At 70.1% G+C, this 53,692-nt stretch carries 58 protein-coding genes (2 of these 58 only partly in view); 22 read left to right on the forward strand and 36 right to left on the reverse strand.

Annotated elements, in window-relative coordinates; genetic code table 11:
- From QC818_RS14395 to QC818_RS14425, 7 genes are all read left to right on the forward strand, one after another.
- Positions 1-173: the 3' end of a DNA cytosine methyltransferase gene (locus tag QC818_RS14395; protein ID WP_309653557.1), read on the forward strand. The gene continues 997 nt to the left of window position 1, outside the view; the window shows 173 of its 1,170 coding nt (coding positions 998-1,170); its start codon lies beyond the left edge, outside the window; it ends in the stop codon at positions 171-173.
- Positions 174-225: 52 nt separating this feature from the next.
- Positions 226-1,080: a DNA adenine methylase gene (locus tag QC818_RS14400; RefSeq protein ID WP_309653558.1), complete on the forward strand. Its 855-nt coding sequence runs from the start codon at positions 226-228 to the stop codon at positions 1,078-1,080.
- 10 nt (positions 1,081-1,090) lie between these two features.
- Positions 1,091-1,438 (forward strand): hypothetical protein, encoded by a 348-nt coding sequence (locus QC818_RS14405; protein WP_309653559.1) that lies wholly within the window; start codon positions 1,091-1,093, stop codon positions 1,436-1,438.
- Positions 1,435-2,136 carry a hypothetical protein gene (locus QC818_RS14410; protein ID WP_309653560.1) on the forward strand — a complete coding sequence of 234 codons (702 nt, stop codon included), beginning with the start codon at positions 1,435-1,437 and terminating at the stop codon, positions 2,134-2,136. The genes QC818_RS14405 and QC818_RS14410 overlap by 4 nt, the downstream gene beginning before the upstream one ends.
- Positions 2,133-2,573, forward strand: coding sequence for a hypothetical protein (locus QC818_RS14415; protein WP_309653561.1), 441 nt, complete (start codon positions 2,133-2,135; stop codon positions 2,571-2,573). The genes QC818_RS14410 and QC818_RS14415 overlap by 4 nt, the downstream gene beginning before the upstream one ends.
- On the forward strand, positions 2,573-2,929 hold the full coding sequence (locus QC818_RS14420) for a DUF883 domain-containing protein (protein ID WP_309653562.1): 357 nt from the start codon (positions 2,573-2,575) through the stop codon (positions 2,927-2,929). Before QC818_RS14415 ends, QC818_RS14420 begins: the two co-directional genes overlap by 1 nt.
- A 96-nt stretch (positions 2,930-3,025) precedes the next feature.
- The gene (locus tag QC818_RS14425) at positions 3,026-3,211 is read left to right on the forward strand and encodes a helix-turn-helix transcriptional regulator (RefSeq protein WP_309653563.1); all 186 of its coding nucleotides are present in this window, start codon (positions 3,026-3,028) and stop codon (positions 3,209-3,211) included.
- On the opposite strand, the gene QC818_RS14430 is transcribed toward QC818_RS14425, so the two are convergent.
- From QC818_RS14430 to QC818_RS14440, 3 genes are all read right to left on the reverse strand, one after another.
- Positions 3,208-4,410, reverse strand: a complete 1,203-nt coding sequence (locus QC818_RS14430; protein ID WP_309653564.1) for a tyrosine-type recombinase/integrase — start codon at positions 4,408-4,410, stop codon at positions 3,208-3,210. The two genes, QC818_RS14425 and QC818_RS14430, sit on opposite strands and share 4 nt — an antisense overlap.
- Positions 4,411-4,886: 476 nt before the next feature.
- Positions 4,887-6,374: an anthranilate synthase component I gene (gene trpE / locus QC818_RS14435; protein ID WP_309653621.1), complete on the reverse strand. Its 1,488-nt coding sequence runs from the start codon at positions 6,372-6,374 to the stop codon at positions 4,887-4,889.
- A 245-nt stretch (positions 6,375-6,619) separates the two neighbouring features.
- Complete coding sequence (locus QC818_RS14440; RefSeq protein ID WP_309653565.1) at positions 6,620-7,285, reverse strand: phosphoglycolate phosphatase; 666 nt, start codon at positions 7,283-7,285, stop codon at positions 6,620-6,622.
- A 99-nt stretch (positions 7,286-7,384) separates the two neighbouring features.
- Here QC818_RS14440 and QC818_RS14445 point away from each other — a divergent pair, with 99 nt between their 5' ends.
- A complete protein-coding gene (locus QC818_RS14445; RefSeq protein ID WP_309653566.1) occupies positions 7,385-8,680 on the forward strand; it encodes an NAD(P)/FAD-dependent oxidoreductase in 1,296 nt (431 codons plus the stop codon).
- A gap of 27 nt (positions 8,681-8,707) precedes the next feature.
- Here QC818_RS14445 and QC818_RS14450 read toward each other — a convergent pair whose 3' ends face one another.
- From QC818_RS14450 to rpe, 3 genes are read right to left on the reverse strand one after another with little or no spacing between them, the layout of a single operon-like run.
- Complete coding sequence (locus QC818_RS14450) at positions 8,708-9,562, reverse strand: mechanosensitive ion channel family protein (protein ID WP_309653567.1); 855 nt, start codon at positions 9,560-9,562, stop codon at positions 8,708-8,710.
- 17 nt (positions 9,563-9,579) lie between these two features.
- Positions 9,580-9,873: a GIY-YIG nuclease family protein gene (locus QC818_RS14455; RefSeq protein WP_309653568.1), complete on the reverse strand. Its 294-nt coding sequence runs from the start codon at positions 9,871-9,873 to the stop codon at positions 9,580-9,582.
- A 1-nt stretch (position 9,874) separates the two neighbouring features.
- Positions 9,875-10,573, reverse strand: coding sequence for a ribulose-phosphate 3-epimerase (rpe, locus tag QC818_RS14460; RefSeq protein ID WP_309653569.1), 699 nt, complete (start codon positions 10,571-10,573; stop codon positions 9,875-9,877).
- 130 nt (positions 10,574-10,703) lie between these two features.
- On the opposite strand from rpe, the gene ggt reads away from it, so the two are divergent.
- A complete protein-coding gene (gene ggt / locus QC818_RS14465) occupies positions 10,704-12,443 on the forward strand; it encodes a gamma-glutamyltransferase (RefSeq protein WP_309653570.1) in 1,740 nt (579 codons plus the stop codon).
- Between the two features lie 53 nt (positions 12,444-12,496).
- Positions 12,497-13,084, forward strand: a complete 588-nt coding sequence (locus QC818_RS14470; protein ID WP_309653571.1) for a YajG family lipoprotein — start codon at positions 12,497-12,499, stop codon at positions 13,082-13,084.
- 30 nt (positions 13,085-13,114) lie between these two features.
- On the opposite strand, the gene QC818_RS14475 is transcribed toward QC818_RS14470, so the two are convergent.
- Positions 13,115-13,756: a class I SAM-dependent methyltransferase gene (locus tag QC818_RS14475; protein ID WP_309653572.1), complete on the reverse strand. Its 642-nt coding sequence runs from the start codon at positions 13,754-13,756 to the stop codon at positions 13,115-13,117.
- A gap of 11 nt (positions 13,757-13,767) precedes the next feature.
- The gene (locus QC818_RS14480; protein WP_309653573.1) at positions 13,768-14,406 is read right to left on the reverse strand and encodes a TIGR04211 family SH3 domain-containing protein; all 639 of its coding nucleotides are present in this window, start codon (positions 14,404-14,406) and stop codon (positions 13,768-13,770) included.
- A gap of 398 nt (positions 14,407-14,804) precedes the next feature.
- Between QC818_RS14480 and miaB the strand changes: the two genes are divergently transcribed.
- The 5 genes from miaB (at position 14,805) to lnt (ending at position 20,317) form a co-directional block, all read left to right on the forward strand.
- Positions 14,805-16,148, forward strand: coding sequence for a tRNA (N6-isopentenyl adenosine(37)-C2)-methylthiotransferase MiaB (gene miaB / locus QC818_RS14485; RefSeq protein ID WP_309653574.1), 1,344 nt, complete (start codon positions 14,805-14,807; stop codon positions 16,146-16,148).
- A 229-nt stretch (positions 16,149-16,377) separates the two neighbouring features.
- On the forward strand, positions 16,378-17,451 hold the full coding sequence (locus QC818_RS14490) for a PhoH family protein (protein WP_309653575.1): 1,074 nt from the start codon (positions 16,378-16,380) through the stop codon (positions 17,449-17,451).
- Entirely contained in the window at positions 17,448-17,960 is a 513-nt protein-coding gene (ybeY, locus tag QC818_RS14495; protein WP_309653576.1) for an rRNA maturation RNase YbeY, read from the forward strand. Before QC818_RS14490 ends, ybeY begins: the two co-directional genes overlap by 4 nt.
- Positions 17,957-18,826: an HlyC/CorC family transporter gene (locus tag QC818_RS14500; RefSeq protein ID WP_309653577.1), complete on the forward strand. Its 870-nt coding sequence runs from the start codon at positions 17,957-17,959 to the stop codon at positions 18,824-18,826. The genes ybeY and QC818_RS14500 overlap by 4 nt, the downstream gene beginning before the upstream one ends.
- 24 nt (positions 18,827-18,850) lie before the next feature.
- A complete protein-coding gene (gene lnt, locus QC818_RS14505) occupies positions 18,851-20,317 on the forward strand; it encodes an apolipoprotein N-acyltransferase (RefSeq protein WP_309653578.1) in 1,467 nt (488 codons plus the stop codon).
- Positions 20,318-20,453: 136 nt separating this feature from the next.
- Here the strand turns inward: lnt and phaC are convergent, their stop codons facing one another.
- The 5 genes from phaC to prmB all read right to left on the reverse strand — a co-directional run bounded on the left by phaC (position 20,454) and on the right by prmB (position 25,417).
- Positions 20,454-22,283: a class I poly(R)-hydroxyalkanoic acid synthase gene (gene phaC, locus QC818_RS14510; protein ID WP_309653579.1), complete on the reverse strand. Its 1,830-nt coding sequence runs from the start codon at positions 22,281-22,283 to the stop codon at positions 20,454-20,456.
- Positions 22,284-22,368: 85 nt separating this feature from the next.
- On the reverse strand, positions 22,369-22,821 hold the full coding sequence (locus tag QC818_RS14515; protein ID WP_309653580.1) for a phasin family protein: 453 nt from the start codon (positions 22,819-22,821) through the stop codon (positions 22,369-22,371).
- 114 nt (positions 22,822-22,935) lie between these two features.
- Positions 22,936-23,298 (reverse strand): DUF6489 family protein, encoded by a 363-nt coding sequence (locus tag QC818_RS14520; protein WP_309653581.1) that lies wholly within the window; start codon positions 23,296-23,298, stop codon positions 22,936-22,938.
- A gap of 57 nt (positions 23,299-23,355) precedes the next feature.
- Entirely contained in the window at positions 23,356-24,441 is a 1,086-nt protein-coding gene (gene aroC / locus QC818_RS14525; protein ID WP_309653582.1) for a chorismate synthase, read from the reverse strand.
- Between the two features lie 19 nt (positions 24,442-24,460).
- The gene (gene prmB / locus QC818_RS14530; RefSeq protein ID WP_309653583.1) at positions 24,461-25,417 is read right to left on the reverse strand and encodes a 50S ribosomal protein L3 N(5)-glutamine methyltransferase; all 957 of its coding nucleotides are present in this window, start codon (positions 25,415-25,417) and stop codon (positions 24,461-24,463) included.
- A 191-nt stretch (positions 25,418-25,608) separates the two neighbouring features.
- Here prmB and QC818_RS14535 point away from each other — a divergent pair, with 191 nt between their 5' ends.
- Positions 25,609-26,184, forward strand: coding sequence for a Smr/MutS family protein (locus QC818_RS14535; RefSeq protein ID WP_309653584.1), 576 nt, complete (start codon positions 25,609-25,611; stop codon positions 26,182-26,184).
- Between the two features lie 6 nt (positions 26,185-26,190).
- On the opposite strand, the gene QC818_RS14540 is transcribed toward QC818_RS14535, so the two are convergent.
- The 3 genes from QC818_RS14540 to QC818_RS14550 are packed head-to-tail and all read right to left on the reverse strand — an operon-like array spanning position 26,191 to position 28,950.
- Entirely contained in the window at positions 26,191-27,264 is a 1,074-nt protein-coding gene (locus QC818_RS14540; RefSeq protein WP_309653585.1) for a patatin-like phospholipase family protein, read from the reverse strand.
- Between the two features lie 13 nt (positions 27,265-27,277).
- The gene (locus tag QC818_RS14545) at positions 27,278-28,138 is read right to left on the reverse strand and encodes an alpha/beta fold hydrolase (RefSeq protein ID WP_309653586.1); all 861 of its coding nucleotides are present in this window, start codon (positions 28,136-28,138) and stop codon (positions 27,278-27,280) included.
- Positions 28,135-28,950 carry an alpha/beta fold hydrolase gene (locus QC818_RS14550; RefSeq protein WP_309653587.1) on the reverse strand — a complete coding sequence of 272 codons (816 nt, stop codon included), beginning with the start codon at positions 28,948-28,950 and terminating at the stop codon, positions 28,135-28,137. Before QC818_RS14550 ends, QC818_RS14545 begins: the two co-directional genes overlap by 4 nt.
- A 202-nt stretch (positions 28,951-29,152) precedes the next feature.
- Here QC818_RS14550 and QC818_RS14555 point away from each other — a divergent pair, with 202 nt between their 5' ends.
- Positions 29,153-30,103: an AEC family transporter gene (locus tag QC818_RS14555; protein WP_309653588.1), complete on the forward strand. Its 951-nt coding sequence runs from the start codon at positions 29,153-29,155 to the stop codon at positions 30,101-30,103.
- Between the two features lie 172 nt (positions 30,104-30,275).
- Here the strand turns inward: QC818_RS14555 and QC818_RS14560 are convergent, their stop codons facing one another.
- From QC818_RS14560 to QC818_RS14600, 9 genes are all read right to left on the reverse strand, one after another.
- Positions 30,276-30,599: an antibiotic biosynthesis monooxygenase family protein gene (locus tag QC818_RS14560; protein ID WP_309653589.1), complete on the reverse strand. Its 324-nt coding sequence runs from the start codon at positions 30,597-30,599 to the stop codon at positions 30,276-30,278.
- A 13-nt stretch (positions 30,600-30,612) separates the two neighbouring features.
- A complete protein-coding gene (gene sixA / locus QC818_RS14565; protein ID WP_309653590.1) occupies positions 30,613-31,095 on the reverse strand; it encodes a phosphohistidine phosphatase SixA in 483 nt (160 codons plus the stop codon).
- Positions 31,088-32,158, reverse strand: coding sequence for an NAD(P)H-dependent glycerol-3-phosphate dehydrogenase (locus QC818_RS14570; protein ID WP_309653591.1), 1,071 nt, complete (start codon positions 32,156-32,158; stop codon positions 31,088-31,090). The genes sixA and QC818_RS14570 overlap by 8 nt, the downstream gene beginning before the upstream one ends.
- Before the next feature lie 100 nt (positions 32,159-32,258).
- On the reverse strand, positions 32,259-33,701 hold the full coding sequence (locus QC818_RS14575) for an NAD(P)(+) transhydrogenase (Re/Si-specific) subunit beta (RefSeq protein WP_309653592.1): 1,443 nt from the start codon (positions 33,699-33,701) through the stop codon (positions 32,259-32,261).
- A 17-nt stretch (positions 33,702-33,718) separates the two neighbouring features.
- Positions 33,719-35,290: a Re/Si-specific NAD(P)(+) transhydrogenase subunit alpha gene (locus tag QC818_RS14580; RefSeq protein WP_309653593.1), complete on the reverse strand. Its 1,572-nt coding sequence runs from the start codon at positions 35,288-35,290 to the stop codon at positions 33,719-33,721.
- Positions 35,291-35,668: 378 nt separating this feature from the next.
- Complete coding sequence (gene htpG / locus QC818_RS14585; protein WP_309653594.1) at positions 35,669-37,573, reverse strand: molecular chaperone HtpG; 1,905 nt, start codon at positions 37,571-37,573, stop codon at positions 35,669-35,671.
- Between the two features lie 89 nt (positions 37,574-37,662).
- A complete protein-coding gene (locus QC818_RS14590; protein ID WP_309653595.1) occupies positions 37,663-38,127 on the reverse strand; it encodes a PaaI family thioesterase in 465 nt (154 codons plus the stop codon).
- The gene (locus tag QC818_RS14595; RefSeq protein WP_309653596.1) at positions 38,120-38,617 is read right to left on the reverse strand and encodes a PaaI family thioesterase; all 498 of its coding nucleotides are present in this window, start codon (positions 38,615-38,617) and stop codon (positions 38,120-38,122) included. Before QC818_RS14595 ends, QC818_RS14590 begins: the two co-directional genes overlap by 8 nt.
- Positions 38,618-38,699: 82 nt before the next feature.
- Positions 38,700-39,005, reverse strand: a complete 306-nt coding sequence (locus QC818_RS14600; RefSeq protein WP_309653597.1) for a YkvA family protein — start codon at positions 39,003-39,005, stop codon at positions 38,700-38,702.
- A 178-nt stretch (positions 39,006-39,183) separates the two neighbouring features.
- Here QC818_RS14600 and QC818_RS14605 point away from each other — a divergent pair, with 178 nt between their 5' ends.
- Positions 39,184-41,136, forward strand: a complete 1,953-nt coding sequence (locus tag QC818_RS14605; RefSeq protein ID WP_309653598.1) for a transglycosylase SLT domain-containing protein — start codon at positions 39,184-39,186, stop codon at positions 41,134-41,136.
- 90 nt (positions 41,137-41,226) lie between these two features.
- Here QC818_RS14605 and QC818_RS14610 read toward each other — a convergent pair whose 3' ends face one another.
- Both QC818_RS14610 and QC818_RS14615 read right to left on the reverse strand, forming a co-directional pair.
- A complete protein-coding gene (locus QC818_RS14610) occupies positions 41,227-41,871 on the reverse strand; it encodes a LysE family translocator (RefSeq protein ID WP_309653599.1) in 645 nt (214 codons plus the stop codon).
- A 9-nt stretch (positions 41,872-41,880) separates the two neighbouring features.
- Complete coding sequence (locus QC818_RS14615; RefSeq protein WP_309653600.1) at positions 41,881-42,306, reverse strand: TM2 domain-containing protein; 426 nt, start codon at positions 42,304-42,306, stop codon at positions 41,881-41,883.
- 308 nt (positions 42,307-42,614) lie between these two features.
- Between QC818_RS14615 and QC818_RS14620 the strand changes: the two genes are divergently transcribed.
- Entirely contained in the window at positions 42,615-42,821 is a 207-nt protein-coding gene (locus tag QC818_RS14620; RefSeq protein ID WP_013333187.1) for a cold-shock protein, read from the forward strand.
- A 94-nt stretch (positions 42,822-42,915) separates the two neighbouring features.
- Here the strand turns inward: QC818_RS14620 and QC818_RS14625 are convergent, their stop codons facing one another.
- Both QC818_RS14625 and yegS read right to left on the reverse strand, forming a co-directional pair.
- Positions 42,916-43,614, reverse strand: a complete 699-nt coding sequence (locus QC818_RS14625) for a hypothetical protein (RefSeq protein ID WP_309653601.1) — start codon at positions 43,612-43,614, stop codon at positions 42,916-42,918.
- Between the two features lie 103 nt (positions 43,615-43,717).
- On the reverse strand, positions 43,718-44,623 hold the full coding sequence (gene yegS, locus QC818_RS14630; RefSeq protein WP_309653602.1) for a lipid kinase YegS: 906 nt from the start codon (positions 44,621-44,623) through the stop codon (positions 43,718-43,720).
- A gap of 143 nt (positions 44,624-44,766) precedes the next feature.
- On the opposite strand from yegS, the gene QC818_RS14635 reads away from it, so the two are divergent.
- Both QC818_RS14635 and QC818_RS14640 read left to right on the forward strand, forming a co-directional pair.
- Complete coding sequence (locus QC818_RS14635) at positions 44,767-46,365, forward strand: cation:proton antiporter domain-containing protein (protein ID WP_309653603.1); 1,599 nt, start codon at positions 44,767-44,769, stop codon at positions 46,363-46,365.
- A 72-nt stretch (positions 46,366-46,437) separates the two neighbouring features.
- Entirely contained in the window at positions 46,438-46,725 is a 288-nt protein-coding gene (locus QC818_RS14640) for a hypothetical protein (RefSeq protein ID WP_309653604.1), read from the forward strand.
- Between the two features lie 75 nt (positions 46,726-46,800).
- On the opposite strand, the gene pepN is transcribed toward QC818_RS14640, so the two are convergent.
- From pepN to QC818_RS14665, 5 genes are all read right to left on the reverse strand, one after another.
- Complete coding sequence (pepN, locus tag QC818_RS14645) at positions 46,801-49,431, reverse strand: aminopeptidase N (protein ID WP_309653605.1); 2,631 nt, start codon at positions 49,429-49,431, stop codon at positions 46,801-46,803.
- 76 nt (positions 49,432-49,507) lie between these two features.
- Entirely contained in the window at positions 49,508-49,885 is a 378-nt protein-coding gene (locus QC818_RS14650; RefSeq protein ID WP_309653606.1) for a YbaN family protein, read from the reverse strand.
- Positions 49,886-50,035: 150 nt separating this feature from the next.
- Entirely contained in the window at positions 50,036-50,548 is a 513-nt protein-coding gene (locus QC818_RS14655; RefSeq protein WP_309653607.1) for an Hsp20/alpha crystallin family protein, read from the reverse strand.
- Between the two features lie 144 nt (positions 50,549-50,692).
- Positions 50,693-51,178, reverse strand: coding sequence for a YajQ family cyclic di-GMP-binding protein (locus QC818_RS14660; RefSeq protein WP_309653608.1), 486 nt, complete (start codon positions 51,176-51,178; stop codon positions 50,693-50,695).
- 80 nt (positions 51,179-51,258) lie between these two features.
- A complete protein-coding gene (locus tag QC818_RS14665) occupies positions 51,259-51,762 on the reverse strand; it encodes a GNAT family N-acetyltransferase (protein ID WP_309653609.1) in 504 nt (167 codons plus the stop codon).
- A gap of 197 nt (positions 51,763-51,959) precedes the next feature.
- On the opposite strand from QC818_RS14665, the gene cobO reads away from it, so the two are divergent.
- Positions 51,960-52,559, forward strand: a complete 600-nt coding sequence (cobO, locus tag QC818_RS14670) for a cob(I)yrinic acid a,c-diamide adenosyltransferase (protein ID WP_309653610.1) — start codon at positions 51,960-51,962, stop codon at positions 52,557-52,559.
- A gap of 34 nt (positions 52,560-52,593) precedes the next feature.
- Here the strand turns inward: cobO and QC818_RS14675 are convergent, their stop codons facing one another.
- Both QC818_RS14675 and QC818_RS14680 read right to left on the reverse strand, forming a co-directional pair.
- Entirely contained in the window at positions 52,594-53,316 is a 723-nt protein-coding gene (locus tag QC818_RS14675; protein ID WP_309653611.1) for a 3'-5' exonuclease, read from the reverse strand.
- 16 nt (positions 53,317-53,332) lie between these two features.
- Positions 53,333-53,692: the 3' portion of a DUF294 nucleotidyltransferase-like domain-containing protein gene (locus tag QC818_RS14680; protein WP_309653612.1), read on the reverse strand. Its footprint extends 1,545 nt past the window's final position; the window shows 360 of its 1,905 coding nt (coding positions 1,546-1,905); its start codon lies beyond the right edge, outside the window; it ends in the stop codon at positions 53,333-53,335.

The raw sequence follows: 53,692 nt of genomic DNA on the forward strand, positions 1-53,692 counted from the left end.
CCGTCGAGTGCGAGCGCCTGCAGGGATTCCCCGACGGCCACACCGCCATCCCGTATCGCAACAAGGCCATCGCCGCCGACGGCCCGCGCTACAAGGCCATCGGCAACAGCATGGCGGTGGTGGTCATGGAGTGGATCGGGCGGCGCATCGAACAAGTGGAAGCCATCACCTGACCCCACACCCGGGCCGCCCACTGAGGCGGCCCCTTCGTTCTGGAGATCGCGAATGCTACCTCCCGTCCTTCGATACCACGGCGGCAAGTGGCGCATGGCCGACTGGCTGCTCTCCTACTTCCCGCCGGCGAGCGAATACGACACCTACGTGGAGCCTTTCGGTGGCAGCGCCAGTGTGCTGATGCGCCTGCACCGCAGCGCGTTCGAGGTCTACAACGACCTGGATGGCGAGATCGTGAACGTGTTCAGGGTGCTTCGAGATCCGGCCAGCCGCGCGCGCCTCGAGGAGCTTCTGTACCTGACGCCTTATGGCCGGGAGGAGTTCGAGCTCTCCTACGAGGAGCATGACGACCCTGTTGAGCAGGCACGCCGGACCATCTTTAGAGCCTTCTCCGGCTTCGGCTCTGCCGCGGCGACCAAGGGCCGCACAGGGTTCCGGGCGTTCTCAGGCTCATCAGGCCGCGGCGTGAACCCCGCGGGCTACTGGAGTCGCTATCCGGCCAACCTGGCGGCATTCGGCGAGCGCCTATCTGGCGTGGTGCTCGAGAGCCGTCCCGCCCTGGACGTCATCCTCGAGCGCGATGCGCGCCGCACCCTCCACTACTTGGACCCGCCCTACCTCCATGGCACCCGCGCCATGGGTCAAGACAAGTCCACCTACCGGCACGAGATGAACGACAGCGAGCACGAGGCGATGCTCGATGCCTGCAGGAAGCTCGAGGGCTTCGTCGTGATCTCAGGCTATCCGTCCGAGCTCTACCGGGACCTGCTGACCGACTGGCAGATGGTGCGACGCGAGTTCGCCGCCAGCGGCCGCCAGGGAACCGTGATCAGAACCGAGTGCCTGTGGCTGTCGCCGCGGGTCGTCGAACAACAACGCCAGCGCGACATGTTCGCCACTGGGTAAGGAGAGACCTATGACCGCAACCGCCGAGACACAGGCACCCGATGCCGCATACGAGCAGCTGGCCGAGCGCCTCGAGGAGCAGCTGGCGGCGAATGAGCGACTCGCCGCGGAGAATGCCGACCTCCGCGCGAATGTCGCCGCAAAGCAGGCCGAAGCCTTTCGTCAGGTCGCGGCCTGGCTGAACCCGAACAGCGAGCACTTCCCCGGGCCGGCGTACCACGAGGCCGAGATGATCGGCATGGAGATCTCCGGGCCCACCTACTGCAGCGACCTCCATCGCTGCGCGAGAGCCGGCAGCCGCGCCTTCCTCGAGGCGGCACGCATCTGGGAGCACATGGCCAAGGAGAGCGCAGCATGACCTTTCCCCGCAATGACTTCGAGGCCTGGGCCCTGCCGCACTTCTCCGGCGGCGATGCCGAAGCCGTGGTCGCCCTGGCCGAACTCGACTCCAAAGGCGAGTACCGCTCGACCGAGATGCGTGCCGCCCGCGATGCCTGGCGACAGATGGCAAATCAGCTGGAGGCCGCCCGCCAGGAGGCGAGGACGCACGCTCAAGAGGCCCGCACACAGCGCGCCACCGTCCATGAGATCTACCAGGTAGCATCCGGATCCACTGGCGAGCCTGGCGACTGGCACGGCGCTGAGCCTGTCAGAGAGCTGGTTGCCGAGCGTGATTCACTGCAGCGCCTGGCTGACGGCCGGGCCGAGCAGCGCGATGCCCTGGCGGCGCATGTGGAGCGGCTGCACGACGACTTCAACGCGCTCGTCTCGGAGAGCTACGGGGTGGCGGAATTGCACGCGAATGGCGACGTAGCGCCATGGGATGAGCTGGCCAGAGGCGGCCGCTTCGAGCAGTGGCTGCTGTCGTTCAGCGATAAGCCCGCCATCTCCCTCACCCGCCGGGATGCCGAACAGTTCCGCCAGGGCTTTTGGTGGGGCTTCGAGAGAGCGCGCTGCACCCCGGACCAGACGAACATTCGGGCCGAGTTCGAGGGTGTGCAGGAGCTGCGTCGCCGCAACGCAGAGCAAGCCGACAAGGCCGAGGAGGCTCCGTGAACCGAACCCAGCGCCGCGCCCAGGCCAAGGCTGGGCGCATGAACCGAGCTGCCCGCATGGGCCGGGCCGGCATCGACCGCTACATCGACCGCGCCCGGCGCAAGATGCACGGCATGGTGTTCCGGGCGATCCCGGTCGGCGACGAGCTGCACGGCCAGTGGTCGTTCCCCGCGATGACGCCGGCCGGTGACCGTAAGCAGCTGGCCGAGTACGCCGAGGCGGCGCCACACCGCTGGCATCTGCGGGTCACGGTGCGCTTCGTCACCGACGACGGCGCCTACCTCGAAGAAGTGGATGGCGACATCGGCCAGGCGGTGATGCTGGGCGAGCTCGTCGATGAATGGCAGCGGATGCTCCGCGAGGCGCGCGCCCGGGGCAACCCACGGCACCTCGACAGCGAGGTGGTGGAGATCAGACCAGCGATGGGAGGTGAGTGATGGAAGAATTCGACGAATGCGACCACGGCCAGCCCGAGGGCGAATGCGTAATCTGCAACCTGGAGGCCGAGAATGCCCGCCTGCGCGAGACCGCTCGCCTGGCTGAACACTTCGCCCGCGCCAAAGGCCGGCACCACAGCCAGCACGCGGCGTGCGATCTGATGGAGCACCTCGGGCTGCCGTGCGTGCGGCCTGGGGAGGAAGCGCCCCAGCCGACACCAGAGGCCTGGATGTACCAGCACGACGAGACGGGGCAGATCGGCTTCGTGGACCAGTGGCAGATCGACAACGGCTTCGAGAAGAACAACCCGAGGCTGCACATCATCTGCCCGCTGTATCGGCACCCGCCATCTTGAGCACCATACCGCTCAGAAAACGCCGTCCCGCCCATTCCTGAGCAATATCCCGCACATCGCCGCCCCTGGGCGGCTTTCCTGTTTCTGGAGGACGATATGCCCCATGACCGCCTGCTCCCCCTGCACGAGCTCGAGCGCAAGGTGGGATTCAAGAAGAGCAAGATCTACGACTGGATCGCCAACGGCGCCTTCCCGCCCGGGAAGCTGATGCACGGCAAGCGCCTGTGGCTCGAATCCGAGATCGACGACTGGATCGCCGCCGAATGGAAGAAGGCGTCCTAGCCTTCCTCGCCGCCCTCCTTGGGCCGCTTCAGCCGGTCCAGATGATCCGCCCACCACTGCATCATCTCCTTTCTCTCGTCCATGTGCTGAGCGTGGTTGTAGCTCGCACGCACCTTGTTCGATGGTGCGTGAGCCAACTGTCGCTCGATCGCGTCCGGGTTCCAGCCTTGCTCGTTGAGAACGGTCGAGGCTGTCGCCCGGAAGCCATGGGCCGCGAACTTCCCCTTCCCGAAGCCCATTCGGACCAGCGCCTGGTTGATCGTCGTGTGATGTATCGGCTGGCGAGGGTTCTTCATGCCGGGCAGCAGCAACTCTCCTCCCCCTGTGTACTCTTTCAGCTCCTTGAGCTTTTCCACCACCTGCGTCGAGAGCGGCACCAGGTGTGGCCGGCGCATCTTCATGTCGGCTTCAGGGATGCGCCAGATGGCGTTCTCCAGGTCCACGTCGGCCCAGCGCCCGCGGCGTAGCTCGACCGTGCGCACCATGGTCAGCAGCAATAGCTCGATGGCGAGCCGCGTCGTGCGGTAGCCGCCGAACACCTCGAGCTGGCCCAGCAGCACGCGCAGATCCTTCTCGGGCAGCGCCGTGGCGTGCTTCACCTTCGGTCGTGACACCGCGCCCTTGATGAACGACGCCGGGTCGGTGTCGGCTTGCAGGTTGATGATCCCGTAGCGGAAGATCGCGCTTACCCACTGGCGCAGCAGCAGCGCGACTGACGGCGCGCCCCGCTTCTCGACGCCGCGGATCAGCTCGAGCACATCGGCTGCCTCCACCTCGCGGATCGGCTTATCGCCGAAGGCGGGATAGATGTCGTTGTCGAGCCCCTTCCGCACCTGACCCTTGTAGTAGGCCGTCCATTCACCGGCGCGGTTCTCGAGCCACTCCTCCGCGACGCTGCGGAAAGTCTGCGCCTGTTCGGCCTGGCGGGCCTGCTTGTCGCGCTCGGCCTGGTCGCGGGGATGGATGCCGCGAGCGATCAGCTCCCGGCCCCACTCCCGATGCTCACGGGCCGGGCCGAGCTTCACCTGTGGATAGTCTCCGATGGTCCACATGTTGGCCTTGCCATCCAGGCGGTATCGGAGGCGCCAGACCTTGCGGCCGGACGGGCGCACCTCGAGGCACAGGCCGTGCCCGTCAGCGATGCGGTAGAGCTTCTCGCGCGGCTTGGCGTTCCGCGCCTTGGTATCGGAGATCGGCATGGCATTGTGAGTAAGGGATGGTTGTACTCACGATCTTACTCACACATGAGCCGGATGCATATGAATGGAATATGGATGGTTATGGAGGGCGCCTGCGGGCGTAAAGGCGGGGATTGCTGAATCTGCCCGGAAGGGTGCGGAAGAATGGCGGATGGCGATGGAATCTGGCTATCAGTTATCGATCATCAAGATCATGTCGGGCATACACTCCTGATCATGTTGCGTCCAGCGCGGCCGTTGCGCGCATCGCGCGCGGCGTCCCGCTCACCATGCCCGAATCCATCCCTCGCGAGCCGGCAGATACAAAAATGCCGCCTCGGCGGGCGGCACAGTTGTTCAGACACGCGAAAGCCGCCCCGTCAGATGTCGAGGCGCCACTGCTTCGCGATGGTCATGGGGAAAGCATTCATGGCCGCTATAGTGTGGTGGTGCCGCGGGTGTGTCAAGGCGCCCCGCCCGGGGGCGGGGCGCGTCCTTCATTCGAGGTTGTCCAGGCCGCGCTCGGCCATGGCCACGGCGCGGAACAGGGCACGGCCCTTGTTGAGGGTCTCCTGCCACTCCAGCTCCGGGACCGAGTCGGCCACCACCCCGGCGCCGGCCTGGACGTGCAGCTCGCCGTCCTTGATCACCGCGGTGCGGATGGCGATGGCGGTGTCCATGTTGCCGTGCCAGGACAGATAGCCCACGGCCCCGGAGTAGACGCCGCGCTTGACCGGCTCCAGCTCGTCGATGATCTCCATGGCGCGGATCTTGGGCGCCCCGGACAGGGTGCCGGCCGGGAAGGTGGCGCGCAGCGCGTCCATGGCGGTCAGCCCGGGCTTCAGCCGGCCGGTGACGTTGGAGACGATGTGCATGACGTGGGAGTAGCGCTCCACCGCCATGCGATCGGTGACGGTCACCGAGCCGGTCTCGCTGATGCGGCCCACGTCGTTGCGTCCCAGGTCGATCAGCATCAGGTGCTCGGCGACCTCCTTGGGATCGTTCAGCAGGTCCGCCTCCAGCGCGCGGTCCTCGGCCTCGGTGCGCCCCCGCACCCGGGTGCCGGCGATGGGCCGCACCGTCACCTCGCCGTCCTCCAGCCGGGTGAGGATCTCCGGCGAGGAGCCCACCACCTGGTGATCGCCCAGGTCGAAGTAGAACATGTAGGGCGAGGGGTTGAGGCTGCGCAGCGCCCGGTAGAGGTCGAGGGGCGGCGCCTGGTAGGGGATCGACATGCGCTGGGAAGGCACGCACTGCATGATGTCGCCGGCCAGCACGTACTCCTTGATGGTCTCCACCGCGGCCTTGAAGCCGCCCTCGGTGAAGCCCGAGGTGAAGTGGCCCTCCTCCACCGCCCGGCCGCCGGTGCCGGGGCTGGCGGCGTCCAGGGCGGCGTCGCGCAGGCGCGCCTCGAGGCCGGCCAGGTGGGCCGTGGCCCGCGCATGGGCCTCGGGCTCGGCCGGGTCGGCATGGGTCCACAGGGTCAGGCGGCCCGAGAGGTTGTCGAAGACCACCAGGTCGTTGCACACCAGCAGCAGGATGTCCGGCACGCCCAGGGGGTCGGGCTTGTCCACGCCGGCCAGGCGCGGCTCGATGTAGCGGATGGTGTCGTAGCCGAAGTAGCCCACCAGGCCGCCGTCGAAGCGGGGCTGGTCGTCGAGGCGCGGCACCTTGAAGCGCGCCTGGAAGTCCTCGATCCAGGCCAGCGGGTCCTCGACCTCGGCCACGCCCAGCTCGCGGTCGTCGACGATATGGCGCACCGTCAGGCCGCGCACCTCGATGCGCTCGCGGCAGGGCAGGCCGATGATCGAGTAGCGGCCCCACTTCTCGCCGCCCTGGACGGACTCCAGCAGGAAGGTCCAGGGGGCGTCGGCCAGCTTGAGGTAGGTGGACAGCGGGGTGTCGAGATCGGCCAGCACCTCGCGGGTCACGGGAATGCGGTTGTAGCCGGCCTCGGCGAGCTGCTGAAAGCGGTCGGGGGTCATCATGGGCCCGGTTCCTCGGCTGATGGAGTCACGATGGCGAGTCGGAGAGAGACGACGCCGGGTCGTCTCGGCGGACGAGCATCACCATCGCCAGCCGTCGTGACTCCCGGTGGCGGGGACGAGGCGGACGGCGGTCGGGGAAGCGGGAAGAGCCAGCATGATGCGGAGTTCCAAGGGGTGATCGGGGATCACATATAACAAAGGGTTATCAAAAGCTGCTGATTTATAGCGTAACCCGATTCACCCTAAACGAGTTCCGCCAGCGATTCAACTATCGCGTCCGGCCGGCTCGCGGCCACCGGCTCGCCGTGATTGTAGCCGTAGGGCACGGCCAGGGTGCGGAAGCCCGCCGCCTTGCCGGCGGCGATGTCATGGCGGGAATCGCCGACCATCAGGCAGCGGCTCGGGGCGACGTCGAAGCGATCCGCCGCATGCGTCAGCGGCAGCGGATCCGGCTTGCGCCGAGGCAGGCTATCGCCGCCCAGGCAGAGGGCGAAACACTGCTCGATGCCCACCGCCCGGAGGATGGGCAGGATGAAGGCCTCGGGCTTGTTGGTCACCAGCACCAGGCGGCGCCCGCTCGACGCCAGGCCGTCCAGCGCCTCGCGCGCCCCGGGGTAGAGTCGGGTCCGGACGCAGGGCGCCTGACCGTAGCGGGCCAGGAAACGCTCGTGGGCGGCCTCCAGTCGCGACGCCGAGGGCGGCTCGCCCAGGGCCTCCGCCAGCGCCCGCTCCATCAGCACCCGGGAGCCGTTGCCGACCCAGTCGCGCACCTTCGCCTCGCCGGGCGGGGGCAGGTCCAGGTCGACCAGGGCGGCGTCCACCGCCGCCGCCAGGTCGGGGACCGAGTCCACCAGGGTGCCGTCGAGATCGAAGGCCACCAGGCGGATGTCGTCGAGCAGCGGATGCATACGGATTCTCCATGTGTTGCGCCATATTCCCGTCGGGGCATGGGCAGGGGCGGCCCCGGCGCTTATGCTGGTACTCCCATTTTCTCAGGAGCTTACTCGATGAGCGTACCAAGAATCGTGGTCGTCGGCGGCGGCGCCGGGGGCCTGGAGCTGGTGACCCGACTCGGCCGACGACTGGGCCGGCGCGGCCGGGCCGAGATCACCCTGGTGGATCGCAACCCCACCCATATCTGGAAGCCGCTGCTCCACGAGGTGGCCACCGGCGCCCTGGACTCGGGCCTGGACGAGATCGCCTACCAGGGACACGCCCGGACCCACGGCTACCGCTTCCAGCTGGGCACCCTCAGCGCCCTGGACCGGGAGGCGCGCACCCTGACCCTGGCGCCGGTGCTCGACGAGGACGGCCAGGAGGTCCTGCCGGCCCGGACCCTGCCCTACGACGAGCTGGTGCTCTCGCTGGGCAGCGTCAGCAACGACTTCGGCACCCCCGGCGTGGCCGAACACTGTCATTTCCTCGACAGCCCCCACCAGGCCGAGGCCTTCCGCAAGGCGATGCTCAACGCCTTCCTGCGCTACAACGCGCCCCGGGAGCGACCCATGAAGATGGTGGTCGGCATCATCGGCGCCGGCGCCACCGGCGTCGAGCTGGCCGCCGAGCTGTACGGCGCCTCCGAGATGCTCAACAGCTACGGTTTCACCACCCTGGACCGCGAGCAGCTCGAGGTGCACCTGATCGAGGCCGCCCCCAAGGTGCTGCCCGCCCTCCCCGAGCGCATCAGCGACGCGGTCCACGCCGAGCTCGAGCGTCTCGGCGTCCGGGTCCACACGGGCACCCGGGTCACCGAGGTGACCGACGCGGCCATCGTCACCGCCGACGAGCAACGCATCGAGATCGACCTCGGCGTCTGGGCGGCCGGCATCAAGGCGCCGGCCCTGCTCTCGGAGCTGGGCCTTTCCACCGAGCGCAACCATCGTCTGCGGGTCCACGAGACCCTGCAGAGCGTCGACGACGAGCGGATCTTCGCCTTCGGCGACTGCGCCAGCTGCCCGCAGCCGGACGGCTCCAGCGTCCCGCCCCGGGCCCAGGCCGCCCACCAGCAGGCGCAACGGCTCTACCGCAACCTGCTGGCCCGCCTCGAGGGCAAGCCGCTCAAGCCCTTCGTGTTCCGCGACCGCGGCTCGCTGATCTCGCTGGCCCACTTCGACGCCATCGGCAGCCTGATGCGCGGCGCCTCGGCGCGCAGCCTGTTCATCGAGGGCCACCTGGCCAAGTTCTTCTACGCCTCGCTGTACCGCATGCACCAGCGGGCCATCCACGGCATGCTGAAGACCGGGCTGATGGTGGTGGTCGACGGGCTCAACCGCTTCCTCAAGCCGCGTCTCAAGCTGCACTGAGCGCCCCGGGCGCCCGGCGGCGAGGCCTCAGCGCTCGAGGGCCGCCGCCGGGCGCTCCGCCGTCCGTTCGCCGTGGTGGTAGACGTGCACGTCGCGCTGCGGGAAGGGAATGCGGATGCCCTCGGCGTCGAAGCGCCGCTTGATCGCCTCGGTCATCTCCCAGTGGACGTCCCAGTAGTCCGCCGCCTTGACCCAGGGGCGCACGATCCAGCTGACGCTGGAGTCGCCCATGGCGCTCATGCGGATGTTCGGCGCCGGATCGGCCAGCACCCGGGGATCGTCGGCCACCACCGCCTCCAGGACCCGACGCACGGTATCGATGTCGTCGTCATAGCCCACGCCGACCACCAGGTCCACCCGGCGGATGTCGTGGCTCGAGTAGTTGGTGATGGCGCCGTTCATCATCTGGCCGTTGGGCACGATGATCCGGCGGTTGTCCGGCGTGCAAAGCTCGGTGGTGAAGATCTGGACGTCGTCGATGGTCCCGGCCACCCCGCCGGCCTCGACATAGTCGCCGATCTTGTAGGGCCGGAAGATGATCACCAGCACCCCGGCGGCGAAGTTGGCCAGCGACCCCTGCAAGGCCAGGCCCACGGCCAGGCCGGCCGCGCCGATCACCGCGATCAGCGAGGTGGTCTGGATGCCCACCTGGCTGATCGCCGCCAGCACCACGAAGATCAGCATCAGGGCGTGCAGGATATTGCCCAGGAACTTCACCAGCAGGGGATCGAGCCGCCCCCGCTGCATGGCCTTGATGGCCAGCCGATTCAGCAGTTTCGCCGCCCAGCGGCCGACCACGAAGATGGCGATCGCCGCCACCAGGTTGATGACGAAGCTCGTGCCCTGCATCTGCACGAAGTCGGTGAGCCATTGCGTGTCCATTCGATCTCCCTGTCACGTTAGGGGACGGGTGTCCCGGTGTCCTCGGCGGCCGGCCGCTCCGCCAGCCAGCGCCGCTTGGCCGCGGCGTCGAGGCGCTTGAGGGCGGCCTCGCGCCGCAGCGCCTCGCCATGATCCCCCACCGCCTCCCGATAGACCAGGCGCAGGGGCCCCTTGCCGCGCAGCGCCTTGGCGCCGCGACCACCGCGATGCTCGGCCAGGCGCCGCGCGACGTCGGTGGTGATGCCGGTATACAGGGCGCCCGCCGCGGTCTCGATCACGTAGAGGTGCCAGCGACGACCCGCCTCGGCCATCTCAGGCCTCGGCCAGGGCGCGGCGGAACTCGCGGATCACCCCGTCGTAGCGGTGCGGATCGGCCTCGTTGCGAGCCTTGAACACCGCCGAGCCGGCGACGAAGGTGTCGGCGCCGGCGCGGGCAATCTCGGCGACGTTGTCGACCTTGACCCCGCCGTCGATCTCCAGGCGGATCGCTCGCCCCGAGGCATCGATGCGGGCGCGCGCCTCGCGCAGCTTGTCGAGGGTCGCCGGGATGAAGGACTGCCCGCCGAAGCCGGGGTTCACGCTCATCAGCAACACCATGTCGACCTTGTCCATGACGTGGTCGAGGAACGACAGGGGCGTGGCCGGGTTGAACACCAGGCCGGGCTTGCAGCCGCCGTCGCGGATCAGCTGCAGCGAGCGGTCGATGTGGTCGGAGGCCTCGGGGTGGAAGGTGATGTAGGTGGCGCCGGCATCGATGAAGTCGCCGATCAACCGGTCCACCGGCTTGACCATCAGGTGGGCATCGATGGGCGCGGTCACGCCATGCTTGCGCAATGCCTCGCAGACCATCGGGCCGATGGTCAGGTTGGGCACGTAATGGTTGTCCATGACGTCGAAGTGGACGATATCCGCCCCGGAGGCGAGGACATCGTCGACCTCCTCGCCGAGCCGGGCGAAGTCGGCGGAGAGGATCGAGGGGGCGATCTGGAAGTCGGGTGAGGCGTCGCTCATCGAAGGCCATCCTGTTGGGTCGCGTTCACGATGCCGGGCATTCTAACAGCATCGGGCGCCCTCGCCTTGCACCATCGCCTCCGGACGACAATAGTGAAGGATCCCGCCGTCAGAGACTAAGGAGAGGTCCATGCGCTTCCCCACGCCCGGCCGCCTGCACCGTGCCCTCGCCCCCCGCCTGCTGGTCGGGGCCCTGCTCGCGCCCTCGCTCGCCCTGGGCCAGTCGGCGATTCTCGAGGGCGAACGCTTCCATCCCGAGGTCGGCACCCATGGCATGGTGGCGACCAGCCACTTCCTGGCCTCCGAGGTGGCCCACGAGGTGCTCGCCGAGGGCGGCAACGCCGTGGACGCCGCGGTCACCGCCGGCTTCGCCCTGGCGGTGACCCAGCCGCGCTCGGGCAACATCGGCGGCGGCGGCTTCATGCTGATCTCCGACGAGGCCAGCGGCGAGGTGATCGCCATCGACTACCGCGAGACCGCCCCGGCCGGGGCCACCGAGACCATGTTCCAGGACGAGGACGGCAACGCCGTCGCCGAGTGGTCGCGCTTCACCCACCGCGCCGCCGGGGTGCCCGGCACGGTGGCCGGCCTGGCGCTGGCCCTCGAGGAGTACGGCACCCTGAGCCTGGCCGAGGCGCTGGCGCCGGCGATCCGCCTGGCCGAGGAAGGCTTCACGGTGCCCCAGCGCTTCGTCGACGGCGTGGCCGAGGCCGGCGAGCGCCTGACGAGGTGGGACGCCACCCGGGCGATGTTCTACAAGGAAGACGGCAGCCCCTACGCGGTGGGCGAGACCTTCCGCCAGCCGGACCTGGCGGCGACGCTGCAACGCATCGCCGAGCAGGGCGCGCGGGAGTTCTACGAGGGCGAGACCGCCGAGCTGATCGTCGCCGAGATGCAGCGCCACGACGGCCTGATCACCCGCGAGGACCTGGCCGGCTACCGGCCGGTGATCCGCGAGCCGAGCCACGGCACCTATCGCGGCCATGACATCTACGCCATGAGCCCGCCCTCCTCCGGCGGCGCCCACATCGTACAGATGCTCAATATCCTCGAGGCCTACGACATCGGCGCCATGGGCTTCGGCGCCGCCGACACCATGCACCTGATGGCGGAGGCCATGAAGCGCGCCTACGCCGACCGGGCCGAGTACCTGGGCGATACCGACTTCGTCGAGGTGCCGCTCGACGGCATCACCTCCGAGGGCTATGCCGATGCGCTGCGCGCCGGCATCGCCATCGATCGGGCCACGCCCAGCGACGAGATCGCCGCCGGCGACCCGGCGCCCTTCGAGTCCAACGAGACCACCCACTTCTCGATCGCCGACGACGATGGCCTGGCGGTCTCCAACACCTACACCATCAACTTCAGCTACGGCTCGGGCATCGCCGTGGAGGGCGCCGGCTTCCTGCTCAACAACGAGATGGACGACTTCTCCGCCAAGCCCGGCGTGCCCAACGCCTACGGCCTGATCGGCGGCGAGGCCAACAGGATCGAGCCCGGCAAGCGCATGCTATCGTCGATGACCCCCACCATCGTCAAGCGCGACGGCGAGAACTACCTGATCACCGGCAGCCCCGGCGGCTCGCGGATCATCACCACCACCCTGCAGGTGGTGATGAACGTCATCGACCACGGCATGAACATCCAGTCGGCGGTCAGCGCGCCGCGCCTGCACCACCAGTGGCTGCCCGACGAGCTGCGCATCGAGGCCGGCTTCAGTCCCGACACCCTGTCGCTGCTCGAGGCCCGCGGCCACACCCTCCGCCAGCAATCGGCCATGGGTGCGGCCCAGTCGATCGTGATCGACGACGGCCGCTTCTACGGGGGCGCCGACCCGCGGCGGGCCACCTCCTCGGCCATGGGGCTGTGAGGGTGCGCGCGACGAGACCACGGGCGCGCCCCCTGAACCGGCGGCGGGCCGCGATGACACGCTACCGCCCGGGGCTCGCCCTGGTGCTGCTGGCCGCGGGCTGGCTGGCCGGCTGCGCCGGCCCCCACTATCTGCAGCCGGCGCCCGAACGCAGCGTCCAGGTGCCGGCCGTGGGCCGGGGCCAGGCGGTTCGGGTGATCGCCCGCGACGCCCGCGAGGAGGCGGTGATCGGTTCCCGCTCCGGTAGTGCCGGCACCACGGCGGTGATCATCGTCGACCCCGGCGCGCTGACGGCCCGGCTGCAGGCCGAGGCCGAGCGGGCCGTGCGCGACATGGGCTTTCGCCCCACCCGCGACGCCGCGCCCGGCCGCCCCCGCCTGACGCTGACCCTCGAGCGGCTCGCCTACGATCGCGGCGAGGCGCCGCCGCTGGTCGGCAGCGTGCGCCTGACGGCCGTGCTGGTGGCCGAGGCCCGTCACGACGGCACCACCCACACCGGCACCTACACCGCGCGGCGCAGCCGGCAGTACGCGGTGAAGCCGGACCGCGAGGCCAACCAGGCGATGGTCGAGGCGCTGCTCGCCGACGCCCTGGATCGCGCCTTCGGCGACCCGGCGCTGGCCGGCCTGCTGTCGCGCTGAGCGCCGCGTCCCCGGGGAGGCTCGCGGCGCTCAGTCGCCCCGCGGGCCGCGCCGGGTCAGCGCCCAGACGCTCTCGCGAAAGCCGCTGCCCGGCTCGGGGGCACCGTCTTCCAGGTGGACGAGCTCGAAGTTGGGCTCGAACAGCGCGCGGATCTCCTCGGCGCCGACGCTGTAGGGCGGGCCGCCCTCGTCGCCGGGGGCCCGGGTCAGGCCGATCAGCAGGCCGCGGCTGCCGGGGGGGATCAGCTGGGCCAGGTGGAAGGCGTAGCGCTGGCGAGTCGCCTCCGGAAGGGCGATCAGTGCCGCACGATCGTAGAAGGCCCCGATCTCGGCGGCCTCCTCGATGTGGAAATGGAAGAAGTCGCCGCACCACAGCTCGATGCTGCCCTGGCGGCTGACCGCGAAGCTGTCGTGGTGGTAGCGCGAGACCTCGCCCACGCCCTCGGCCAGGAACTGCTCGATGGCCTCCTCGGCCAGCTCGATGCCCAGCACCGGGTGGTCGTGGCGGGCCAGCCAGCGCATGTCCAGGCTCTTGCCGCACAGCGGCACCAGCACCTTGGTGCCGGGGGTGACGCCGAGCGCCGGCCAGTGGCGCACCAGGGCCGGATGCTCCGCGTCGCGGTGGAAGCCGATGCGTCCCTCGCGCCAGCGCCGCTGCCATTCGTCGTTCATGGGGCCTCCGCTCAGAACCAGCGGTCGCGCTTGCGACGGCGACGCGGCAGGTGCGGGACGATCAGGCCGACCAGCAGCCCGGCCCCGGCCACCCCGCCGCCGTACATGAAGTAGCGCATCAGCAGGTCTTCCTCCTGGGTGTCCAGGCGCGCCCGCAGCTCGCGAATGGTGCTGCGTGAGGCCTCGCTCTCCGATTCCAGCGCATGGTTGCGCTGCTCGAGCTCGGCGATGCGCCGTTCGCGCACCTCCAGGGTCTCGGTCAGCGAGGCCATGCGGCTCTCCCAGGTCTCGTTGATGCCCGACAGCTCCTCGGAGAGCGTCTGGACCCGCGCCTCCAGCTCGGGCAGGCGTACCCGCGCGCTGGGCGAGTCCTGGAGATCGCCCGCGGGCACCCACACCACGTCGCCGCTCCGGCTGCGCACCCGGGCATAGTCGCCCTGGGTCTCGAGCACCTCCACCGGCTCGCCGGCGGTCAGGGTGCCGACGATGCGGTAACCGTCGGTGGGTCCGCTGCGCACGAAGGTGGTCAGGTCGTCGGCCACCCAGTGGGAGGCCGAGCGGGCGTCGTCCTGCTGGGCCTGCACCGGCAGGGCCAGGACCCCGAGCACCGCGCCCAGGGTCATCAGTGTCTTGCATCGTTGCATGGTCATGCCGTCATCCTGGCTATCCAAGGCTCTGTTTGCGCTGCTCCGCGGCGATGGTGGCCGGCACGGCCCTTCCCTGACCCGCCGGCGGCGATGATTGCGAGGCGCGGCGCCCGGTCATCCACAGCTTCTGTGGACAACTGCCGGGACAACCGCTGGAAACCCTCGGCCAGGCGGCATGGCTGTCGACAAGACGACGCATCGGTCATTTCGTGACCGCCCACCCACCCGACGGAGGCGGCTCAGGATACCACAGCCCCCGGGGCACCCTGGCCCCTGCCCGCGGCGACGCGTATAATACAGGCCCTCGTCGGACGGCCCCCGCGGCCGCCTCGTGTTCCTGCGAATCCGAATCCCTATCCACCGGTGAAACCCGTCGGGCCCAGGCGCCACGACCTATTCTTATGGCGAAGAAACTCTTCATCAAGACGCATGGCTGCCAGATGAACGAGTACGATTCCGCGCGCATGGCGGATCTGCTCGGCGAATCCCACCAGCTGGAGCTCACCGACGACGAGCGCGACGCCGACGTCATCCTGCTCAACACCTGCTCGATCCGCGAGAAGGCCCAGGAGAAGGTCTTCCACCAGCTGGGTCGCTGGAAGAAGCTCAAGGAGGCCAATCCGGACCTGGTGATCGGCGTGGGCGGCTGCGTGGCGAGCCAGGAGGGCGAGGCCATTCGCAAGCGCGCCCCCCAGGTGGACATGGTGTTCGGGCCCCAGACCCTGCACCGGGTGCCGTCGATGCTCGACGCCCGCGCCGACGACCAGATCTCGGTGGTCGACGTCACCTTCCCCGAGGTGGAGAAGTTCGATCACCTGCCCCAGCCGAGCAGCGACGGCGCCACCGCCTTCGTCTCGGTGATGGAGGGCTGCTCCAAGTACTGCACCTTCTGCGTGGTGCCCTACACCCGCGGCGAGGAGATCTCGCGGCCCTTCGAGGCGGTGATGGACGAGGTCATCCACCTGGCCGATCAGGGCGTTCGCGAGATCAACCTGCTGGGCCAGAACGTCAACGCCTATCGCGGCGAGAACCGGCTCGGCGAGGAGATCGACCTGGCGGAGCTGATCGCCTGCGTGGCGGCGGTGGAAGGCATCGACCGCATCCGCTTCACCACCTCCCACCCGGTGGAGTTCTCCGACAGCCTGATCGAGGCCTACGACGAGATCCCCGAGCTGGTCAGCCACCTGCACCTGCCGGTGCAGGCCGGGTCCGACCGCATCCTGGCCGCCATGAAACGCGGCCACACCGTCGAGGAGTACGTGGAGAAGATGGAGCGCATCCGCGCGCTGCGCCCCGACATCAGCTTTTCCTCGGACTTCATCGTCGGCTTCCCCGGCGAGACCGAGGAGGACTTCGCCGCCACCATGGACCTGATCGGCCGCATCGGCTTCGACGTCTCCTTCAGCTTCGTCTACTCGGCCCGCCCGGGCACCCCCGCGGCGGGCCTCGAGGACGACACCCCCGAGGCCGTCAAGAAGCAGCGCCTGGCGATCCTGCAGGAGCGCATCAACCAGCAGGCCATGCAGATCAGCCGGCGCATGGTGGGCACCACCCAGCGCATCCTGGTCACCGGCTTCTCGCCCAAGGACCCGGGCCAGCTGTCCGGGCGCACCGAGAACAACCGGGTGGTCAACTTCCGCGCCCCCAACCCCACCGAACTGATCGGCTACTTCGTCGACGTGGAGATCACCGAGGCACTGCCCAACTCGCTGCGCGGCGACCTGGCCTCCCCGGAGCGCTTCTAGACGCCGGCACGACACGATGGGCCGATGCAGGGGTGCAAGGCGCCGGGGCAGGCCGAAGCGGAGGGCCTGCGGCGCCCGGGGATGGGGGCCGGCAACTCCTCGATGGTCCGGCACTCCGGGACCGTCGCCGGATCGGCCCCGCCCTGTTTCCGAGCCCCCTTCATTGCCCTTCTAGCTACCGGGGCAGTAAGCTGACCCCGACATCCATCAACCCACGGACCCGCCCGTCTTGAGCCAGCCATCCACAGCGGCGAACCGCGTCATCACCCTGAACCTCGAGCCCAACGATCCCCAGCGCCTGGCCAACCTGTGCGGCCAGCACGACGAGCATCTCAAGCTCATCGAGTCGCGTCTCGGCGTGACGCTGCGCAACCGGGGCAACGTCTTCCAGCTGGCCGGCCCCGGTCCCCGGGTCAAGGCCGCGGCCAACGTGGTCGAGCACCTCTATCGCGAGGCCGAGGCCAGCGAGCTGACCCCGGACACCGTGCACCTCTTCCTCCAGGAGTCCGGCCTTCAGGCCCTCGAGGAGGAGGAAGGCCCCGGCGGCGACGACGAGGTGCTGCTGCGCACCCCCAAGGCGCTGATCAAGCCTCGGGGGCTCAACCAGCAGAACTACGTCTCGAGCATCCGCGCCCACGACATCAACTTCGGCATCGGCCCGGCCGGCACCGGCAAGACCTACCTAGCCGTGGCCGCCGCGGTGGAGGCCCTCAACCAGCAGGAGGTGCGCCGCATCCTGCTGGTGCGCCCGGCGGTGGAGGCCGGCGAGAAGCTCGGTTTCCTGCCCGGCGACCTGGCCCAGAAGATCGATCCCTACCTGCGCCCGCTCTACGACGCCCTCTACGAGATGATCGGCTTCGAGCAGGTGGCCAAGCTGATCGAGCGCCAGATCATCGAGATCGCGCCGCTGGCCTACATGCGCGGCCGCACGCTCAACAACGCCTTCATCATCCTCGACGAGAGCCAGAACACCACCCGCGAGCAGATGAAGATGTTCCTGACCCGCATCGGCTTCGGCTCCACGGCGGTGATCACCGGCGACATCACCCAGGTGGACCTGCCCCGCGGCCAGACCTCGGGACTGATCCAGGTGCTCGAGGTGCTCAAGGGCACGCCGGGCATCGGCGTCACCCACTTCGCCGCCAAGGACGTGGTGCGCCACCCCCTGGTGCAGCGCATCATCGAGGCCTACGACGCCTTCGAGGCCGAGGAGGAGGCCCAGGCCCGCGCCAGGCGCGAGGAGCGCGAGGCGCTGCGTCAGGAGCGCCGGGAGCGCCAGGACGGCGGCGAGGGTCGCTCATGACCCGCGCCGTCGTCGACCGCCAGGTGGCGCTCGAGGCCGATGGCCTGCCCGACCAGGCCGCGCTGGAGGCCTGGGCCGAGGCCGTGCTGGCCCGCCATCCCGACGAGGCCCGCACGGAGGTGACGGTGCGCTTCGTCGACGCCGCCGAGAGCCGGGCGCTCAACCGCGACTACCGCGACCGGGACAAGCCCACCAATGTGCTGTCCTTCCCCTTCGAGACGCCGCCCGGCATCGAGCTGCCGCTGCTCGGCGACCTGGCGATCTGCCACCCGGTGGTGCTCGCCGAGGCCCGGGATCAGGACAAGGCGGTGCACGATCACTACGCTCATATGGTGATCCACGGCCTGCTGCACCTGCTGGGCCATGACCATATCGAGGACGACGAGGCCGAGGCCATGGAGGCCCTGGAGCGGGAGATCCTTGCCGGCCTGGGCATCGCCGACCCCTACCTGACGCCCAGCCCGCCTGATCGCGATTCCGATACCGAGGACGAGAGACCCGACGCATGAGCGAAGACCGATCGAGTAGCCAGGGCAACCGATCCTGGCTCGACAAGCTGTTCAGCGCCCTGACCAGCGACAGCGACGAGCCGAGCTCACGGGACGAGCTGCTGGAGTTCCTGCGCCAGGCGGCCACCCGGCTGAAGCTCGAGCAGGATGCCATGATGATCATCGAGGGCGCGCTGAACATCAGCGACCAGCAGGTCCGCGAGGTGCTGATCCCGCGCTCCCAGGTCACCGCCATCGCGCTCGACCAGCCGCTGGAGGAATACCTGCCAGTGATCCTCGAGACCGGCCACTCCCGCTACCCGGTGGTCGGCGAGAACCTCGACGAGGTCAAGGGCATCCTGCTGGTCAAGGACCTGCTGCCCCTGCTGCGCGGCGGCCAGGACAACGGGCATCCCTTCCGCCTCGAGGAGGTCCTGCGCCCGGCGATGTTCGTGCCGGAATCCAAGCGCCTCAACAGCCTGCTCAAGGAGTTCCGCGACACCCACAACCACATGGCCGTGGTGGTGGACGAGTACGGCGGCACCGCGGGCATCGTCACCATCGAGGACATCCTCGAGGAGATCGTCGGCGACATCGAGGACGAGCACGACACCGACGAGGAAGAGGACATCCGCGCGCTGGGCGACGAGCGCTATGCCATCCGCGCCCTGACGCCGATCGATGACTTCAACGAGCGCTTCGGCACGCACTTCTCGGACGAGGAGTTCGACACCCTGGGCGGCCTGGTGATGCAGCGCTTCGGCCACCTGCCGGGGCGCGGCGAACATACCGAGATCGGCGGCTGGCGCTTCACCGTGCTCAACGCCGACAACCGCCGCATCCGCCTGCTGGAGGCCGAGCCGGCCCGGGATGCGACCACGGACTGATCCCCCTCGCCAAGGACGGTTGCCATGCTGCCACCCCGCATCCGCCGGCTGCTCGGCCCCCTGGCGGCCATCGCCGCCGGCGGGCTGACCACCCTGTCCGCGGCCCCCTTCCACCTCTGGTGGCTGGCGCCGCTGGCCGCCGGGCTGCTGTACGCCGGCCTGCCCACGCTGTCGCCGGGCCGCGCCGCCCTGCGCGGCTGGTGCTACGGGCTCGGCCTGTTCGGCACCGGGGCCTCCTGGGTCTACGTCTCGATCCACGACTACGGCTATACCGGTGTGCCCCTGGCGCTGGCCCTGACGGCGCTGTTCGTCGCCGCCCTGGCGCTGTTCTTCGCCGTCACTCTGGGGCTCTACCGGCGCCTGTGCGGCCCGCGCCTGGCTCCGCTGAGCTTCGCCGGGGCCTGGGTGCTCGGCGAGGCCCTGCGCACCTGGCTGTTCACCGGCTTCCCCTGGCTGCTGCTGGGCAGCGGCCAGGTGGATGCGCCCCTGGCCCCCTGGGCGCCGATCGGCGGCGTCCACCTGCTGTCGCTGGCCGTGGCGCTGACCGGGGCGCTGGGCGTGGAGGCGCTGCGCCGTCGCGCCTGGGCCGTGCTGCCGCTGGCCGGGCTCTGGCTGGCGCCCCTGGCGTTGCCCGCCCAGTGGACCTCGCCCGCCGCCGAGCCGCTGCGGGTCGCCCTGCTGCAGGGCAACCTGCCCCAGCGGATCAAGTGGACCCCGGAGGGCCAGCGGGTCGCCGTCGAGACCTACCTGTCGCTCACCGCCGCGGTGGGCGACGACCGGGACCTGGTGATCTGGCCCGAGGCCGCGCTGCCGATGTTCGCCGACCAGGCGCGCCCGATCCTGGCCCGCGCCCGGGCGCTGCTGCCGCCCGACACCCGACTGGTGACCGGCATCCTGCAGCGCGACGGCGAGGGCCTCTACTACAACAGCGTGCTCGAGGCGGGCGGCGACGGACAGGCCTACCGCAAGCGCCACCTGGTGCCCTTCGGCGAATACCTGCCCCTGGAGCGCCTGCTGCGCGGGGCCATCGCCTTCTTCGACCTGCCGATGCCCACCATGACGCCGGGCCCGGCCGCCCAGGCCCCGCTGCGCGTGGCCGGCACCCGGCTGGGCAACGCCATCTGCTACGAGATCATCTATGCCGACCTGGTGGCCGAGCAGGCGCGGCGTTCCGGGGTGATCCTGACGGTCTCCAACGATACCTGGTTCGGCGCCTCCATCGGCCCGCTGCAGCACCTGCAGATGGCCAGGCTGCGCGCCCTGGAGAACGGCCGCCCGGTGATCCGCGCCACCAGCAACGGCGTCACCGCCCTGATCGACGCCCACGGGCGCATCACCGAACGGGTGCCGCAGTTCCAGCAGGCGATCCTCGTCGGCGAGGTCGTGCCCCGCCAGGGCCTGACGCCCTTCTCCCGCACCGGCAGCTGGCCGGTCTGGGCGCTGGCCGCGCTGCTGGTATTGCCGGGCCTGCGGCTGCGCCGGGAGGTGTGAGGTGCGAGGTGCGAGGTGCGAGGTGCGAGGTGCGAGGTGCGAGGTGCGAGGTGCGAGGTGCGAGGCAGCGAAGCCTGATTGCTCCAGATAGCACAAGGGGCGGCCAGGCCGCCCCTTACGCCTTACCCCTGACGCCTCACTCCTTCGGCTCGCCGAGCACTTCCGGGATGGTCGTCTTGACGTAGCGGCCGGGCGCCGGCTCCAGGATGTCCAGCTCGCCGTCGCCGGGCTGGCGGGCCGGCACCATCCTCTCGGCGTCGGCATAGCCGTTGTCGGTCATCCAGGCCTGCCAGTGGGGCCACCAGGACCCTTCGTGGGCCTCGGCGCCCTCCAGCCATTCCTCCGGCGTGGGCGGCAGTTCGTCGTTGGTCCAGAAGCCGTACTTGTTCTTGTGGGGCGGGTTGACGATGCCGGCGATATGGCCGGAGCCGCCCAGCACGAAGGTCACCGGCCCCTTGGGCAGCAGCGCGCCGTAGTAGGTGCTGTTCCACTTGGCGATATGGTCGTCCCGGGTGGAGACGAAATAGCTCGGCACCGAGATCTTGCGCAGGTCGATCTTCACGCCGTCCAGCTCGATGCCGCCGGGCTCGACCAGGCGGTTCTCGGCATAGAGGTGGCGCAGGTACCAGCCGTGGGTGGCCGCCGGCAGGTTGGTGCCGTCGGTGTTCCAGTACAGCAGGTCGAAGGGCGCGGGCACCTCGCCCTTGAGGTAGTTGTTGATGTAGAAGGACCAGAAGAGGTCGTTCTCGCGCAGCAGGTTGAAGGAGTAGGCCATGACCCGGCCATCCAGGTAGCCATCCCGTTCGAGCTTGGCCTCGATGCCCTGGAGCACCGGCTCGGCGAGGAAGACGCCGATCTCGCCGGGATCCCGGAAGTCCCACAGGCTGGTCATGTAGGTGGCCGACTTGACCTTGCGGCCGCGCCGGGTGCTGGTCAGGTAGGCCACGGTGGAGCCCGCCAGGGTGCCGCCGACGCAGTAGCTCAGCAGGTTGACCGACTTCTCGCCGGTGGCCTGCTCGATGGCCTCCATGGCACTGATCGGCCCCAGCTGCATGTAGTCCGCCCAGGTCAGGTCGCGCTGCGCGGGGCCGGGATTGCGCCAGGAGATCAGGAAGACGGTGTGACCCTGGTCCACCAGCCACTTCACCAGGGAGTTGTCCTGGCGCAGGTCGAGGATGTAGTACTTGTTGATCCAGGGCGGCACGATCAGCAGCGGCGTCTTGTAGACCCGCTCGGTGCTCGGAGTGTACTGGATCAGCTGGATCAGCTCGTTCTCGTAGACCACCGCCCCCGGGGTGACGGCGATGTTCTCGCCGACCGCGAAGGCGCTGCGATCGGTCATGGTGACATTGAGTCCCTCGGCGGAATGGGCCAGGTCCCGGCGCAGTCGCGCCAGGCCATCGACCAGGTTCTCGCCGCGGGTCTCCAGGGTGCGGCGCATCACCTCGGGGTTGGTGGTGATGAAGTTGGTCGGCGCCATGGCGTTGACCAGCTGGCGGGCGTAGAAGGCCAGGCTGCGCTTGTGGTCCGGCGACAGCCCCTGCAGGCGCTCGATCAGCTCCTCGACCAGGCGCGAGAACAGCAGGTACTGCTGCATGATCGCCCGATAGAAGGGATCCCGGTGCCAGGCCTCGTCCTGGAAGCGGCGATCGCCCCGGGCCGGCGTCACCAGGGGGGCCTCCTCCTGGCCGGCCATGGCCTTGAGGCCGCTCTGCCACAGCCGAAGCTGGTCCTGCATCAGCCGCGCCTGGGTCTCCCACAGCAGGGACGGATCCTGCATCAGCGATTCGGCACCGGCCTGGAAGGCCTCGCGCATGTGGCCCTGAACGGACGCCGCGGCGTCATCCGGCACCATGCGCGGCAGCAGGTCCTCCAGCAGGGCCCGGTATTCCTCGCCGATCGCCCTCAAGTGCGCGTTCCAGGCCTCGAGTTCGGCCTGCGATGGTGCTTGTACCCCTGGCTGCATGGACCCCTCCTGTCGTTGCCACGCCTGAACGGCCCCCGCCGCCTCGTCGAACGAAGCGGCGGGGGCCGCCGATTCCCCGCGATGCTCAGCTGCGCTTGCGCGCGGCCTGACTGGTCGCCTTGGCCGGCGTCTCCGCCTTGGCCTCGGCCTTGCCGGCGGAGGCCTCGGACGGCGCCGCCCCGGCCTGGGAGGCCTGCTCGGCGAGCGCCTGGCCGGACTCGGCGTAGAGCTTCTCGAGCTCGGCCTTGAACTCCAGGCTCATCTCGCCCAGGGCCCGCGCATCCTCCAGCATCTGCTTGGAGAGGGCGTTCATCATCTCGGCCTGGCGGGTGCCGAAGTCGCGGAGGCTCTCGGCGTCGGTGATCTCGGTGGCGTCACGCAGCCGCTCGGTGCCCATCTGGCTGTAGCGCTTGAGCGACTCCATCTGGTACTCGGACATCCGCTCCATGTTGTGGAGCATCAGCGCATTGAGCTTGCGCATGGGCTCGAAGAACTGGCGGGTCTGGTCGTTGAAGGCGTCGAACGTCTTGTCCTGCATGGTCACTCCTCCCGGTGGGAAAGCGGACGAAAGCCGTGCTGCACTGCACAAAGCGTAGTCTGGCATGGCTGACGTTGCAATACGGTGACGGGAGGACCAAGGTCGTAGGCGGGATCACTCCTCGCGGCGGCGGCGGGAGCGGGCGCTGGCCGGGGCCGCGCCCTCGTCCCGCCCGCGCGGGGCCTCCTCGCCACCGGACGAGGCGGTGCCCGAGCCGGCGGCGGCCTTGCTGAGCATGTCGAGCATCATCTGCTGGTAGTTGCCGAAGCTGGCCAGCCCCTGGGACAGCCCCTGCTGGAGCATCGGCTGTTGCAGGAAGGGCTGCATCAGGCTCATGGGGTCGTAGCCCTCGACCCCGGATTCCATCTGCTCCTGGATGCGCTCCAGCAGCTGCTGCTGGAAGGCCTCCACATCGGGCAGGCCCAGGGCACGGCGGAATTCCTCGGGGGTCAGGTCGAACTCGACGTTGATCTTCATGATGACCGCCTTGTCGGAGAGGTGTGCGCGAGTGACGCTCCCAGTGTAGCAGCCCGCTCAGGGCAGCCGCGGGGTGGTCACGGTGACGTCCTGGTTCTGGCCGCGATGGCGCAGCAGGTGGTCCATCAGCGTCAGCGCCATCATCGCCTCGGCGATGGGCGTGGCGCGAATGCCCACGCAGGGATCGTGGCGGCCCTTGGTGACCACCTCCACCGGATTGCCATCCCGATCGATGGAGCGTCCCGGGGTGGTGATGCTCGAGGTCGGCTTGAGGGCCAGGTGGGCAACGAGCGTCTGACCGCTGGAGATGCCGCCCAACACGCCGCCGGCATGGTTGGAGAGGAAGCCGTCCGGGGTCATCTCGTCGCGGTGCTCGCTGCCACGCTGGGCCACCGAAGCGAAGCCGTCGCCGATCTCCACGCCCTTGACCGCGTTGATGCTCATCAGGCCGTGGGCCAGCTCGGCATCGAGGCGATCGAAGACCGGCTCGCCCAGCCCCGGCGGCACCCCCTCGGCGACCACCGACACCTTGGCCCCCACCGAATCCTGGTCGCGGCGCAGCTGGTCCATGTAGGCCTCCAGCTCGGGCACCCGCTCCGGGTCGGGGCAGAAGAAAGGATTGTCGTCCACCGACGCCCACTGCTTGAAGTCGATGGCGATGGGGCCGAGCTGGCTCATGTAGCCGCGCACGGTGATGCCCTGGGCCGCCAGGTACTTCTTGGCGATGGCGCCGGCCGCCACTCGCATGGCGGTCTCCCGGGCGCTGGAACGCCCGCCGCCGCGGTAGTCGCGGATGCCGTACTTGTGCTGGTAGGTGTAGTCGGCATGGGCCGGGCGGAACTGATCCTTGATCTTCGAGTAGTCCTTGGAGCGCTGGTCGGTGTTCTCGATCAGCAGCCCGATGGCGGTGCCGGTGGTCACCCCCTCGAAGACCCCGGACAGGATGCGCACCCGGTCCGGCTCCTGGCGCTGGGTGGTGTGGCGCGACGAGCCGGGGCGGCGCCGATCCAGGTCGCGCTGCAGGTCCGCCTCGGAGAGCGGCAGCCCCGGAGGGCAGCCGTCGACGATGGCGCCCAGCGCCGGGCCGTGGCTCTCGCCGAAGGTGGTGACGGTGAAAGACTTGCCGAAGGTGTTGCCGGACATGGGCGTTCCTCTTGACGACTCAGCTGAAGGACGCCGCATGGGCGTCGAGTTCCGCGGCGGTCAGGACGAACACCCCCTGGCCGCCGCGCTCGAATTCCAGCCACAGGAAGGGCACCTCGGGGAAGGCGGCCTCCAGGTGGTGGTCGGAGTTGCCCACCTCGACGATCAGCACGCCGGCGTCGGTCAGGTGGTCGCGGGCCTCGCGCAGGATGCGCCGCACGATGTCCAGGCCGTCCGCCCCGGCGCCCAGCGCCAGCCCCGGCTCGTGGCGGTACTCGGCGGGCATGGTGGCCAGGTCCCGGGCATCCACGTAGGGGGGGTTGGCGACGATCAGGTCGTAGCGCCGGCCCGCCAGGCCGTCGAAGACGTCGGACGCCACGGCCCGCACCCGGTCGCCGACGTCGTGCCGGGTGATGTTGCGACGCGCCACCGCCAGGGCCTCGGGGCTGACGTCCGCCAGGTCGACCTCGCAGGTGGGCAGGTGCAGGGCCGTGGCGATGCCGATGCACCCGGAGCCGGTGCACAGGTCGAGGACCCGGGCCGGCGGCTCCACCGGGAACCAGGCGCCGAAGCCGTGCTCGATCAGCTCGGCGATGGGCGAGCGCGGGATCAGCACCCGCTCGTCGACGCTGAAGGGCACGCCGGCGAAGAAGGCCTCGCCCAGCAGGTAGGGCAGCGGCCGGCGGGTGGCGATCCGCTCGCGGACCAGGGCGACGATCCGCGCCCGCTCCATGGGCAGCAGGCGCGCGTCCTGCACGCCCGGATCCACGTCCCAGGGCAGGTGCAGGGCGCCCAGCGTCAGCGCCACCGCCTCGTCCCAGGCGGAATCGGTGCCGTGCCCGAAGTGCAGGCCGGCCAGGTGGAACTCGCTGGCGGTCCAGCGCAGGCAGTCCCGGAGGGTGATCAGCCCCTCGACGAGGGCCTCGTCGTCCAGGGCCAGGGTGGAAGCGGGCGAGGGAGCGGAAGGTTCGGCCACGAGACATCCTGTGGTTGTCGATGGGAAGGGCGTCGGAAGCCGATTGTAACCTCGCCGGCGGTTCACAGCCACGCCAGGGCCGGTATACTCGGACTCTCGCGGCCCGCCCCGCGGCGCCCGCCGCTCGCCACGGCGATGGCCCTGCCGGCACTCGCCATCGCCCCGTCGCCAACGCCAGGTCAGAGAGTCTCATGAGCCGACGCCGCCACGCCCCCGACCACGACGAGATCAGCGCCTTCCGCCAGGCCCTGAGCGAGGCCGGCGTGCGTCCACTGCGCAGCGACCGGGCCGACCCCGGGCGCCCGCGCCGCGCCGAGGAGGCGGCCCGCGCCCGCCGCGCGGCGGCCACGGCGGCCGGCGAGGACGCCGCCTCCGGCCGGACCTCCGACGGCCGCGTGGAGGCGGTGCGGCCCTCGGAATACCTGGACTTCGCCCTGCCCGACCTGCCCTACCGCGAGCGCCAGCAGCTCAAGCGCGGCCGGATCGCCTGGGAGGCCGGCCTCGACCTGCACGGCTACACCCTGGAGGAGGCCCGGGCCCAGCTGGAGGGCTTTCTGGGCGACGCCGCGGCCGACCGGGCGCGCTGCGTGCTGGTCGTGCACGGCAAGGCCTGGGGCGCCCAGGCGGACTACCCGGTGATCAAGAGCCACGTCAACGCCTGGCTGCGCGAGTGGCCCAGCGTGCTGGCCTTCTGTTCGGCCACCGAGGCCGACGGCGGCACCGGTGCCGTCTACGTGCTGCTGCGTCGCCGCCGCGACGGCCTCTGATCCCGGCTACGCCTGCTCGCCGTCGCGGGGCGGGGCCGCCGCTTCCGGCCCGCCGTCGGGGTCGGCGGGCGGCAACGGCTCGACGGCCACACTGGACGCCGCCTCCCGCTCGAGGCGCTCCAGCGCCTGCCGGGCCAGGTGGCGTCCCAGCGCGATCAGCGCCTCGGCGCGGTGGAACTCGTAGGCGCCGCACACCGTCTTGGGCACCTCGATCAGCACGTCGGGGGGGTAGCCGGCCACCTTGTACTTGGCCAGCGCCGCCTGGGTGACGTCGAAGGAGGCCAGGATCATGTCCAGCCGTCCCCAGGCGCGCCGCCCGCGGGCGATGCCGTCGTCCTCCTCGCTCTCGCCGCCGCTCGACAGGCCGTCGAGCAGCCGCCGGGTAGCCCCTCGCACGCCCTCCATCCAGCCGCCGAAGTCCACGCCTCCACCCGAGTCCCGGGCCGCCTCCCGGGCCTGCTCCTCGGCCGCCTCCTCGGGCGGCAGCAGGGCCTCCAGGCTCACCGGCCGGGCGCTCTGGGCGGTGACGTTGACCGCCATGACGACGTCGGCGTGGGTCGAGACCGTCGGCATGATCGGCAGGGGGTTGAGCAGGCCGCCGTCCACCAGCACCTGGTCGCCGCGATGCAGCGGGGTGATCACCCCGGGCACGGCGATGGAGGCGCGGATGGCGTCGAGCAGCGAGCCCTGCTGGAACCACACCTCGCGCTGCCGGGTCATGTCGGTGGCCACGGTGGTCACCGGGATCGACAGGTCCTCCAGGCGGATGTCGCCGACCAGCTCGTCGAGCTTGTTCATCACCTTGTTGGCGCGCATCGCACCCATGGGGCTCCAGGTGACATCCACCAGGCGCAGCACATCGAAGTAGTCGAGGCGACACACCCAGTCCTTGTAGCGGTCCAGCTGGCCCGCGGCGTAGACGCCGGCCACCAGGGCGCCCATCGAGCAGCCGGAGAGCGCCACGACCTCATAGCCCCGCGCCTCGAGCTCCTCGATCACGCCGATATGGGCATAGCCCCGGGCGCCACCGCTGCCCAGGGTCAGCGACACCCGCCGGCCCTTGTCATGACGCCTGCTCATCGCGCTCCTCCGTTCACGGCTGTGCCTCCTCGATCGCGTGCGCCACCGCCGCCACCCGGGACGCCTCGAGATGCAGGTGATGGCCGCCGGGCAGCACCCGGCGGCGCAGGCCCTTCAGCGCCGCCCGGGCCGCCGCGGCGCTCGCCCGGCCGGCGAGGATGCCGTCCTCGGCCTCGATGCACAGCGCCGGGCAACGGATCGCCTCCAGCAGGGCCAGCGCCTGCTCCGGCGTGAAGCGCACCGGCGAGGGCCGCAGCAGGCGCGGATCGGTGCGCAGCCGGAGGTGGCCGTCGTCCGTCTCGATCAGGTTGCGCGCCACCATCGGCCTTGCCGTCTCGGCCTCCAGGGGCGTGACGCCCCCGGCGACCCGGGCGGCCACGGCGCTCTCGCCATCAGGATAGCGTGGCGCGCGCGAGACCGGCCGGCGATGGGCGCGCAGCCCCTTGCGCAGCTGGTCGGGCGTGCGGGCCGCCTCGGTGGTCAGCACCCCCAGGCCATCGATCAGCGCCAGCCGCGTCACCCGTTCCGGAGCGGCGGCGGCCACCAGGCAGGCCACCCCGGCCCCCATGGAGTGTCCCAGCAGGGGCGCGTGGGTCAGCGACAGGTCGTCCAGGGCATCGAGCACGTCGTGGGCGTAGTCCCAGATCGCGTAGTCGCCGCCGCCGGGCAGGTGGCGGGAGTGGCCATGGCCGGCGAAATCCAGCGCCACCACCCGGATGTCGAGCGCCTCGACCAGCCGCGGCGCCAGCCGTGCGAAGCTGGCGGCGTTGTCCAGCCAGCCGTGCAGGGCCAGCCAGGTGGGCGCCTGGGCCTCGCCCCAGGCAAGTGCCGCCAGCCGTCCCCCGGCCAGGCTCAGGGCCGTGGGCATCGTCATGGGCCTGCCGCCTCCAGCGCCACGATCATGCCCTGCAGCGCCTCGCGGGTCGCCTCGGGGTGCTCCATGGGGAACATGTGACTGCCCGGCACCTCCGCGACGCGCACGCCGCGTCGCCGCAGGCGCCGCCGGCGCCGCGGAGTGAGCAGGTCGGAGTCGCGACCGGCCAGCACCCCCACCGGCACCCGCAGCCGTTCGGGCAAGGCGTCCAGGTGGTCGGGCAGGTGGCGGAACACCGCCACCTCGATGTCGGGATCGAACAGCAGCACCACCCGGCCGTCGTCGAGCTTGCGGGTACCGCCCTCCACGTAGTCGGCCAACGCCTGGTCGGTGAAGCGGCGGAACAGCCCCCGCCGACGCAGGTAGTCGCGCATGGCCCGGGCGTTCGACCAGGTGGTCCGCCGGCCCAGGGTCTTGCCCGCCGGGGTGAAGCGGTCGACCAGCCCCAGGCGCTTGATCGCCTTCATGGCCAGCGCATCCAGCCCCAGCATCAGCGGCGGGTCGAGCATCACCACGCAGCGGAAGCGCTCGGGGGCCTGCTCGGCGGCCATGGCCATCAGCACACCGCCCATGGAGTGGCCGACCCCGACCACCGGGGCCTCGAAGGTCGCCAGGTGCGCGAGCAGCTCGTCGCGCAGGGCCAGCCAGTTGTGCCCCACCGGGAAGTCGGGGTGGTGGCCCAGGCGGTCCAGGGGATGGACGTCGAAGCGCCCGGCCAGGGGCGTCAGCAGGCTGCGGTAGCTCAGGCCCGGGAAACCGTTGGCATGGGCGAAGACTAGCGGGTCGCGAGCGGCGGTGTCATTGGCGGGCATGGCGTGATCCGGTCGGAGGCGTCGAGTGGCGATAGCAGGCTAACGGGAATACCATGGGGCGCCAAGTCGCCTTTCGGCCACCTCGATCAACGGAGCCCCGCGTGAAGCCCGACAAGCCGCCCCGCGATACTCGCACCCGCAACCGTGTCTTCTTCCTGACGGTCATCGTCGCCGTCGTGGTCGGCCTGTGGCTGGCCCGGGGATGAGCCTCGCCGCCGTCTTCCAGGAGACCCTGAACGTCACCCTGCCGATCTTCGCCATGGTCTTCCTGGGCCTGGTGCTCAAGCGGCTGCGCTGGCTCGATCAGGGCTTCGTCACCACCGCCTCGATGCTGGTGTTCCGGGCCACCCTGCCGGCGCTGATCTTCCTCAGCATCGTCGAGGCCGACCTGGCCGCCACCCTGGATCCCCGGTGGCTGGGCTTCTTCGCCCTGGCCACCCTGGGCAGCTTCCTGCTGGCCTGGGGCTGGGCGAGGCTGCGCGTGCCCCGGGCCGAGCGCGGCGTCTACGTGCAGGGCGCCTTCCGCGGCAACTGCGGCATCGTCGGCCTGGCCCTGGCCGCGGGGCTCTACGGGGACTATGGCCTCTCGGCGGGCGGGCTGCTGCTGGGGGTGGTGATCCTGACCTACAACGCGCTCTCGGTGCTCGCCCTGGCGCGCTACCAGCCGCAGGCGGCCACCGACTGGCGCAGCCTGGCCGGACAGATCCTGCGCAACCCGCTGATCCTGGCGGTGGCGGCCGCGGTGCCGGTGGCCGCCCTGGACCTGACGCTGCCCACCTGGCTGGCCACCTCGGGTCACTACTTCGCCTCCCTGACGCTGCCGCTGGCGCTGCTGTGCATCGGCGCCACCCTGTCGCTGTCCGCCGCTCGCGGCCCCGAGGGGCGCCTGGCGCTCGGCGCCAGCCTGATGAAGATGGTCACCCTGCCGGCGCTGGCCACCGCCGCGGCCTGGCTGGTCGGCTTCCGGGGCCGCGAGCTGGGGGTGCTGTTCGCCTTCTTCGCCAGCCCCACCGCGGCAGCCAGCTTCGTGATGGTCAAGGCCATGGGCGGCAACGCCACGCTGGCCGCCAACATCGTGGCGCTGAGCACCCTGCTGGCCAGCCTGACCGTCACCCTGGGCGTGTTCGGGCTGCGCGCCGCCGGGCTGATCTAGGAGCCTGTCGGACTTAACGCTGATCTACTGCGAATCCCGGGCTTTCGGCCAACTTTATTCGATCCATTTGGTTAAATAGCGCGCTATTCGCCTCAATCGATCGAACAATTTGACTCGAAATCCGTGACTCTCGTGACGATCGGTCAAACCCGACAGGTTCCTAGGCGCCAGCTCAGCCGCCCGGCCCCCGGGCCTCGGTGCCCTCGACCACCTCGAACTGCTCGAGGCCGCCGCCCTCGGCGGTGGCCTCCGCCGGCAAGGGGTTGGCATGGGCCCGCTTGAAGTCGTCGCTGCCCACCCAGGCGCGGAAGGCCTCCTGGCTCTCCCATTCGGTCTCGACCACATAGGGCGCCTGGTTGCCCTGGGGCCTGAGCACCCGCATGGCGATAAAGCCCGGCTGCTTGTCGATCTGCCCGGCCCGGGCCCGGAAGCGGGCCTCGAAGTCGTCCTCGTAGCCGGGGTTCACGTGGACGCGGTTATTGACGATATAGCTCATCTGCATGCCTCGCTCAGGTGATATCGGCGGGGGCGGTGAAGCGGGTCAGCCGCGCGCAGCCGGCGGCGTGCACCTCGGCATCGAGCTCGGCGACGGCGGCGGTGGGGAAGCCCAGGCCGCGATCGGCCCGGCCCTCCACCAGCAGGCCGGTGAGCGCGCCGACCAGCGGCATATGGCTGACCAGCAGCAGCGGACGGTCGTCGTCCTGGGCCAGCAGCCAGTCCACCACCGCCCCGGGCGGGTCGTCCGGGGTGATCCGCTCCAGGGTCTCCACCGCGAGGCCCAGCGCCTCGCCCAGCGCCGCGGCGGTCTGCTGCGCCCTCCGGTAGGGGCTCGCCACCACCCTCAGCCGATAGGTCGCCAGGTCGTCGCGCCCGGCCAGCCAGGCGCCCATCCGGGCGGCCTCTTCCCGGCCCCGGCCGGTCAGCTCGCGGGCCGGATCGGGACGGCCCTGTCCGGCCTCGCCGTGGCGCATGATCAGCAGCGGCTCAGCCATCGGTGCCTCCCCGCTCGCGGCGATCCTGCTGGACGTCCTCCCGGGGCAGCACGAACTCCACGTCGCTGCTCTGCTCGCCCTGCATCAGCATCCGGGCCATCTCGCGGGCCGGCACGCCCTCGAACAGCACCTGGTAGAGGCCCTCGGCGATGGGCATGTAGACGCCCTCCAGGCGGGCCTTGTCGCGCACCAGCCGCACGCTGTTGACGCCCTCGGCCACCTGGCCCAGGGCCTCGACGGCCTCGTCCAGGGAGCGGCCCTCGCCCAGGGCGAAGCCGACCCGGTAGTTGCGCGAGCGGCTCGACGAGCAGGTGACGATCAGGTCCCCGACCCCGGCCAGGCCGAGGAAGGTCATGGGGTTGGCTCCCTGGGAGACGGCGAAGCGGCTCATCTCGGCCAGTGCCCGGGTCATCAGCATGCTGCGGGTGTTCTCGCCCATGCCCAGCGCGGCGGCCATGCCGGCGGCGATGGCGTAGAGGTTCTTCAGCGCCCCGCCCAGCTCGACCCCGTAGCGGTCGTTGCTGGCGTAGACCCGGAAGTAGTCGCAGCCCAGGGCGGTCTGCACCCGGGTGCGGGTCAGCGGATCCCGGCTGGCGACCACCGTGGCGGTGAGCTGGCGCTCGGCCACCTCGGCGGCCAGGTTGGGCCCGGACAGCACCCCGATATGGGGGAAGCCGGTCTCCTCCTCGAGGAGCTGGCTCATCAGCTTGAAGCCCTCCTCCTGGATGCCCTTGGTGGTGCTGACCAGGATCTGCGAGGCATCGAGCCAGGGCCGGGCTCGGCGCACCACCTCGCGGAAGGCCTTGGAGGGAATGGCCACCAGCACCAGGCCGGCGCCGGGCAGCACCTCCTCGAGGGCATCCGAGGCGCGCACGGCGGGGTTGATGGCATAGTCGGGCAGGTAGCGGCCGTTGCGATGCTCGCGGTTGATCTGCGCCACCAGCTCGGGGTCGCGCAGCCACTGGCGCACCTCGAAGCCGTTGTCGGCGGCGATGCTGGCCAGGGCGGTGCCGAAGCTGCCGCCGCCGAGCACCGCCACCCTGTTGTTGCGATCGTCGGACATGGTCGCCCCGGAAGGTGGAATGGTTCGGCGATTGTAACGAAAAACGCCCCCGTCAGGGGGCGTCGCGAGGCGAATCCGGGCCGCTCGGCCCGGATGGCGCTCAGTCGACCATCGGCACCAGGGCATCGATGCTCGAACGGGCGTCGCCGTAGAGCATCCGCGTGTTCTCCTTGAAGAACAGCGGGTTCTCGATGCCCGAGTAGCCGGTCCCCTGGCCGCGCTTGCAGACGAAGACCTGCTTGGCCTCCCAGACCTTGAGCACCGGCATGCCGGCGATCGGGCTGTTGGGGTCCTCCTGGGCGGCCGGATTGACGATGTCGTTGGAGCCGATGACGATCACCACGTCGGTGTCGGCGAAGTCGTCGTTGATCTCGTCCATCTCCAGCACGATGTCGTAGGGCACCTTGGCCTCGGCCAGCAGCACGTTCATGTGCCCCGGCAGGCGGCCCGCCACCGGGTGGATGCCGAAGCGCACCTCCTTGCCGGCGCCGCGCAGCTTGCGGGTCAGCTCGCTGACCGCGTTCTGCGCCTGGGCCACCGCCATGCCGTAGCCCGGCACGATGATCACGCTGTCGGCGTCGTTCAGGGCGCTGGCCACGCCGTTGGTGTCGATGGCCACCTGCTCGCCCTCGATCTCCGCGGCCGGGCCCTGGCTGCCGCCGAAGCCCCCCAGGATCACGTTGACGAAGTTGCGGTTCATCGCCTTGCACATGATGTAGGAGAGGATGGCACCGGAGGAGCCCACCAGGGCGCCGACGACGATCAGCAGGTCGTTGGACAGGGTGAAGCCGATGGCCGCCGCCGCCCAGCCGGAATAGCTGTTGAGCATCGACACCACCACCGGCATGTCGGCGCCGCCGATACCCATGATCAGGTGCCAGCCGATGAAGAAGGCCAGGGCCGCCAGCAGCAGCAGGGTCCAGAAGCCGGCGCCGTTCAGATAGAGCATGGCCAGCACCAGCGACAGGCCCGCCGCGGCGGCGTTCAGCAGGTGGCCGCCGGGCAGCTGACGGGGCTTGCCGTCGACCTTGCCGGCCAGCTTGCCGAAGGCGATCACCGAGCCGGTGAAGGTCACCGCGCCGATGAACACGCCCAGCACCACCTCGATCTGCAGGAAGGTCAGCTCGGCCGGGGTCTTGTGGGCCACCAGGGCGGCGAAGGCCGAGAAGCCCTCGCTGCCCTGCTCGGCGAGCTGGGCGGCCAGCACCCGGCGGCGCTCCAGGTCGGCGTTGAAGCCGACGAACACCGCCGCCAGGCCGACGAAGCTGTGCAGCGCCGCCACCAGTTGCGGCATCTCGGTCATGTCGACCTTCTTGGCCAGGTAGACGCCGATCACCGCGCCGATGGCCATCATCGGCACCATCCACCAATAGCCGCCGATGCCCGGGCCGAAGGCGGTGAAGAACACCGCCACGGCCATGCCGATGATGCCGTACCAGACGGCGCGCTTGGCCTTCTCCTGGTTGCTCAGCCCCCCCAGGGAAAGGATGAACAGTACACTCGCCGCGATCGAGGCGGCAGATACGAATCCTTGACTCAACATCTCGTTATCTCCGCCGCTCAGGATTTCTGGAACATGGCGAGCATCCGGCGCGTGACCTGGAAGCCCCCCACGATGTTGATGGTGGCGATCAGCACGGCGATCGCCGACAGCAGCACGACCAGGCCGCTGCCCGAGCCGATCTGCAGCACCGCGCCGAGCACGATGATGCCGGAGATGGCATTGGTCACCGCCATCAGCGGGGTGTGCAGGGAGTGGCTCACGCCCCAGATCACCTGGAAGCCGACGAAGCAGGCCAGGGCGAAGACGATGAAGTGCGACATGAACGACGCCGGGGCCACCTGGCCGAGCAGCAGCATCAGCGCGCCGCCGACCCCGAGCAGGGTAGCCTGGCGCTTGGTCTGGGCCACGAAGGCGGCATGCTCGGCGGCCTTCTTCTCCTCCGGCGTGGGCTCTGGCTCCTTGGGCTTGGGCTTGGCCGCGGCGATCGCCGGCACCTTGGGCGGCGGCGGCGGGAAGGTGATGTCGCCCTGGTAGGTCACGGTGGCGCCGCGGATGACGTCATCGTCCATGTTGTGGTCGATGCTGCCGTCCTTCTCCGGCGTCAGGTCCGTGAGCATGTGGCGGATGTTGGTGGCATACAGCAGCGAGGCCTGGGTGGCCATGCGTGAAGGAAAGTCGGTGTAGCCGACCACGATCACGCCGTTGTCGGTGACGATACGCTGGTCGGGGACCGTGAGGTCGCAGTTGCCGCCCTTCTCGGCGGCCAGGTCGACGATCACCGAGCCGGGCTTCATGGCCTCGACCATGTCCTCGAGCCACAGCTTGGGCGCCGGGCGGCCGGGAATCAGCGCCGTGGTGATGACGATATCCACGTCCGGCGCCTGCTCGCGGAACAGCGCCAGCTGCTTCTCGCGGAACTCGGGGCTCGAGGGGGCGGCATAGCCACCGCTGCCGGAGCCGTCCTGGCTGTCCTCGAAGTCCAGGAACAGGAACTCGGCGCCCATCGACTCGATCTGCTCGGCCACCTCGGGGCGCACGTCGAAGGCGCGCACCACGGCGCCCAGGCTGGTCGCGGTGCCGATCGCCGCCAGGCCGGCGACGCCGGCGCCGACCACCAGCACCTTGGCCGGCGGCACCTTGCCGGCGGCGGTGACCTGGCCGGTGAAGAAGCGCCCGAACTGGTTGCCGGCCTCGATCACCGCGCGATAGCCGGCGATGTTGGCGGTGGAGGACAGGGCGTCCATCTTCTGGGCCCGCGAGATGCGCGGCACCATGTCCATGGCGATGACGTTGGCGCCGGTATCGCGGCAGCGCTCGAGCAGCGGCTCGTTCTGGGCGGGCCAGAAGAAGGAGATCAGGGTCTGATCGCGGCGCAGGTAGCCGGCCTCCTCGTCGTCGGGCTCGCGGACCTTGATCACCACATCGGCGGCGTCCCACAGCGCCTTGTCGCCCTCGACGACGGTGACGCCGGCCTCCCGGTAAGCCGCGTCGTCGAAGCCGGCGGCCGCACCGGCGCCGGCCTCCACGAGACAGTCGTGTCCCAGCTTCTGGATATGCTGCGCGCTTTCAGGGGTCAGCGCGACGCGCGCCTCTCCCGGAGCACGCTCCTTGGGTGCACCAATCTTCACGTTGGATCTCCCGTCTTGGTCTTTGTATTGAAAATTTGCATAGCCTAGATCGACTAGTCATACCTTAGGCGACCCGGATTCTCAACCCGCATGTCGACGATGACAGCATCGATGCCGGTGTGGCTATCCCCCTGAAAATAAACGCCCAAAACTTGACCAATACGTCAAGGTCAAGACCTCGAGGGCGCCGAGGCCGCCGGCTCCGCCCATGCTTATGGCAGATGATGCAGCGCAGCACAAGGGCCGAGATGGCGGGACGGCCGATCGCCGCGCGAGGACCGACATCGTCGGGATCGCGGCCGGCCAGGACGACGCCGGCCGCCCTTGGGGCGGCCGGCGGTAAGGGATGCCGCCCGGACGCGGCATCGGCGGGGAGCGTCAGGCGCTCAGCAGGGCGTTGAGGCGGCGCACATAGGCGGCCGGATCGTCGAGGTGGCCGCCCTCGGCGATCACCGCCTGGTCGAGCAGGATATGCGCCAGGTCGGCGAAGCCCTCGCCCTCGGCCGCCTCGAGGCGCGCCACCAGGGCGTGCTCGGGGTTGAGCTCGAGGATCGGCTTGACCTCCGGCATCGGCTGGCCGGCGGCCTCCATGATGCGGCGCATCTGGTAGCCCATCTCGTGCTCGGGCAGCACCACGCAGGCCGGGGAATCGGTCAGGCGATGGGTCACCTTGACCTCCTGGACCGACTCGCCCAGCGCCTCCTGGACGCGCTTGACCAGGTCCTCCTTGGCCTTGGCGGTCTCCTCCTGGGCCTTCTTCTCGTCCTCGCCCTCGATCTCGCCGAGGTCGAGCTCGCCCTTGGCCACGTCGACGAACGACTTGCCCTCGAACTCGGTGAGGTGGCTCATCAGCCACTCGTCGATGCGGTCGTGGAGCAGCAGCACCTCGATGCCCTTCTTGCGGAAGATCTCCAGGTGCGGGCTGGACTTGGTCGCGTTGAAGCCGTCGGCGACGATGTAGTAGATCTTCTCCTGGCCTTCCTTCATGCGGCCCACGTAGTCCGCCAGCGACTGGTCCTGGGTGGCGCTGTCGGTGTGGGTGGTGGAGAAGCGCAGCAGGCCGGCGATCTTCTCGCGGTTGGCGTGATCCTCCGCCGGGCCTTCCTTGAGCACGCTGCCGAAGGTGTTCCAGAAGGTCTGGTAGGCCTCCTCGTCCTTGGCCAGCTTCTTGAGCATGTCCAGGGCGCGCTTGGTCAGGGCCGACTTGATCTTCTCGACCTTGGGATCCTGCTGCAGCAGTTCCCGGGAGACGTTCAGCGACAGGTCGCGGGTGTCCAGCACGCCCTTGATGAAGCGCAGGTAGAGCGGCAGGAACTGCTCGGCGTCGTCCATGATGAAGACGCGCTGCACATAGAGCTTGACGCCCCGGGCGCCGTCCCGCTCGTAGAGGTCGAAGGGCGCGCGGCCCGGCACGTACAGCAGGCTGGTGTACTCCAGCTTGCCCTCGACCTTGTTGTGGCTCCAGGTCAACGGGTCGCTGAAGTCGTGGGCCACATGCTTGTAGAAGGCCTTGTACTCGTCCTCGGAGATCTCGCTCTTGGGCCGCACCCACAGCGCGGTGGCCTCGTTGACGGTCTCCCAGGTGACGGTCTCGCTGCCCTCGATGTCGTTGCCGTCCTCGTCCTTGGCGGTCTCGACCTTCGGCATGCGCACCGGCACCTCGATATGGTCCGAGTACTTGCGCACCAGGTTCTTGAGGCGGAAGTCGTCGGCGAACTCGCGGGCGTCCTCCTTGAGGTGCAGGACGATCTCGGTGCCGTGAGCCTCGCGCTCGATGTCGGCGACGCTGAACTCGCCCTCGCCGCGGGACTGCCACTCGACGCCCTCGCCCCGCTCGGTGCCCGCCTTGCGGGTGCGCACCGTGACCTCGTCGGCGACGATGAAGCCGGAATAGAAGCCGACGCCGAACTGGCCGATCAGCTTGGCGTCCTTCTGCTGCTCGCCGGTGAGCTGCTGGAGGAATTCGGCGGTGCCGCTGCGGGCGATGGTGCCGAGGTTCTCGATCACCTCGTCGCGGTTCATGCCAATGCCGTTGTCGCGCACGGTGACGGTGCCGGCCTCGGCATCGTGCTCGATCTCGACGCGCAGCTCGCTGTCGCCTTCAAAGATGGCGTCATTGTCCAGCGCCGCGTAGCGCAGCTTGTCGCAGGCGTCGGCGGCATTGGAGATGAGCTCGCGCAGGAAGATCTCCCGGTTGGAGTACAGGGAGTGGATCATCAGGTGAAGGAGTTGCTTGACCTCGGTCTGGAAGCCGAGGGTCTCTTCACGGGTGGCAGTGGTCATGTCTTACGGACCCCTTGTCGACGTGTCGGCGGTGGCCGGGTGCCACCGGTTGCTTGGCTTCCGTCGATATGGGGACCGCCCGGCGTTTTTCAAGCGTCGTCGGGATCGCCGAGCACGAAGTGTAGTCGAGCCGTGGCCACCGGGGCGTCCTCGGCCTCCTGCCAGGCCTGCACCCGGACATTGGCCAGGCGGCGGCCCTCCCGCAGCAGCTCACAGCGCGCCAGGGTCGGGACCACTCGGGCGGTGCGCAGGTAGTCGATGGAGGCGTCGACGACCCGTGGCAGCCGCGGCTCCCGCGCCGCCAACATCAGGTCCAGGGTGGCGGCGGTCTCCATGAAGGCCGCCACCACCCCACCGTGCAGCGCCGGCAGCAGGCTGTTGCCGACGTTGCCCTGCCGGGGGGCGAGGCGGAACACCAGCCCCTCGCCGTCCGCGGCCGGCGCCGCCGAGACGCCGATGCGCCGGGCGTAGGGGATCCTCGCCAGCCAGGCCGTCACGTCGCCCGCCTCGCGGGTGCGCGCCAGCCACTCGGCGTCGATGAAGGTATCACCCATGGTCGTCCTCCCCGGCGAACAGCGCCGCCTTGAACCCCGGCGGGGTGTTGCGTGGACCGAGACGCGCGAAGTTGGCGATGCCCCGAGCCACCGGCCGTCCGGCCTGCTGCCAGAGGGTGCCCTCGGTGAAGACCACCGAGGCGCTCACCGACACCGCCCGAGCCTCGGCATGGATCGCCCGCCCCGCCACCGCGGGACGGAAGTGATCGAGGCGCAGGTCCAGGGTCGGGCAGACCTCGGGCTCCGGCAGGGCCGGTAGCACCGCCGAGCCGCAGGCGGTATCCAGCAGCATGGTCAGCAGGCCGCCGTGAACCAGGCCGCGGACCTCGTCGCCCAACAGGTCATCCTGCCAGGGCAGGCACAGGTGCACCCCGTCGGGGCCGGCCTCGAGCACCTCGAGGCCGAGGTCGCGGGTATGGGGGATCGCCGCGGCGAAGCGCTGGAGGGCGCGTCGCCAGTCGGCGGGAAGGGGGCCGTCGGCGGCTGGCATGAAGCACCTCGCGGGTCGGGGTTCGGCGTCAATTCAAACGTTTGACTCAGACTCTAGCCGGCCCCGCCGCCCCGGGCAAGGCTCAGCGGCCCGCCCCGCGCCAGTGGCGATAGTCCGCCAGGGCACGATCCACCCGGGTCAGCATCCAGCCCACGACCACCACGTCGTCGACCAGGCCCAGCGCCAGCAACACGTCCGGCACCAGGTCCAGCGGCGACAGCAGATAGGCCAGGGCCGCCAGCATCCAGCCCAGCGCCGGCCAGGGCACCGGCCGATAGCGCCCCCGCGCCACATCGGCCAGCATCGGCAGGAAATCCGCCAGCGCCCGGCGCATCCGCGACAGGGCGCCGGCGCGGCGGGTGAGGCGTTGCCAGAGGGGAAGGGGCATGCGGTTCTCCTTGCCGGCGGGGACGAGGGCGGCTAAAGACACAGGATAACCGAGCGATCCGCCGGCCTTCATCGTCGGACCGAAGGCCGTCGGCGCCAGGCGACACTACTCAAGCGCGGCCCCATGGGCGACCATGGGCGCTTAGTCCCGCCCGACCCGAGACCCGAGAGGCGCCACCATGACCCGCCCCACGTCCCCGTTCCCCTGGCAACCCCTGCTGACCGCCGCCCTGCTCTGCTGGCCGCTGAGCGGCCAGGCCGCGGAGGCCGACGTCGCCATGCGCGACGCCCTCCAGGCGGCCCGGGAGCAGCGCTGGTCGGCGATCGACCAGGCCGCCATCGACGATCATGTGCTGGCCGGCTACGTCGACTACCACCGCCTCAAGCATCGCCTGCCCCAGGCCGGCCCCGAGGACGTGAAGGCCTTCCTCGCGGGGCATGCCGACTCGCCGCTGGCCGGCTGGATGCGCGGACAGGCCATCACCGCCTACGGCGAGGCCGGCCGCCACGCGGACCTGCTGGCGGTGGCCGACGGCGAGCCGCGCGGCACACTGCGCCAGTGCCACTACTACACCGCCCTGCTCGACCGGGATCCCGCGGCGGCGGCCGAGGGCGGCCGCGCGCTGTGGCGGGTCGGCCACTCCCAGCCGGACGCCTGCGACCCGCTCTTCGACACCCTGCGGCGGCGTGGCGAGATCGGGCCGACGCAGGTCTGGGAGCGCCTGACGCTGGCCTGGCGGGCCGGCGAGACCGGCATGGTCGGCTACCTGGAACGCCAGCTCGGGCCCGAGTGGGACGACGCCCGGGCCGCGCTTGACCGCCTGCAGGGCGACTTCGCGGCGATCACCCGCGTGCCGCGCTGTCTGGGTCCCGACTGTCGCGGCAGCGGCGCCCTGTTCGCCGCCGCCATGCACGGCTTCACCCGTGCCGACACCGAGGCGGCCCTGGAGGCCTGGCGCAAGGTCGCGCCCCACCTGATCATCGAGGACACCCACCGCGCGGCCATCGAGCGGGATCTGGCCTTCTACTCCCTGGTGCGTGACATCGAGCAGAACCTCGCCTGGGTCGACGGGGTGCTACCACGGCTCGACGACGCCGAGCTCACCGAGCTGCGCATCCGGGTCGCCCTGGCCGACCGGGACTGGTCGGGGGTGCTGGACTGGGCCGGCCGCCTGCCCGACGCCGAGCGGAGCGAGGCACGCTGGCAGTACTGGCAGGCCCGGGCCCGGCAGCGGCTGGGCGACGCCGAGGCGGCCCGGGCCGCCTACGAGCGGGCCGCCGCGCAGCGCAGCTTCTTCGGCTTCGCCGCCGCCGACCGCCTGGGACGCCCCTATGCCCTCAACATGGCCGACACTCGGGTCTCGGCCGACCAGCGGGCGGCCGTCGCCGCCATGCCGGCCGTGCGCCGCGCCGAGGCGCTGCTGCGCATCGGCGAACCCGGCCTGGCCGGCAGCGAATGGTACGCCGCGGCGGCCCGGGTCTCCGCCGAGCGGGCCATGGCCATGGCCGACCATGCGGCGCGCCGCGGCTGGCCCGCGCGGCTGGTGCAGACCACCATCGCCGCCGAGCTGTGGGACGCCCTGGAGTGGCGCTTCCCCGAGGCCTACCGGGACGACTTCCTGCGCTGGGGGGAGGCCAACGACGTCGACCCCTACCTGCTGATGGGCATCGCCCGCCGCGAGAGCGCCTACAACCCGGAGGCGCTCTCGCCGGCCGGCGCCCGGGGCCTGATGCAGCTGATGCCGGCCACCGCCCGCCAGGTCAGCCGACGCCTGGGCCTGGCGGACCCGGGACGCTTCGGGGTGCTCGATCCGGCGGTCAATATCCGCCTGGGTAGCGCCTACATCGGCGAGATGCTCGAGCGCTACCGGGGCAACCGCCTGGCCGCCACCGCGGCCTACAATGCCGGCCCCCACCGGGTCGATCGCTGGCTCGAGCGCGCGCCGCAGGCCTTCGACCTCTTCGTCGAGTCCATCCCCTTCCGCGAGACCCGCCGCTATGTCCAGGCGGTGCTGGCCTACAGGGTGATCTTCGAGAGCCTGGCTCGGGGCGGCGACCCCAGCGGCGTGGCGCTGCTGACCCCGGCGGAGCGCCAGGGGCGCTACGACGGCTCGCTGCTGGCCAGGAAATAGGTAGCGAGGTGCGAGGTGCGAGGTGCGAGGTGCGAGGTGCGAGCAATATGCTGCTGCCTCGCGGCCCCTAACTCCTCGTCCCCAACAGTGTCAGGCGGGGGCGCGGGTCAGCGCCAGCTTGGCGCCGAAGCCCACCAGCACCGCCCCGGTGAGGCCGTTCAGCCAGCGTGACACGGCCGGCCTCGCCAGCCAGCGGCCGGCCCGCCCCACCAGCAACACCACGCCGATCTGCCACAGGTTGGCAACCAGGAAATGCACCCCGGCCAGCCACAGGGACTTGGTCAGCGCCGGCTCGCCGGGGGCGATGAACTGGGGCAGGAAGGCCATGTAGAAGACCACCGTCTTGGGGTTGAGCACGTTGGACAGCAGCCCCTCGCGCAGCGGCCGCCAGACCGGGCCCCGCTGGCGAGCCGTCTCGGCGGCGGCCACCGGCAGCCCGCGGCCGTGGCGGGCGGCCCGCAGGCCGGCGATGCCCAGCCAGATCAGGTAGGCCGCGCCGGCCAGCTTGAGCGCGGCGAAGGCCCAGGCCGACTGCAGCAGGATCAGCGAGATGCCCAGCGCCGAGACCCCGGCGTGCACGAACAGGCCCGTGCAGATCGACAGGCTCGTCAGCACGCCGTCGCGCACCCCGCCGCGCGCGGTGTTGCGGATCACCAGCAGGGTATCCACCCCGGGGGTGATGCTCAGCAGGGTGATCGCCACCAGGAAGGGCCAGAACTGGGCGTCGAGGAGCATGGCCAGGCCTCAGCCGTTGAAGATGCCGCGCCGGGCGTGGCGCATGGAGATCTGGTCGTTGAGGGTCCAGAAGTCGTACAGGACGCCCAGGCCCAGCAGCCCGGCGGTGCACAGGTAGAGCAGGCCGGTGAGCCACTTGCCCAGATAGAAGCGGTGCACGCCGAAGATCCCCAGGAAGGTCAGCAGCAGCCAGGCCAGGGTGTAGTTGGTGGGGCCGGCCTGGAAGCGCAGGTCGGCCTGGCGATCCATCGACGGGATCAGGAAGAGGTCGATCAGCCAGCCGATGCCGAGCAGGCCCAGGGTGAAGAACCAGATCGTGCCGGTGACGGGCTTGCCGTAGTAGAAGCGATGGGCACCGAGGAAGCCGAACAGCCACAGCAGGTAGCCGACGACCTTGCTGTGGGTATCCTGGGAGGCGATGCGAGTATCGGACATGTCAGAGGGTCTCGTCGGGGTCTCGGGGCGTCGCCGCGGTCGCTGGACGCCCGTCAGCTTTGTGGCTACATTGACCTTGCGGGCGGCAGCACCAGTCTCCCTGCGCCACCCTGTTGACGCAACCCCGGTGCTGATGCACCATCCGCTGCGTAGGTCAGCAAGTAGAAAGTCGTCAGTTGTACTTCGATTCCTTCGATACACCCCGTGCGCACTTCTTCCTTGTCTTACCCACGCACGACGGGTTCGGGTCGCGGTCGTCGACCGGGCCGACCCAGCACCATTATTTAGTTAGTTAAGGAAATCGACACATGGCAACTGGCACCGTCAAGTGGTTCAACGACACCAAGGGCTACGGCTTCATCTCGCCGGAAGACGGCGGCGACGACCTGTTCGTCCACTTCTCCGAGATTCAGGCTGAAGGCTTCAAGTCCCTGCAGGATGGCCAGAAGGTCTCCTTCGAGGTCACCCAGGGCAAGAAGGGCCTCCAGGCCTCCAACGTCCGGGTCACCGACTGAGTCGGTCGACGCCACCCGGCGACGCCGGCCCGGCCGGTAACGCCACGAGAAGGCCCGCCATTCGGCGGGCCTTTTTCGTTTCTCGTGGCCGAGATCAGGGCGCCTCCTCGCCGTCCTCCTCGACGCGGGTGGCATCGCGAATCTCGTCGGGCACGGCCCGCTCGGCCTGCTCGAACTGCTCGTCGATCTTGCGGCGCGCCTCCTCGAAGCGACGCTCGGTCTCCTCGAGGATCGCCTCGACCTCGGGGTCCGCCTCGGCCTCGAGCCCCTCCTCCGGCAACCCGTCCGGATTGTCCAGCACGGCCTCGAGCTCCGTCGCCTGAGCCGCCGACGCCGTGGCCCCGGGCTCCGCGGGCCGCTGGCGCTCCACCTCTTCGTACTGCTGCTCGAGGCGCTCGCTCGCCTCGCGGAAGCGCCGCTCGGTCTCCTCGAGGATCTGATCGACCTCGTCGCCGGCGAGCTCGCCGGCCGGCACCTCGGCATCCAGCTCCTCGCTACCGGCGGTTGGGGTCGCCTCCTGCTCGGGACGCATGGCGTCGGCGGCCTCGGGCGACGCGCTCGCCTCGCCCCGCTCGGCTTCGGCCGTCCGGTTCGCGTCCTCGCCGGCGAGCGTCGACTCCGCGGCGGAGGCCTCGGGCGTCGGGCTCGGCTCGGCCGACGCCTGGCCGGTCGTCTCGCCCGCGGGCGAGCCACCGTCGTCGGCCCCGTTGGCGTCGCCGGTGGCGTCCTCGTCGCCCCCGCAGCCCGCCAGGACCAGCGCCAGCGCCAGGACCAGGGGTTTCCAGGATGTCATGGCCTTCCTTACTCTTGATGGGGTGTCGACTACATTGCACCAGAGCCCCCGCGGCGCCGCAAGGCGGCGCGAGCGGGCCGGGGCGGCGGGCGCCCCGCCGGGATCAGGCCGGCGCGCCGGCGAGCAGCGGGCAGTCGGCGGGCGCCGCGAGGGCCAGGGCGCCCGGGGCCACCTCGACATCGAAGGCGCGGCGCCGACAGGGCTCGCCGTCCAGGGTCAGCGGCAGCGGGTCGCGGCCCTCGAAGCTCAGCCAGGGCGTCCGGAAGGTCTCCACGAAGCGCCCCCGGGCGGGGCGCCGCTGCAGCTCGCGGCGCATGGCCCACATCTCGCGCAGGGAGGCGAAATCCCGCAGCACCAGCACGTCGAGCAGGCCGTCGTCCATGCACGCCGAGGGCGTCAGCCGCTGGCCGCCGCCGGAGCGGGTGCCGTTGCCCAGCGCCAGCACGAACAGCGAGGCCTCGCGCTCGCCCCCTTCCCAGCGCAGGCGGCCGGGGTAGGGACGGTACTGCCAGGCCTTGAGGGCCCCGATCAACGAATAGGCGCCGCCGCCCAGCAGGCGCTTGAGGCCCTTGGGCGTCGAGGTGGTGATCTCGGCGCCGAAGCCGCCGGTGGCCATGTTGAGGAAGTGCCGGTCGCCGAGCCGCGGCACGTCGACCGGCCGCAGGGCCTGGGTCAGTGCCGCCTCCAGGGCCGCCCGGGGCGTCAGCGGCAGCCCCAGGGCATGGGCCAGGTCGTTGGCGCTGCCCAGCGGCAGGATACCCAGGCCGGGGCGCCGTCCCGCCGGCAGGCGCATCAGGCCATTGACCACCTCGTTGACGGTGCCATCCCCGCCGGCGGCGATCACCCGTCCGGCGCCCGCCCCGCCGGCCCGCTCGGCCCAGCGGGCCGCGTCACCCGGCTCCCAGGTGACCGCCACGTCCAGCTCGGTGCCGGCCCGGCGGCAGGCGAACACCGCCTCGCGCACCGCCGGCCACTGAGCCGCCTTGCCGTTGAGGATCAGCCTTGTCATGGTGTGCGTGCTTCCCTGGCCTGCCACGCGCGGCGTCATGGGCGCTTCACGCCCGGCCGGCAGGATGAACGAATGAATGCCATTCACTTTATGACTTCCTTACACTGTCTGTCTTCCCGGAAATCCCGGCAAAGGGAGTTGTCATGATCCAACCGGCCTTCATCCTTGCGGCCTTCCTCGGTGGCCTCGCCGCCATGACCCTCCGGCTTCCCCCCCTGGTGGGCTTCCTGGCCGGCGGCTTCGCGCTCAATGCCCTCGGCTACCAGACCACGCCGCTGCTGGAGGTGCTGGCCGACGCGGGGGTCACCCTGCTGCTGTTCAGCATCGGGCTAAAGCTCGACATTCGCACCCTGCTGCGCCGGGATGTCTGGGGCGGCGCCTCGCTGCACATGCTGGGCTCGACCCTGATGCTGGTGGGCCTGCTGTCGCTGCTGAAGTGGCTGGGCCTGCCGCTGCTCGGCGGCGCGGGCTGGTCGACCCTGGCCCTGCTCGGCTTCGCGCTGTCCTTCTCCAGCACGGTGTTCGTGGTCAAGGTCCTGGAGAAGCGCAGCGAGACCCAGACCGCCTACGGCCGCCTGGCCATCGGCGTGCTGATCATGCAGGACATCTTCGCGGTGGTCTTCCTCACCGCCTCCACCGGCGAGCTGCCCAGCCCCTGGGCCCTGGGCCTGGTGCTGCTGATCCCGTTGGCCCCGGCGCTGCGCGGCCTGCTCGACCGCCTGGGCCATGGCGAGATGCAGATGCTGTTCGGCATGCTGCTGGCGCTGGTGCTGGGCTATGCGCTGTTCAGCGCGGTGGGCGTGAAAGGCGATCTGGGCGCGCTGATCGTCGGGTTGCTGCTCTCCCCCCATCCCGCGGCCCAGACCCTGGCACGCTCCATGTTCAGCCTCAAGGAGCTGCTGCTGGTGGGCTTCTTCCTGAGCCTGGGGCTCACGGCCATGCCCAGCTGGGAGCTGTTCGGGGTCGCCCTGCTGATGGTCCTGATCCTGCCGCTGAAGAGCCTCATCTACCAGGCGGTGTTCATGCGTTTCCGCATGCGTCACCGCACCTCGGTGCTGGCCACCCTGAGCCTGACCAACTATTCGGAGTTCGGCCTGATCGTCGGCGCCATCGCCACGGCCAGCGGCTGGCTCCCCGAACAGTGGCTGGTGGTGCTGTCGCTGGCCGTGGCCCTGAGCTTCGGCGCCTCGGCGGTGGTCAACGGCGTCAGCGAGCGGGTCTATCGCTGGCTGGAGCCGCGCCTGCCGGCCATCGACGAGACCGAGCTGACGCCCAGCGACCGTCCCATCGAGGTGGGCGACGCCGAGGCGGTGGTGCTGGGCATGGGGCGCATCGGCCGCAGCGTCTACCGCCGCCTGCAGAAGGAATACGGCCTGCAGGTGCTGGGCATCGACAGCAACCCCAAGAGCGTGAAGCGGCTCACCCGCCGCGGCTTCAACGTCCTCGAGGGCGACGCCGTGGACTCCGACTTCTGGGACAAGCTGCTGATGTCCCCGGAGGTGCGCCTGGTGGTGCTGGCCATGCCCCATCACGCCGGCAACCTCTTCGCGCTCAAGCAGCTGCGCTCGCGGCGCTTCCAGGGGCGCATCACCGCGGTGGTGGAATTCCCCGAGGAGATCGAGCCGATCCGCGAGCTCGGCGCCCATGCCGTCTTCCACGTCTACGACGAGGCCGGCCGCGCCCTGGCCGACAGCGCCGCCGAGGAGGCCGGCATCGTCTCCAAGAGCAGCCAGCTGGGCTGAGCCCGGCGCTTGCCCGGGGCCGGCGGGACCGCGATACTGCAGGAATCCCGCCGTCCCCCAGGGGAGTTGTCCATGGACGACGTCTTCACCTTCATCGGCCAGGCGGTCGGCGAGTTCATCCGCTTCCTCGTCGACGCCCTGGTGGCCTTCTTCTCCGGCCTCGACGAGGCCGTGGCCGGCTTCGTTCAGGGGGTCGCCGGGGCGCTGGGGATCGCCCCGAGCCTGGTCGGCCTGCTGGTGCTGGCATTCGGCCTATGGGCGCTGTGGCGGGGCTTTCGCGCCCTGCGGCGGGGCGCCTTCGTGGTCACCCTGATCTGGGCGCTGCTGGGGGCGACCGTGCTGAGCTGGCTGATCTACTAGGCGAGCCCCTCCCCCATACGACGAAGGCGCCGCTCCGGAGGGCGGCGCCTTGTTCCTGCGATGAGCGGCTTGCGGCTATGCCAGGGCCTTCTCGATCACCTCGTAGAGGTTCGGCGAGAGTGCCTCGCCGCGGATGCGCTCGAGTTCGCCCTTCATCAGGTCCTGGCGAGTCTCGTCGAAGCGCTGCCAGCGGGTCAGCGGGGTGACCAGGCGCGCGGCGATCTCCGGGTTGAGGCGGTTGAGCTCGATGACCACATCGGCCAGCAGCCGGTAGCCCTCGCCGTCCGCGCGGTGGAAGTTGATGCGGTTCTGGGCGAAGGCGCCGATCAGCGCGCGCACCTTGTTGGGGTTGGTCAGCGAGAAGGCCGGGTGATCCATCAGGAACTTGACCCGCTCCAGGGCGTCCGACTGCGGCCGGCTGACCTGGATGCTGAACCACTGATCCATGACCAGGGGGTCGTGGGCCCACTTCTCGCCGAAGGCGCGCAGCGCCGGGTCGGCCAGGTCGTCGCGGCTGGAGTGCACCAGCAGGGTCAGGGCGGCCCGTACGTCGGTCATGTTGTGGTCGGCCTCGAACTGGCGCCGGGCCAGCTCGATCCCCTCCTCGTCCTCGATGCTCATCAGGTAGGAGAGCGCCACGTTCTTCAGGCTGCGCTCGCCGATCTGCTCGGGCTCGGGGGCATAGGGCGCCTCCCGGCGATTCGCCTCGTAGACCCGCAGGAAGTCGTCGCGCAGGGCCAGGGCCAGCGACTGCTTGACGAACTGGCGGGCGGCATGGATGGCGTCCACGTCGACCAGCGGCTGCTGCTCGGCGATGTAGGCCTCGGAGGGCAGGGTCAGCATCTCGGCCAGCACCGCCTTGTCGTCGGGCTCGGCGGCGAGCAGCGCGCGGAAGGCCTCGACCACCCGGCCGTCCATGACCTTCTCCACGCCGTTGCGATGGGCGGCGATGAGGTCGTCCAGCGCCAGCAGCGCCAGGCGCTGGCCGGCGTCCCAGCGATTGAAGCCGTCGCTGTCGTGGGTCTGCAGGAAGGCCAGGTCCTCCCGGGAGTAGGGGAAGTGCAGCTTGACCGGGGCCGAGAAATTGCGCGCCAGGGACGGCACCGGCGCCTCCGCCACCTCGGTGAAGACGAACTCCTGCTCCTCCTCGTGCAGGTGGATGACGCCGTCGGTGCCCAGGGCCTCGCCGTCCAGGGTCAGCGGCAGGTCGCGGCCGGTCTTGGTGCCGACCAGGCCCAGGCGGATGGGGATATGCAGCGGCCGCTTGTCGGGCTGGCCCGGCGTCGCCGGGGTCCGCTGACGCAGCACCAGGCGATAGACGCCGTTGGCGTAGTCGTACTCGCCGTGGGCGTCGATCTCCGGCGTGCCGGCCTGATCGTACCAGCGCAGGAACTGGGAGAGATCCCGGCCGGAGGCCTCGGCCATGCAGGCCACGAAGTCCTCGATGGTCACCGCCTGGCCGTCGAAGCGCTCGAAGTAGCGATCGCTGCCGCGACGGAAGGCGTCCCAGCCCACCAGGTTGCGCAGCATGCGCACGATCTCGGCGCCCTTCTCGTAGATGGTCAGGGTGTAGAAGTTGCCGATCTCGATGTAGTGGTCGGGGCGCACCGGATGCGCGGTGGGGCCGGCGTCCTCGGCGAACTGGGCGGTGCGGAAGAAGGAGACCTCCTCGATGCGCTTGACCGGCGCCGAGTTGGTGTCGGCGGAGAAGCACTGATCGCGGAAGACGGTGAAGCCCTCCTTGAGCGACAGCTGGAACCAGTCGCGACAGGTGACCCGGTTGCCCGACCAGTTGTGGAAGTACTCGTGGGCGACGATGCCCTCGACCCGCTGGAAGGCGGCATCGGTGGCAGTGTCGGGATGGGTCAGCACCGCCGCCGAGTTGAAGATGTTGAGCCCCTTGTTCTCCATGGCGCCCATGTTGAAGTCGTTGACCGCCACGATCATGAACAGGTCGAGGTCATACTCACGGCCGTAGGTCTCCTCGTCCCAGCGCATGGCCCGCTTCAGCGAGGCCATGGCGTGATCGGTCTTGCCGAGGTTCTCCTCCTCGACCCAGATCTGCAGGGTCACGTCGCGGCCGCCGGCGGTGGTGAAGCCGTCCTCCACCTTCTTCAGGTCGCCGGCCACCAGGGCGAACAGGTAGCAGGGCTTGGGATGGGGATCCTCCCAGGTCACGAAGTGGCGGCCGCCGGGCAGCTCGCCGCGCTCCACCGGGTTGCCGTTGGACAGCAGCACCGGCTCCCGGCCGGCGTCGCCGATGACCGTGGTGGAGAAGGTGGCCATGACGTCGGGACGATCCGGATAGAAGGTGATCCGGCGGAAGCCCTCGGCCTCGCACTGGGTGCAATACATGCCGTTCGACTGGTAGAGCCCTTCCAGGGCGGTGTTGTCCTCGGGCGCGATCTCCACCTCGGTGTCCAGCAGGAAGCGTGCCGGCACCCGCTCGACCCGCAGGCCGCGCTCGGTGAGCGCGTACTCGTCCTCGCCCAGCGGCTGGCCGTCGATGGCGATGGCCTTGAGCGCGAGCTGCTCGCCGTCGAGCTCCAGCGGGGCGCCGGCCTCGCGATCCGGGTGGCGCTCGACGTGCAGGCGCGCCTTGACCCGGGTGGCGGCGGGATCGAGGTCGAAGGTCAGCTCGGTATGGGTCACGCGGTAGGCGGGGGGACGGTAGTCGCTCAGGTAGATCGGTTGGGGTTCGGACATCGAGGATGGCTCCTGTCGAGAATTGTCGCCATTGTACGGCGCCGACAGCCTCCACCTCAAAGCGGCCGAGCGAGGGTCAGGCGTCGGCCACGGGTTCCGGGCGCGTCAGGATCCAGGCCCCCACCAGGGCCAGCCCGGCGAGCAGCGGCAGCTTGAGCCACAGGGCGCCGACCGTCAGGCCCAGCACCAGCATCGAGATCAGCAGCATGGCCCCGGCGAGCCACTTGGCGTGGCGCGGAATCGCCCGCTCGGACTCCCAGGCCTGGACCGCGGGCCCGAAGCGGGGATGGGCGCGGATCCAGCCGGCGAAGCGCGGCGAGCCCCGGGACGCCGACCACACCGCCAGCAGCATGAAGCAGGTGGTGGGCAGCAGCGGGAGGAAGGCGCCGATCACCCCCAGCAGGAAGCTGATCCCGGCAAGCGTCAGGTAGGCGGCTCGGCGTGCATGGGACATCGTTCACGGACTCCCGTGGCGGCAACGGCGTTGCCCTTATTGAAGCCCAAGCGGCCCCCCGCTGCCAATGATGGTGGTCAATGGTCGCGTCAGGGACGGGCTATGACGGGGTGGATGCCGGCGGCCCCGACGGGCCGCCGGCAAGCTGGCTCAGCCCTTGATGGGAATCTCGCGGCGAGCGCTCCCGGCCTCGCCGCTGCGTGGCACGGTGATGGTGAGCACGCCCTTGTCGAAGGTCGCCTCGATGCCCTCGGGCTTGGCGTCGGCGGGCAGGTCGAGCAGCCGGCGGAAGCGCCCGTAGGCGCGCTCCACTCGCTGGTAGCGATCCTCCCGGGTGGTGCTCTCCTGGCGCTTCTCGCCCTCGATCACCAGGCGATCCTTGTCGAGGGTCAGCTTGATGTCCTGCTCCTCGACCCCCGGCACCTCGACGCTGATGAGGTAGTCCCCGTCGCGCTCGGCGATGTCGAGACGCGGGCGCAGCAGCTCCGGCATCTCGCCGCTGCCGGCCTCCATGGCGGGCAGGCCGAACTGGCGCAGCATGCCGTCCATCCAGCGATCCAGCTCGCGATGCATGCCGGACAACGGCTGCGGCTCACGGGCGGCGGGGGCATCCTGGCTCTCGCTGCGGAACCAGCTCCAGGGCGTCCACTTCTGCAGATCCATAGGTCACCTCCCGATGCGATTGCGACACATCCTGGCCAAGGTACTCATGCATCCTGCAGGATCAGAATTGGTGGCGGCCGGGGGCATTTCAAGGCCGGGCGAACGAGGGCTTGATCCGCGTCAAGCCCTCGTCCGCCGCCGGGCTCAGTCCCGGAAGTTGTCGAACTGCAGCGGCAGGTCGGGGCCGTCCTCGCCCCTGAGCAGGGCCATGATGGCCTGCAGGTCGTCGCGCTTCTTGCCGGTCACGCGGACCTTGTCGCCCTGGATCTGGGCCTGGACCTTGAGCTTGCTGGCCTTGATGCGCTTGACGATGTCCTTGGCCTCGGCCTGCTCCAGCCCCTGCTTGAGCCGCGCGCTCTGGCGGGCCCGCACGCCGGAGAGCTCGGGCTCCTCGACGTCCAGGCAGCGGGGGTCGATGCCCCGGGCGATCAGCTTGTTGCGCAGGATGTCGAGCATCTGGCGCAGCTGGAAGTCGACCTCGGCCTCGAGGCCGACCGTCTCGCCCTCGAGCGAGAAGGCGGCGGTGACGCCCTTGAAGTCGAAGCGACCCTGTAGCTCGCGATTGGCCTGGTCGACGGCGTTGCGGGCCTCGTGGGCGTCGAACTCGGAGACGATATCGAATGACGGCATGGGGCTTTCCCGGTGATGGATGACCGCCCCATTCTACCAGGCCGGCGGGCGAGGGCCGGCGTCGACGCCGCGACCGAGGGTCATGGCCGCATCGCCGGGGCCAGGCGGCGCTCGGGGCTCGCCGGGCCGGCCTCGACCAGCGCCTTGGTCATGCGCCAGGCCGCGCAGCCGTCCTCGTAGTAGTCGGGCAGCCAGTCGCTGGGCGCCAGGCCCATGCTGCGATAGAGCGACAGCGCCACCTGGTTGTCGGCCCTGACCTCCAGTACCAGCCGATCGCAGTCTCGGCCCCGGGCCCGCGCCTCCAGCCGGGCCAGCAGGCGGCGCCCCAGGCCGGCACCGCGGGCCTCGGGATGCACGCAGAAGGAGTAGAGACGCGCCCGGCCGCTGCCGTGGCGGAACAGCAGGGTGCCATAGCCCAGCAGGCGATCGCCCTCCGCCACCGCCAGCAGGGTCAGGGCGTGGGCGCGATTGAGCAGGTGCCAGAGCTGGCGACGGGTGAACCGATCCCCCGAGAAGGCGACCTGTTCCAGCCGGTAGAGGTCGGCGAGGTCGCGGGAGTCGGCGACGCGCAGGATGACGGTCATGGGGCCTCCGGCGGATATGCCGACGATTCTGGCGTGCCCCCGCGACGCTGTCAGCGCCGGCGACGATGAAATGTTTTCAGCTGCAGGCGGTCGCGCCAGGGACCTGCCTCAAGCCCGCCGGGCCCCGAGGCGTGAACGCCGGCCGGTTCCTGGGGTAGGCTGCGGGCTCGTCGTCATCATCAACCGGAGACATCGACATGAGCGACCGCCAGACACGCCACCGCCAGGCCATGCAGAAGCTCAAGGCGCATGTGGACGAGCGGGTGGCCGACGCCACCGAGCAGCGCGGCCAGTTGCTGGTGTTCACCGGCAACGGCAAGGGCAAGACCACCGCCGCCTGGGGCACCGTGACCCGGGCGCTCGGCTACGGCTACCGCGTCGGAGTGGTGCAGTTCATCAAGGGGCAGTGGGCGTGCGGCGAACGCGAGCGGCTCGAGGCGGACCCGCGGCTGGAGGTGGCGATCATGGCCACCGGCTTCACCTGGGAGACCCAGAACCGCGAGGCGGACACCCGGGCGTGCGGGGAGGCCTGGGCGGAGGCCGCGCGGATGCTGGCCGACCCCGGGATCTACCTGGTGGTGCTCGACGAGATCACCTACATGCTCAAGTTCGGCTACCTGGACATCGCCACCGTCCGCCAGGCGCTGGAGGCCCGTCCCGCCGAGCAGACGGTGATCGTCACCGGGCGCAACGCCCACCGCGAGCTGCTGGCCATGGCCGATACCGTCACCGAGATGCAGGAGGTGCGCCACGGCTTCAACGCCGGCCTCGAGGCCCGGCGCGGCATCGACTACTGACCCGCGGCGCCGACGGGCCCGGCCGCCTGCCCGATCAGCTCCAGATCGTGCCCACCGGCGTCTCGGGACGGTAGTGATGGGCGATCTGCGCCTGGAGCAGTTCCGCCGTGGCCAGGGCATCGGTCAGGGCGTGGTGCCCCTGGTAGGGCGGCAGGCCGTAGCGGCTGCGGCTGTCGTAGAGGCGGATCGAGGCCGGCGGACGACCGATCCAGCGCTTGAAGCGGGCCATCAGCGACTGGCGATGGATGCGCGCCTCCAGCGACATGGTGTCGATCACCGGGAACATCACCCCCTCGCCGAGCCGCGCCTTCACGGCAACGTCCAGGAAGGGGCGCTCGATGTGGCGATAGTGCACCACCGCCAGGCGCCCGGCCAGGGCGTCGAGCAGCTCGCCGAGGACGTCGTCCAGCTCCGGGGCCCGGTCGATGTCGGCATGGGTGATGTGGTGGAAGGTCACCGAGCGGGCGCTCAACGGCCGACGCGGGCGCACGATCCAGTAGCGCCGCCCCGACAGCCCGATCCGCGGCAGGGTGAAGGGCACCAGGCCGATGCTGACGATGGAGTTGCGCCGGGCGTCGAGGCCGGTGGTCTCCATGTCCAGCGCCACCAGCGGCGCCTCGCCGATGGGCGTATCGGGGTCCAGGGTGCCGGCGGCGAAGAACCGCGACAGCCGCGGATCCCCGGCCTGCGACAGCCGGCTCGCCAGATAGCCGGGCCAGTCGGGGATCTGGGTCCTGGGTCGCGGCCAGCCTCGCATTCGTGTCCTCCTCCGCCTACCGGCCGCGGGCCGGCATGGGGTAGCGGAACTTGAGAAACTTCTGGGCGTGGCTCAGCGCCTGGAAGGCATCCTTGAGATTGTGGCGCTCGCTGCTCGAGACGTTCTCCGGCTCGATGTTGTTGTCCGGCGGCTGCTCGTGCTCGATGTCGATCACCTGGTGACGGATCCGCGACATGGACAGGAACTCCAGGGCATAGCGCAGCCGATCGCTGACCCCCGGGGCGAGCAGCTGGGTGCGGTCGATGTCGTCGAGCCGGTCGAAGCTGTTCTGGGCGCTGGAGCCGCAGGCCAGGGCATGCACCCGGATCAGGTCGACCATGGGCGCCGTGCCCCGGCGCTTGAGGTTGATCGAGTT

Source organism: Halomonas koreensis, assembly GCF_031451675.1.
Lineage (GTDB): Bacteria > Pseudomonadota > Gammaproteobacteria > Pseudomonadales > Halomonadaceae > Halomonas > Halomonas koreensis.

Bases quoted from the DNA above. Each gene is read 5' to 3' on its own strand.
- QC818_RS14400 (WP_309653558.1), top strand. From the start codon at position 226: ATGCTACCTCCCGTCCTTCGATACCACGGCGGCAAGTGGCGCATGGCC.
- QC818_RS14405 (WP_309653559.1), top strand. From the start codon at position 1,091: ATGACCGCAACCGCCGAGACACAGGCACCCGATGCCGCATACGAGCAG.
- QC818_RS14410 (WP_309653560.1), top strand. From the start codon at position 1,435: ATGACCTTTCCCCGCAATGACTTCGAGGCCTGGGCCCTGCCGCACTTC.
- QC818_RS14420 (WP_309653562.1), top strand. From the start codon at position 2,573: ATGGAAGAATTCGACGAATGCGACCACGGCCAGCCCGAGGGCGAATGC.
- QC818_RS14425 (WP_309653563.1), top strand. From the start codon at position 3,026: ATGCCCCATGACCGCCTGCTCCCCCTGCACGAGCTCGAGCGCAAGGTG.
- QC818_RS14430 (WP_309653564.1), bottom strand. From the start codon at position 4,410: ATGCCGATCTCCGATACCAAGGCGCGGAACGCCAAGCCGCGCGAGAAG.
- trpE (WP_309653621.1), bottom strand. From the start codon at position 6,374: ATGACCCCCGACCGCTTTCAGCAGCTCGCCGAGGCCGGCTACAACCGC.
- QC818_RS14440 (WP_309653565.1), bottom strand. From the start codon at position 7,285: ATGCATCCGCTGCTCGACGACATCCGCCTGGTGGCCTTCGATCTCGAC.
- QC818_RS14445 (WP_309653566.1), top strand. From the start codon at position 7,385: ATGAGCGTACCAAGAATCGTGGTCGTCGGCGGCGGCGCCGGGGGCCTG.
- QC818_RS14450 (WP_309653567.1), bottom strand. From the start codon at position 9,562: ATGGACACGCAATGGCTCACCGACTTCGTGCAGATGCAGGGCACGAGC.
- QC818_RS14455 (WP_309653568.1), bottom strand. From the start codon at position 9,873: ATGGCCGAGGCGGGTCGTCGCTGGCACCTCTACGTGATCGAGACCGCG.
- rpe (WP_309653569.1), bottom strand. From the start codon at position 10,573: ATGAGCGACGCCTCACCCGACTTCCAGATCGCCCCCTCGATCCTCTCC.
- ggt (WP_309653570.1), top strand. From the start codon at position 10,704: ATGCGCTTCCCCACGCCCGGCCGCCTGCACCGTGCCCTCGCCCCCCGC.
- QC818_RS14470 (WP_309653571.1), top strand. From the start codon at position 12,497: ATGACACGCTACCGCCCGGGGCTCGCCCTGGTGCTGCTGGCCGCGGGC.
- QC818_RS14475 (WP_309653572.1), bottom strand. From the start codon at position 13,756: ATGAACGACGAATGGCAGCGGCGCTGGCGCGAGGGACGCATCGGCTTC.
- QC818_RS14480 (WP_309653573.1), bottom strand. From the start codon at position 14,406: ATGACCATGCAACGATGCAAGACACTGATGACCCTGGGCGCGGTGCTC.
- miaB (WP_309653574.1), top strand. From the start codon at position 14,805: ATGGCGAAGAAACTCTTCATCAAGACGCATGGCTGCCAGATGAACGAG.
- ybeY (WP_309653576.1), top strand. From the start codon at position 17,448: ATGACCCGCGCCGTCGTCGACCGCCAGGTGGCGCTCGAGGCCGATGGC.
- QC818_RS14500 (WP_309653577.1), top strand. From the start codon at position 17,957: ATGAGCGAAGACCGATCGAGTAGCCAGGGCAACCGATCCTGGCTCGAC.
- lnt (WP_309653578.1), top strand. From the start codon at position 18,851: ATGCTGCCACCCCGCATCCGCCGGCTGCTCGGCCCCCTGGCGGCCATC.
- phaC (WP_309653579.1), bottom strand. From the start codon at position 22,283: ATGCAGCCAGGGGTACAAGCACCATCGCAGGCCGAACTCGAGGCCTGG.
- QC818_RS14515 (WP_309653580.1), bottom strand. From the start codon at position 22,821: ATGCAGGACAAGACGTTCGACGCCTTCAACGACCAGACCCGCCAGTTC.
- QC818_RS14520 (WP_309653581.1), bottom strand. From the start codon at position 23,298: ATGAAGATCAACGTCGAGTTCGACCTGACCCCCGAGGAATTCCGCCGT.
- aroC (WP_309653582.1), bottom strand. From the start codon at position 24,441: ATGTCCGGCAACACCTTCGGCAAGTCTTTCACCGTCACCACCTTCGGC.
- QC818_RS14535 (WP_309653584.1), top strand. From the start codon at position 25,609: ATGAGCCGACGCCGCCACGCCCCCGACCACGACGAGATCAGCGCCTTC.
- QC818_RS14540 (WP_309653585.1), bottom strand. From the start codon at position 27,264: ATGAGCAGGCGTCATGACAAGGGCCGGCGGGTGTCGCTGACCCTGGGC.
- QC818_RS14545 (WP_309653586.1), bottom strand. From the start codon at position 28,138: ATGACGATGCCCACGGCCCTGAGCCTGGCCGGGGGACGGCTGGCGGCA.
- QC818_RS14550 (WP_309653587.1), bottom strand. From the start codon at position 28,950: ATGCCCGCCAATGACACCGCCGCTCGCGACCCGCTAGTCTTCGCCCAT.
- QC818_RS14555 (WP_309653588.1), top strand. From the start codon at position 29,153: ATGAGCCTCGCCGCCGTCTTCCAGGAGACCCTGAACGTCACCCTGCCG.
- QC818_RS14560 (WP_309653589.1), bottom strand. From the start codon at position 30,599: ATGAGCTATATCGTCAATAACCGCGTCCACGTGAACCCCGGCTACGAG.
- sixA (WP_309653590.1), bottom strand. From the start codon at position 31,095: ATGGCTGAGCCGCTGCTGATCATGCGCCACGGCGAGGCCGGACAGGGC.
- QC818_RS14570 (WP_309653591.1), bottom strand. From the start codon at position 32,158: ATGTCCGACGATCGCAACAACAGGGTGGCGGTGCTCGGCGGCGGCAGC.
- QC818_RS14575 (WP_309653592.1), bottom strand. From the start codon at position 33,701: ATGTTGAGTCAAGGATTCGTATCTGCCGCCTCGATCGCGGCGAGTGTA.
- htpG (WP_309653594.1), bottom strand. From the start codon at position 37,573: ATGACCACTGCCACCCGTGAAGAGACCCTCGGCTTCCAGACCGAGGTC.
- QC818_RS14590 (WP_309653595.1), bottom strand. From the start codon at position 38,127: ATGGGTGATACCTTCATCGACGCCGAGTGGCTGGCGCGCACCCGCGAG.
- QC818_RS14595 (WP_309653596.1), bottom strand. From the start codon at position 38,617: ATGCCAGCCGCCGACGGCCCCCTTCCCGCCGACTGGCGACGCGCCCTC.
- QC818_RS14600 (WP_309653597.1), bottom strand. From the start codon at position 39,005: ATGCCCCTTCCCCTCTGGCAACGCCTCACCCGCCGCGCCGGCGCCCTG.
- QC818_RS14605 (WP_309653598.1), top strand. From the start codon at position 39,184: ATGACCCGCCCCACGTCCCCGTTCCCCTGGCAACCCCTGCTGACCGCC.
- QC818_RS14610 (WP_309653599.1), bottom strand. From the start codon at position 41,871: ATGCTCCTCGACGCCCAGTTCTGGCCCTTCCTGGTGGCGATCACCCTG.
- QC818_RS14615 (WP_309653600.1), bottom strand. From the start codon at position 42,306: ATGTCCGATACTCGCATCGCCTCCCAGGATACCCACAGCAAGGTCGTC.
- QC818_RS14620 (WP_013333187.1), top strand. From the start codon at position 42,615: ATGGCAACTGGCACCGTCAAGTGGTTCAACGACACCAAGGGCTACGGC.
- QC818_RS14625 (WP_309653601.1), bottom strand. From the start codon at position 43,614: ATGACATCCTGGAAACCCCTGGTCCTGGCGCTGGCGCTGGTCCTGGCG.
- yegS (WP_309653602.1), bottom strand. From the start codon at position 44,623: ATGACAAGGCTGATCCTCAACGGCAAGGCGGCTCAGTGGCCGGCGGTG.
- QC818_RS14635 (WP_309653603.1), top strand. From the start codon at position 44,767: ATGATCCAACCGGCCTTCATCCTTGCGGCCTTCCTCGGTGGCCTCGCC.
- QC818_RS14640 (WP_309653604.1), top strand. From the start codon at position 46,438: ATGGACGACGTCTTCACCTTCATCGGCCAGGCGGTCGGCGAGTTCATC.
- pepN (WP_309653605.1), bottom strand. From the start codon at position 49,431: ATGTCCGAACCCCAACCGATCTACCTGAGCGACTACCGTCCCCCCGCC.
- QC818_RS14650 (WP_309653606.1), bottom strand. From the start codon at position 49,885: ATGTCCCATGCACGCCGAGCCGCCTACCTGACGCTTGCCGGGATCAGC.
- QC818_RS14655 (WP_309653607.1), bottom strand. From the start codon at position 50,548: ATGGATCTGCAGAAGTGGACGCCCTGGAGCTGGTTCCGCAGCGAGAGC.
- QC818_RS14660 (WP_309653608.1), bottom strand. From the start codon at position 51,178: ATGCCGTCATTCGATATCGTCTCCGAGTTCGACGCCCACGAGGCCCGC.
- QC818_RS14665 (WP_309653609.1), bottom strand. From the start codon at position 51,762: ATGACCGTCATCCTGCGCGTCGCCGACTCCCGCGACCTCGCCGACCTC.
- cobO (WP_309653610.1), top strand. From the start codon at position 51,960: ATGAGCGACCGCCAGACACGCCACCGCCAGGCCATGCAGAAGCTCAAG.
- QC818_RS14675 (WP_309653611.1), bottom strand. From the start codon at position 53,316: ATGCGAGGCTGGCCGCGACCCAGGACCCAGATCCCCGACTGGCCCGGC.